Source organism: Microbulbifer sp. (assembly GCF_051659245.1).
In the GTDB taxonomy this organism is placed as follows: domain Bacteria; phylum Pseudomonadota; class Gammaproteobacteria; order Pseudomonadales; family Cellvibrionaceae; genus Microbulbifer.
Window position 1 is genome coordinate 1 of the sequence record NZ_JBOFOC010000100.1, and the last position, 41069, is coordinate 41069.

The 41069-nt window shown below is 63.4% G+C and carries 41 protein-coding genes; 17 read left to right on the plus strand and 24 right to left on the minus strand.

The window, feature by feature from the left end:
• The first annotated feature begins 103 nt into the window (after window positions 1–103).
• Window positions 104–1240: a TRAP transporter substrate-binding protein gene (locus ACRC0P_RS10685; protein ID WP_438630682.1), complete on the plus strand. Its 1137-nt coding sequence runs from the start codon at window positions 104–106 to the stop codon at window positions 1238–1240.
• Between the two features lie 68 nt (window positions 1241–1308).
• Here the strand turns inward: ACRC0P_RS10685 and ACRC0P_RS10690 are convergent, their stop codons facing one another.
• From ACRC0P_RS10690 to ACRC0P_RS10710, 5 genes are all read right to left on the minus strand, one after another.
• Window positions 1309–1545, minus strand: a complete 237-nt coding sequence (locus ACRC0P_RS10690) for a hypothetical protein (protein ID WP_438630684.1) — start codon at window positions 1543–1545, stop codon at window positions 1309–1311.
• Window positions 1546–1575: 30 nt separating this feature from the next.
• Window positions 1576–1968 (minus strand): acyl-CoA thioesterase, encoded by a 393-nt coding sequence (locus tag ACRC0P_RS10695; protein ID WP_438630686.1) that lies wholly within the window; start codon window positions 1966–1968, stop codon window positions 1576–1578.
• A 105-nt stretch (window positions 1969–2073) separates the two neighbouring features.
• Window positions 2074–2658, minus strand: a complete 585-nt coding sequence (locus tag ACRC0P_RS10700; RefSeq protein ID WP_438630688.1) for a Uma2 family endonuclease — start codon at window positions 2656–2658, stop codon at window positions 2074–2076.
• A gap of 50 nt (window positions 2659–2708) precedes the next feature.
• Window positions 2709–4064 (minus strand): TRAP transporter large permease, encoded by a 1356-nt coding sequence (locus tag ACRC0P_RS10705; RefSeq protein WP_438630690.1) that lies wholly within the window; start codon window positions 4062–4064, stop codon window positions 2709–2711.
• Window positions 4061–4648 (minus strand): TRAP transporter small permease subunit, encoded by a 588-nt coding sequence (locus ACRC0P_RS10710; protein ID WP_438630692.1) that lies wholly within the window; start codon window positions 4646–4648, stop codon window positions 4061–4063. Before ACRC0P_RS10710 ends, ACRC0P_RS10705 begins: the two co-directional genes overlap by 4 nt.
• A gap of 181 nt (window positions 4649–4829) precedes the next feature.
• Here ACRC0P_RS10710 and ACRC0P_RS10715 point away from each other — a divergent pair, with 181 nt between their 5' ends.
• The 7 genes from ACRC0P_RS10715 (at window position 4830) to ACRC0P_RS10745 (ending at window position 11906) form a co-directional block, all read left to right on the plus strand.
• Complete coding sequence (locus ACRC0P_RS10715; protein ID WP_438630694.1) at window positions 4830–5900, plus strand: PstS family phosphate ABC transporter substrate-binding protein; 1071 nt, start codon at window positions 4830–4832, stop codon at window positions 5898–5900.
• A gap of 289 nt (window positions 5901–6189) precedes the next feature.
• Entirely contained in the window at window positions 6190–7569 is a 1380-nt protein-coding gene (gene pstC / locus ACRC0P_RS10720) for a phosphate ABC transporter permease subunit PstC (protein ID WP_438630696.1), read from the plus strand.
• Window positions 7562–8848 carry a phosphate ABC transporter permease PstA gene (pstA, locus tag ACRC0P_RS10725; RefSeq protein ID WP_438630698.1) on the plus strand — a complete coding sequence of 429 codons (1287 nt, stop codon included), beginning with the start codon at window positions 7562–7564 and terminating at the stop codon, window positions 8846–8848. The genes pstC and pstA overlap by 8 nt, the downstream gene beginning before the upstream one ends.
• Window positions 8849–9012: 164 nt before the next feature.
• On the plus strand, window positions 9013–9753 hold the full coding sequence (gene pstB, locus ACRC0P_RS10730) for a phosphate ABC transporter ATP-binding protein PstB (protein WP_438630760.1): 741 nt from the start codon (window positions 9013–9015) through the stop codon (window positions 9751–9753).
• Window positions 9754–9778: 25 nt separating this feature from the next.
• The gene (gene phoU / locus ACRC0P_RS10735; RefSeq protein WP_438630700.1) at window positions 9779–10480 is read left to right on the plus strand and encodes a phosphate signaling complex protein PhoU; all 702 of its coding nucleotides are present in this window, start codon (window positions 9779–9781) and stop codon (window positions 10478–10480) included.
• Between the two features lie 69 nt (window positions 10481–10549).
• On the plus strand, window positions 10550–10879 hold the full coding sequence (locus ACRC0P_RS10740; protein ID WP_438630702.1) for an antibiotic biosynthesis monooxygenase family protein: 330 nt from the start codon (window positions 10550–10552) through the stop codon (window positions 10877–10879).
• Window positions 10880–11093: 214 nt separating this feature from the next.
• Window positions 11094–11906, plus strand: coding sequence for a putative porin (locus ACRC0P_RS10745; RefSeq protein ID WP_438630704.1), 813 nt, complete (start codon window positions 11094–11096; stop codon window positions 11904–11906).
• 383 nt (window positions 11907–12289) lie between these two features.
• Here the strand turns inward: ACRC0P_RS10745 and ACRC0P_RS10750 are convergent, their stop codons facing one another.
• The 5 genes from ACRC0P_RS10750 to ACRC0P_RS10770 form a co-directional block, all read right to left on the minus strand.
• On the minus strand, window positions 12290–13438 hold the full coding sequence (locus tag ACRC0P_RS10750) for a phospholipase effector Tle1 domain-containing protein (RefSeq protein WP_438630706.1): 1149 nt from the start codon (window positions 13436–13438) through the stop codon (window positions 12290–12292).
• Between the two features lie 55 nt (window positions 13439–13493).
• Window positions 13494–14156, minus strand: coding sequence for a LysE family translocator (locus ACRC0P_RS10755; protein WP_438630708.1), 663 nt, complete (start codon window positions 14154–14156; stop codon window positions 13494–13496).
• An 86-nt stretch (window positions 14157–14242) separates the two neighbouring features.
• The gene (locus ACRC0P_RS10760; protein WP_438630710.1) at window positions 14243–14677 is read right to left on the minus strand and encodes a PIN domain-containing protein; all 435 of its coding nucleotides are present in this window, start codon (window positions 14675–14677) and stop codon (window positions 14243–14245) included.
• The gene (locus tag ACRC0P_RS10765) at window positions 14674–14895 is read right to left on the minus strand and encodes an AbrB/MazE/SpoVT family DNA-binding domain-containing protein (RefSeq protein ID WP_183460169.1); all 222 of its coding nucleotides are present in this window, start codon (window positions 14893–14895) and stop codon (window positions 14674–14676) included. Before ACRC0P_RS10765 ends, ACRC0P_RS10760 begins: the two co-directional genes overlap by 4 nt.
• Before the next feature lie 82 nt (window positions 14896–14977).
• Window positions 14978–16255, minus strand: coding sequence for a M48 family metalloprotease (locus ACRC0P_RS10770; protein ID WP_438630712.1), 1278 nt, complete (start codon window positions 16253–16255; stop codon window positions 14978–14980).
• A 76-nt stretch (window positions 16256–16331) separates the two neighbouring features.
• Here ACRC0P_RS10770 and ACRC0P_RS10775 point away from each other — a divergent pair, with 76 nt between their 5' ends.
• The 4 genes from ACRC0P_RS10775 to ACRC0P_RS10790 all read left to right on the plus strand — a co-directional run bounded on the left by ACRC0P_RS10775 (window position 16332) and on the right by ACRC0P_RS10790 (window position 18716).
• The gene (locus ACRC0P_RS10775) at window positions 16332–16811 is read left to right on the plus strand and encodes a DUF4265 domain-containing protein (protein WP_438630714.1); all 480 of its coding nucleotides are present in this window, start codon (window positions 16332–16334) and stop codon (window positions 16809–16811) included.
• Window positions 16812–16949: 138 nt separating this feature from the next.
• Window positions 16950–17726: a peroxide stress protein YaaA gene (gene yaaA / locus ACRC0P_RS10780; RefSeq protein WP_438630716.1), complete on the plus strand. Its 777-nt coding sequence runs from the start codon at window positions 16950–16952 to the stop codon at window positions 17724–17726.
• Window positions 17723–18346: a DUF938 domain-containing protein gene (locus ACRC0P_RS10785; protein WP_438630718.1), complete on the plus strand. Its 624-nt coding sequence runs from the start codon at window positions 17723–17725 to the stop codon at window positions 18344–18346. Before yaaA ends, ACRC0P_RS10785 begins: the two co-directional genes overlap by 4 nt.
• Window positions 18347–18356: 10 nt before the next feature.
• Window positions 18357–18716: a hypothetical protein gene (locus ACRC0P_RS10790; RefSeq protein WP_438630720.1), complete on the plus strand. Its 360-nt coding sequence runs from the start codon at window positions 18357–18359 to the stop codon at window positions 18714–18716.
• Window positions 18717–18866: 150 nt separating this feature from the next.
• Here the strand turns inward: ACRC0P_RS10790 and ACRC0P_RS10795 are convergent, their stop codons facing one another.
• The 5 genes from ACRC0P_RS10795 to ACRC0P_RS10815 all read right to left on the minus strand — a co-directional run bounded on the left by ACRC0P_RS10795 (window position 18867) and on the right by ACRC0P_RS10815 (window position 24794).
• The gene (locus ACRC0P_RS10795) at window positions 18867–21098 is read right to left on the minus strand and encodes a lipopolysaccharide kinase InaA family protein (protein ID WP_438630722.1); all 2232 of its coding nucleotides are present in this window, start codon (window positions 21096–21098) and stop codon (window positions 18867–18869) included.
• An 85-nt stretch (window positions 21099–21183) separates the two neighbouring features.
• A complete protein-coding gene (phoR, locus tag ACRC0P_RS10800) occupies window positions 21184–22479 on the minus strand; it encodes a phosphate regulon sensor histidine kinase PhoR (RefSeq protein WP_438630724.1) in 1296 nt (431 codons plus the stop codon).
• A 37-nt stretch (window positions 22480–22516) separates the two neighbouring features.
• Window positions 22517–23221, minus strand: a complete 705-nt coding sequence (gene phoB, locus ACRC0P_RS10805) for a phosphate regulon transcriptional regulator PhoB (protein ID WP_438630726.1) — start codon at window positions 23219–23221, stop codon at window positions 22517–22519.
• Window positions 23222–23308: 87 nt separating this feature from the next.
• Window positions 23309–24190, minus strand: a complete 882-nt coding sequence (gene ubiA, locus ACRC0P_RS10810) for a 4-hydroxybenzoate octaprenyltransferase (protein WP_438630728.1) — start codon at window positions 24188–24190, stop codon at window positions 23309–23311.
• On the minus strand, window positions 24183–24794 hold the full coding sequence (locus ACRC0P_RS10815; RefSeq protein ID WP_438630730.1) for a chorismate--pyruvate lyase family protein: 612 nt from the start codon (window positions 24792–24794) through the stop codon (window positions 24183–24185). The genes ubiA and ACRC0P_RS10815 overlap by 8 nt, the downstream gene beginning before the upstream one ends.
• A gap of 140 nt (window positions 24795–24934) precedes the next feature.
• On the opposite strand from ACRC0P_RS10815, the gene ACRC0P_RS10820 reads away from it, so the two are divergent.
• The gene (locus tag ACRC0P_RS10820) at window positions 24935–26266 is read left to right on the plus strand and encodes a dicarboxylate/amino acid:cation symporter (RefSeq protein WP_438630732.1); all 1332 of its coding nucleotides are present in this window, start codon (window positions 24935–24937) and stop codon (window positions 26264–26266) included.
• A gap of 43 nt (window positions 26267–26309) precedes the next feature.
• On the opposite strand, the gene ACRC0P_RS10825 is transcribed toward ACRC0P_RS10820, so the two are convergent.
• The 3 genes from ACRC0P_RS10825 to ACRC0P_RS10835 form a co-directional block, all read right to left on the minus strand.
• Window positions 26310–26969: a hypothetical protein gene (locus ACRC0P_RS10825; RefSeq protein WP_438630734.1), complete on the minus strand. Its 660-nt coding sequence runs from the start codon at window positions 26967–26969 to the stop codon at window positions 26310–26312.
• Window positions 26970–27159: 190 nt separating this feature from the next.
• On the minus strand, window positions 27160–29244 hold the full coding sequence (gene recG / locus ACRC0P_RS10830; RefSeq protein WP_438630736.1) for an ATP-dependent DNA helicase RecG: 2085 nt from the start codon (window positions 29242–29244) through the stop codon (window positions 27160–27162).
• 18 nt (window positions 29245–29262) lie between these two features.
• Window positions 29263–30189 carry a hydrogen peroxide-inducible genes activator gene (locus tag ACRC0P_RS10835; RefSeq protein WP_438630738.1) on the minus strand — a complete coding sequence of 309 codons (927 nt, stop codon included), beginning with the start codon at window positions 30187–30189 and terminating at the stop codon, window positions 29263–29265.
• Between the two features lie 188 nt (window positions 30190–30377).
• On the opposite strand from ACRC0P_RS10835, the gene ACRC0P_RS10840 reads away from it, so the two are divergent.
• Both ACRC0P_RS10840 and ACRC0P_RS10845 read left to right on the plus strand, forming a co-directional pair.
• Complete coding sequence (locus tag ACRC0P_RS10840; RefSeq protein ID WP_438630740.1) at window positions 30378–30638, plus strand: GlsB/YeaQ/YmgE family stress response membrane protein; 261 nt, start codon at window positions 30378–30380, stop codon at window positions 30636–30638.
• 140 nt (window positions 30639–30778) lie between these two features.
• Window positions 30779–31660, plus strand: coding sequence for an NAD-dependent epimerase/dehydratase family protein (locus ACRC0P_RS10845; protein WP_438630742.1), 882 nt, complete (start codon window positions 30779–30781; stop codon window positions 31658–31660).
• A 232-nt stretch (window positions 31661–31892) separates the two neighbouring features.
• Here ACRC0P_RS10845 and ACRC0P_RS10850 read toward each other — a convergent pair whose 3' ends face one another.
• From ACRC0P_RS10850 to ACRC0P_RS10870, 5 genes are all read right to left on the minus strand, one after another.
• Window positions 31893–32276 carry a RidA family protein gene (locus tag ACRC0P_RS10850; protein WP_438630744.1) on the minus strand — a complete coding sequence of 128 codons (384 nt, stop codon included), beginning with the start codon at window positions 32274–32276 and terminating at the stop codon, window positions 31893–31895.
• 274 nt (window positions 32277–32550) lie between these two features.
• Complete coding sequence (gene spoT, locus ACRC0P_RS10855; protein WP_438630746.1) at window positions 32551–34668, minus strand: bifunctional GTP diphosphokinase/guanosine-3',5'-bis pyrophosphate 3'-pyrophosphohydrolase; 2118 nt, start codon at window positions 34666–34668, stop codon at window positions 32551–32553.
• Between the two features lie 39 nt (window positions 34669–34707).
• Window positions 34708–34974 carry a DNA-directed RNA polymerase subunit omega gene (rpoZ, locus tag ACRC0P_RS10860; protein ID WP_438630748.1) on the minus strand — a complete coding sequence of 89 codons (267 nt, stop codon included), beginning with the start codon at window positions 34972–34974 and terminating at the stop codon, window positions 34708–34710.
• Between the two features lie 139 nt (window positions 34975–35113).
• Window positions 35114–35734, minus strand: a complete 621-nt coding sequence (gene gmk, locus ACRC0P_RS10865) for a guanylate kinase (RefSeq protein ID WP_438630750.1) — start codon at window positions 35732–35734, stop codon at window positions 35114–35116.
• A gap of 322 nt (window positions 35735–36056) precedes the next feature.
• Entirely contained in the window at window positions 36057–38027 is a 1971-nt protein-coding gene (locus ACRC0P_RS10870) for a S8 family peptidase (RefSeq protein ID WP_438630752.1), read from the minus strand.
• Between the two features lie 561 nt (window positions 38028–38588).
• On the opposite strand from ACRC0P_RS10870, the gene ACRC0P_RS10875 reads away from it, so the two are divergent.
• Window positions 38589–39131 carry a DUF805 domain-containing protein gene (locus ACRC0P_RS10875; RefSeq protein ID WP_438630754.1) on the plus strand — a complete coding sequence of 181 codons (543 nt, stop codon included), beginning with the start codon at window positions 38589–38591 and terminating at the stop codon, window positions 39129–39131.
• Between the two features lie 78 nt (window positions 39132–39209).
• On the opposite strand, the gene ACRC0P_RS10880 is transcribed toward ACRC0P_RS10875, so the two are convergent.
• A complete protein-coding gene (locus ACRC0P_RS10880; RefSeq protein ID WP_438630756.1) occupies window positions 39210–40103 on the minus strand; it encodes a YicC/YloC family endoribonuclease in 894 nt (297 codons plus the stop codon).
• 96 nt (window positions 40104–40199) lie between these two features.
• Here ACRC0P_RS10880 and rph point away from each other — a divergent pair, with 96 nt between their 5' ends.
• The gene (gene rph, locus ACRC0P_RS10885) at window positions 40200–40919 is read left to right on the plus strand and encodes a ribonuclease PH (RefSeq protein WP_438630758.1); all 720 of its coding nucleotides are present in this window, start codon (window positions 40200–40202) and stop codon (window positions 40917–40919) included.
• Window positions 40920–41069: the final 150 nt, after the last annotated feature.

Consider the following 41069-nt stretch of genomic DNA (forward strand, 5'->3'; position numbering starts at 1 on the left):
CGGCCCATGGCCGCGATCGGACTTCGCGAAAACCACTGATCGCGGCCATGGGCCGCTCCTACAAAAGCACAAAAAATATACGAGCAGCAAAAAATAAACACCGATGAAAAAAATCAACTGGTACCCCCCCATCATCCTCGGCCTGCTCGCGCTGCTGGTCATCACCTTCGGCGCCCTGGTCGCCTCCCGCGCATCCCTGGGGCCCGCGCAGCATTTTTCCGAGGACGGCAGCCGGGAAACCTTCCAGTGGAAACTCGTCACCACCTGGCCGAAGAACTTCCCCGGCCTCGGCAGCGCACCGGAGCGATTCGCGAAAAAAGTCGAAGCCATGTCCGCCGGGCGCCTGAAGATCAAGGTCTACGGCGCCGGGGAGCTTGTGCCGGCGATGGGAGTGTTCGGTGCGGTATCCGACGGCGCCGCGCAGATGGGCCACGGCGCGGCCTATTACTGGAAGGGAAAAATCCCGGCCGCACAGTTTTTTACTGCCGTGCCCTTCGGCCTGAATGCCCAGGAGATGAACGGCTGGCTGCACCACGGCGGCGGCCTGGAGCTGTGGGAAGAACTCTACGCGCCCTTCGATCTGATTCCCATGGCCGGCGGCTCCACCGGCGTGCAGATGGCCGGCTGGTTCAACAAGCAGATCAATTCCGTGGAGGATCTCAAGGGCCTCAAGATGCGTATTCCCGGCATCGGCGGTGAGGTGCTGAACCGCGCCGGCGGCACCGCCGTCACCATCCCCGGCGGCGAGCTGTACACCGCACTGCAGACCGGCGTTATCGATGCCACCGAGTGGGTGGGCCCCTTCAACGACCTGGCTTTCGGATTCCACCAGATCGCCGATTACTACTACTACCCCGGCTGGCACGAGCCCGGCTCCATCCTGGAATTTATCGTCAACAAGACCGCATTCGAAAAACTCCCGCCGGACCTGCAGGAAATCGTTCGCACCGCCGCCCGCGACGCCAACCAGGATATGCTCGACGAGTACACCGCGCGCAACAACCGTGCGTTGAAGGAACTGGTGGAGAAGCACGGCGTACAGCTCAAGCGCCTGCCCGCGGAGGTGATCGCGCACCTGCAGGAAATCAACGACCAGATCATGAAAGAAACCGCGGCGAGGGACCCGCAGTTCGCCCGGGTGTACAAGGCGTTCAAGGAATTCGAGCGGGAGGTGATTCCCTACCACCAGATCAGCGAGGAGGCCTACTACCAGGCGCGGGCGCTGAAAGATAGTGAATAGCTGTGGAGGGTCGAACAAGCCTGCAGGATGTATCTCCGGGTCGAACCACGAAGCGAATGGCCTTTTCGCTATTCAAAGTCGCAGACACTCTCTTTGTAATTGTACTGCCCACCCGAATCCAGGCAGGCGTCCACCTGCCAGAGCAATACAAAATGCATCCACACCAGCAGTAGTGCGCCCAGGACCAGGAACGCGACGCCGGACAGGATCGCTTTGCGGCTCCAGCGCAGGCGCCCGAGAATCATCAGCAGCAAGCCGGTGGGGATCAGCAGAATACCGGCCAGGTTCAGGATTTGTTGCACCATCCCAATGGGTATAGCACCCGCCGGGGATGGTTATTGAGGCAGCGGCCGGGTATGCCCGCGGTCGTCGATGGCCACGAATACGAATTCACCTTCGGTGACTTTTACCTGCTCACCGGTATCCACCCGGGTCAGCCAGACTTCCACCATGGTGCGGATCGAGGAGCGGCCCACTTCGATGGCCTCTGCGTAGCAGCTGACGGTGGAGCCCACGGGCACCGGGCGCAGGAACACCATGCTGCCCACCGCGACGGTGGTGACCCGGCCGCGGGCGATGCTCTGGGCGAGAATGGCGCCGGCCAGGTCCATCTGTGACATCAGCCAGCCGGCAAAGACGTCCCCCTGGGGGTTGGTGTCGCGGGGCATGGTCTGGGTTTGCAGGGTCAGGGTGCCGGTGGGTTGCGGCTCTTCATCGAGTGCGGACATCGACTGCTCACATTGTTAGATTTATAGGTTTCCGCCACTTTGGGGGTGGCGCATTCTAGCACAATATGGCCAGCTTTTAGCCTGTGGCGCGGTGCAAAAGCCTGTCTAATCGACCAATTGTGCCAGAAGGTGATCCCAGTCGATGGTGAGGTCGGGCAGTTGGATGACTTTCCTCCGGCCCTGCAGTTCAGTGATCTCGGCGCGGCCGTAGCGCCCGTTTTCCAGGCGATAGGTGGCGAGGGTTTTGTCGGTGGGGTGTACCAGCCACACTTCCGGCACGCCGGCGCGTTCGTAGGCGGCGAGCTTGCGAATCTGGTCGTGGCTTGCGGTTGAGGGTGACAGAATCTCGACCACCCAGTCCGGAGCACCGCGCAGGCCCCGGTCGTCGAGCTTATCCCTGTCGCAGACCACCAGCAGATCCGGCTGAACCACCGTATCAACCAGTTCGTCCGTCTCGTCGCCCTTTGGTAAGCGCACATCGAAGGGAGCCATATAGACGCGGCCGGGTTTGCCCTCGAGGGTATTGCCCACCTGTCGGGCCATTTCAAAAACAAACTCCTGGTGACGCCGTGTGGGTGCGGGCGACATCAGGTAAGCCACGCCATCGATCAACTCGTAGCGCACATCTTCCGGCCAGGTCAGGTAATCGGCATAGGTATGGTATTCGTTGTCGCGCTGTCGCAAGGCCATACAATACACCTCCGGTGCAGGTATCACTAAAGCTTAAAGGCGCCCCGGAGCTAAGACAAGCGTCCCGGCAGCCAGGTCGCCAGCGCCGGCCAAATTGCCAGCAGGCACAGCACCAGCAACTGGATGGCGATAAACGGCATCACGCCCCGGTAGATGGCCGCGGTGGCCACCGATTCCGGCGCCACTCCGCGCAGGTAGAAGAGCGCGAAGCCGAACGGCGGGGTGAGGAAGGAGGTCTGCAGGTTGATGGCGATCATAATGCCCAGCCACACCGGGTCCACGCCCATGGCCAGCAGTACCGGGCCGACGATGGGCACCACCACGAAGGTGATCTCGATAAAATCGAGGATAAAGCCCAGCAGGAAAATCGCCAGCATTACCAGCAGGGTCGCGCCGATCACGCCGCCGGGCAGGTTGGTGAAGAAGCCGGTGACCAGTTCCTCGCCATCGTAGCCGCGGAACACCAGCGAGAAGAGCGAGGCGCCGATCAGGATGGCGAACACCATCGCGGTCACCTGCAGGGTGCTGCGCCCCACCTCCCCGGCCCGCTGCCACTTGAGCGCGCCGCGGCTGTAGGCCAGCAGCCCCGCCCCCAGGGCGCCCACCGCGGCGGCCTCGGTGGGCGTGGCGATGCCGGTAATGATCGAACCCAGCACCAACAGCATCAGCGCAATGGGGGGCAGCAGGCTCTTCAGGATCTGCGAGAGGTTCACCTCGCCGCGGTCGCCGGTATCCGCCGGCTGGTGGCGGGCCACAAACAGCAGGTAGATGATATAGGCCGTCACCAGCAGCAGCCCGGGAATGATCGCTCCCACGAACAGGTCGCCCACGCTCACCGGCTGCGGGTTGAAGATACCCGCGGACAGTTGCGCCCGCTGGTAGGCATTGGACAGTGTGTCCCCCAGCAGCACCAGGGCGATGGATGGCGGGATGATCTGGCCCAGGGTGCCGGTGGCACAGATGGTGCCGCTGGCCAGGGTCGGCGAGTAGCCGCGTTTGAGCATGGTGGGCAGGGACATCAGCCCCATGGTCACCACCGTGGCGCCGACGATACCGGTGCTGGCGGCCAGCAGCGCGCCCACCACCACCACCGAGACCGCCATGCCCGCGGGCACCCGGGAAAATACAAGGGCCAGGTTCACCAGCAGCTCCTCGGCGATCCGCGCCCGCTCCAGCATCACACCCATCAAAACGAACAGCGGCACCGCCATCAGGGTGCCGTTCTGCATGATGCCGTAGAGGCGGTCGGGGAAGGCGCGCAGCAGTTCCGCGTCGAATACGCCGGCCACGATACCCAGCCCCGCCGCCAGCAGTGCGGTGCCGCCCAGGGTAAAGGCCACCGGGTAACCGAACATCAGCAGCCCGCACACGGCGAGGAACATCAACAGGGGAACCAGCTCGATCACACGCCTACCTCCTCTGTCGCGGAGGGCGTAGCCGCCGGTGCCCGGGGAGTCGGCGTTGCGCCTTCCACCTCCATCAGCCGCGCCAGCGCCCGGGCCAGTTCCGCGAGCCCCTGCAGCGCCAGGGTTGCCGCCGCCAGCGGGATCAGGCTCTTGAGCAGAAAGACCCCCGGCAGGCCGCCGGCGCTGGAGCTGGCCTCGCGCACCGCCCAGCTGGCGGCGGCGAAGTGCCAGCTGCCGATGGCGATAAAGGCGCACAACGGCAGCAGGAACACCAGGGTACCCACCGCGTCCACCCAGGCCCGGCGGCGCGGGCTCATGCGGCGGTAGAAGACATCCACCCGTACATGGGCGCCCGTGTACAGGGCGTAGGCCAGGCCGAGCATAAAGACGGCGCCGTGCAGGTAGACCACCGAGTCCTGCAGGGCCACTGAGCCGCCGTTGAGGCCGTAACGCAGCAGCACCACCGCACTCTGCAGCAGCACCATCGCCAGGGTGAACCAGCCGAGCAGGCCGCCGGTGGCGCGCGCCAGGTGGTCCAGGCCGCGGGCACCGCGAAGCAGGGGGGAAATGGGGGAATCTGTCATCGCATCTTATTGTTCTGTCGGGGTTGAACCTGGGGTCAAGCCTACCGTGTGGACGCTATTGGCGCCAGGGATAGGGGCAGAGAGGGCTTGTAACCATTTTGTCATTTTTCATTCATAGAATCGTCACCCGAAGCTCATAGCATCGCCGCGTGAAACAAAACCGAGAACACTGGAGTTCCCAATGAACAAGCGCCCCGCGAGTAAGAAATTAGTGGCCTCGGCCCTGGCGGCCGTGGCGATTGCCGCCTCCCAGGCGGCCCTGGCGGCCCGCGATCATATCAGCATCGTCGGCTCTTCCACCGTATATCCCTTTACCACCACCGTGGCCGAGCGCTTCAGCCGCGCCACCCAGTTCAAGACCCCGGTTGTGGAATCCACCGGCACCGGCGGCGGCATGAAGCTGTTCTGCCAGGGTGTGGGTGAGAACACTGCGGATATCACCGGCGCCTCCCGTCGCATCAAGCAGTCCGAGCTGGACATGTGCAACGACAACGGCGTGGACGTGGTGGAGGTGCAGATCGGCTACGACGGCATCGTGCTGGCCAACGCCAGGAGCGCCGAGTCCTTCGAGCTGAGCCGCCGCGACATCTTCCTGGCCCTGGCCAAGGATGTCCCCAACCCCGACGGCTCCAAGACCCTGGTGCCCAACCCCTACAAAACCTGGAAAGACGTGAACCTCGCTCTGCCCGCGCACAAGATCGAAGTGCTGGGCCCGCCCCCCACTTCCGGTACCCGAGACGCCTTCGCCGAGCTGGCGATGGAAGGTGGCTGCAAGTCCTTCGACTGGATCGCCGCCAAGAAGAAAGAAGACAAGAATGCCTACAAGGCCATCTGCCACAACGTGCGCGAAGACGGCGCCTATGTGGAAGCGGGTGAGAACGACAACCTGATCGTGAACAAGCTGGTGGCCAACCCCAACGCCTTGGGTATCTTCGGCTTCAGTTTCCTCAACCAGAATGCCGACAAGGTGCAGGGTTCCCTGATCGAGGGTCGGGAGCCGACCTTCGAATCCATCGCCGACCAGAGCTACCCGGTCTCCCGCCCGCTGTTCATCTATGCGAAGAAAGCGCACGTGAACGTGGTACCGGGAGTCAAGCAGTTCCTGGCCGAGTTCACCAGCGAGCGCGCCTGGGGCGACGACGGCTACCTGGCCGACAAGGGCATGATCCCGCTGCCCGCGGCCAAGCGCCAGCAGGTAGTGGCGGACGTGCGCAAGCTGAGCGCGCTGACCAACCTTGCCGCAAAGAAATAAGTCCGTAGGGTGCGCCTTGCGCACCGGCAAGCGCCGGTATCTGCGCAAAAGGTGCGCGCGGCGCACCCTACGGCTTAACCTCATTCAGGTCGCAAGCAGGTAAACGGAATTACCGGCCAGGCCCCGGGGCCTGGCTTTTCATTCGGGCCATCCATGGCCCTCACCCTATGGGCAGCCTTCGGCTGTGCAAAACGGCAGTCCTGCCGTTTTGTGTTTTGTGACGGCGCCATGCAATCGTAGTAAAAAGCCCGGATAATGCCCGCGAAGAATTTGAAAGCACGGTAAATCGATGCAAACCCCCACCCTGTTCGCCCTGTTGTTACTGCTGGTCCTGGTGGCCTACGGTACCGGTTTCAGCCGCGCGCTGGCGGCCGCGCGCAGCAGAGGCGGTGTGCGCAACCTGGCTTCGCTGCCGAGTTATTACGGCCTGCACACCGCGCTCTGGTGCGGCCTGCCGGCACTGTTGTTGCTGGGCGCCTGGCTGGCCTTCGACAGCGCGATCATCCGCGCGATGGTGATGAACAGTATTTCCGACAAGCCGGAGACCGCCGCTGGGCAGAACCTGCTCTACGCGCAGATCCAAAACCTCGCCGCCGGCAACCTGTTCGGCGAGGCCACGCCGGAACTGCAGGCGGCGGCGGATCGCCTGAACAGTTTGCGCAGCGGCGCGAGCCTGCTGCAGGCGGCGCTGACCCTGATACTGGCGCTGGGCCTGGGGGCCTTCGCCCTGCTGCGTTTTTCCCCCGAACTGCGCGCGCGGGAAAAAGTGGAAAAGGTATTGCGCGCGGTGCTGCTCGCCTGCGCCTGTGCCGCCATCTTCACCACCGTGGGTATTTTGCTCTCGGTGCTGTTCGAATCCCTGCGCTTTTTCCAGACGGTGCCGGTCACCGAATTCCTGTTCGGTCTGCACTGGAGCCCGCAGATGGCCCTGCGCGCCGACCAGGTGGGCTCCAGCGGCGCTTTCGGCGCAGTGCCGCTGTTCACCGGCACCCTGATGGTCTCCGCCATCGCCATGTTTGTGGCGGTGCCGGTGGGCCTGATGTCCGCCATTTATCTCGCCGAGTACGCCAGCAAACGGGTGCGCGCCCTGGCCAAGCCGCTGCTGGAAATCCTCGCCGGTGTGCCCACGGTGGTTTACGGTTTCTTCGCCGCGCTTACGGTCGCGCCTTTTATTCGCGATCTGGCCACCTCCGTCGGCCTGCAGGCCTCCAGCGAGAGTGCGCTGGCCGCAGGACTGGTGATGGGCATCATGATTATTCCGTTCGTGTCCTCGCTATCCGACGACGTGATCAACGCGGTGCCCCAGTCCCTGCGCGACGGTGCCCTCGGCCTGGGCTCCACCCGCTCGGAAACCGTGCGCAAGGTGGTGATTCCCGCGGCGCTGCCGGGCATCGTCGGCGGCGTGCTGCTGGCGGTGTCCCGCGCGATCGGCGAGACCATGATCGTGGTGATGGCCGCCGGCCTGGCCGCCAACCTGACCGCCAACCCGCTGGAATCGGTGACCACGGTGACGGTGCAGATCGTCACCCTGCTGGTGGGGGACCAGGAGTTCGACAGCCCGAAAACCCTGGCCGCCTTCGCCCTGGGCCTGATGCTGTTTTTGTCCACCCTGGTGCTGAACTTTATCGCCCTGCACGTCGTGAAAAAATATCGGGAACAGTATGACTGATCTGACGCAAGCACAGGTCCGCGAGCGCATTGAGCGGCGCCTCGCCGGCCGCCACCGCAAGGAAAAACTCTTCCGCGGCCTGGGCATCGCCAGCATCGCCTTCGGCGTGCTCGCGGTGGTGGTGCTGTTTACCGATATCATTTCCAAGGGCAGCGGCGCCTTCGTGCAGAGTGCCATCGAGCTGCGCGTGCACTACGACGAGCAGGTGCTCGGCATCGACAAGGTGGACGAGGAAAGCCTGGCCTGGGCCAACTTCGACGGGGTAGTCCGCCAGGCGCTGCGGCAGCGTTTCCCCGACGTGAGCGGGCGCAAGGAGAAGCGCGAACTCTACTCGCTGGTCTCCAGCGGCGCCCCCTTTACCCTGCGCGACCGCCTCAGGGCCGACCCTGAATTGCTGGGGCAGAGCGAAACCCTGTGGCTGGCCGCCGACGACGACGTGGACACCTTCGTCAAGAGCCTGGACGATTCCAAAAACGGCTTCCGCGGCCGCACCTCGGACCAGAAGGCCGGCTGGATCCAGCAGTTGATGGAAAGCGGCGAGCTGAAGAAACGCTTCAACACCACCTTCTTTACCAACGGCGATTCCCGCGAGCCGGAACAGGCGGGTATTCGCGCGGCGCTGGTGGGCTCCCTGCTCACCCTGCTGGTGACATTGCTGCTGTCCTTCCCCATCGGCGTGTCCGCGGCGATTTATCTCGAGGAGTACGCGCCGAAAAACCGCTGGACCGACCTGATCGAAGTGAATATCAACAACCTCGCCGCGGTGCCGTCCATCGTCTTCGGTCTGCTGGGCCTGGCGATCTTTATCAACTTTTTCGAGCTGCCGCGCTCCGCGCCTTTGGTCGGCGGCCTGGTGCTCACGCTGATGACCCTGCCCACGATCATTATCTCCAGCCGCGCCGCGCTGAAGGCGGTGCCGCCGTCGATCCGTCAGGCGGCCATGGGTATGGGCGCCTCGCGCATGCAGGTGGTGTTTCACCACGTGCTGCCGCTGGCCATGCCCGGTATGCTCACCGGCGCGATCATCGGTATGGCCCAGGCCCTGGGCGAGACGGCGCCGCTGCTGATGATCGGTATGGTGGCGTTTATCGTCGACGTGCCCGGCGGTATCACCGACCCGGCCACGGTGCTGCCGGTGCAGATCTACCTCTGGGCGGACAGCCCCGAGCGGGCCTTTGTCGAGCGCACCTCCGCGGCCATCATGGTGTTGCTCGCCGTGCTGATCGCGATGAACACCAGCGCGGTCTGGCTGCGCAAAAAACTCGAGCGCCGCTGGTAGCGGCCGACAAACGGGATTATCTTCCGATGACTACAATGACCCTGGATGCCGCCGGCCAAGCCGGAGCCGCGCAACCCAAAACGGTAGAACGAGAGACAGTGGATACCCAGAGAAAGGTAACCGAAACCGTCGGCCGGCCGCTGTGCGACAACGCCAAGCTGCGCATGCGCAACGTCAACGTCTTCTACGGCGAGGCCCAGGCGATCTACGACGTGAGCCTGGATATCGGCCGCAACGAAGTGGTGGCGATGATCGGCCCCTCCGGCTGCGGCAAGTCCACTTTCCTGCGCTGCCTCAACCGCATGAACGACACCATCGAAGGCTGCCGTGTCGAGGGCGAACTCACCCTCGACGGCGAGCCCATCTACGGCCCCAAGGTCGACGTGGTGCCGCTGCGCGCGCGGGTGGGCATGGTGTTCCAGAAGCCCAACCCCTTCCCGAAAAGCATCTACGAGAACGTCGCCTACGGCCCAAAGATCCACGGTATCGCCAGCCGCCGCGCGGAACTGGACGAGATCGTCGAGAACAGCCTGCGCCGCGCCGGCCTGTGGAACGAGGTAAAGGACCGTTTGGACAAGCCCGGCACCGGCCTCTCCGGCGGCCAGCAGCAGCGCCTGTGTATCGCCCGCGCCATCGCCGTGAGCCCGGAGGTGATCCTGATGGACGAGCCCTGCTCCGCCCTGGACCCCATCGCCACCGCGCGCATCGAGGAGCTGATCGACGAGTTGCGGGAGAACTACACTATCGCCATCGTCACCCACTCCATGCAGCAGGCCGCGCGGGTCAGCCAGCGCACCGCCTATTTTCACCTGGGGCACCTGGTGGAGGTGAACGATACCGAAATGGTGTTTACCAACCCGCAACACGAATTGACCGAGGCCTATATCACCGGCCGTTTCGGCTGAGGCAACCAACTCCCCGAGAACCACTATGGACATGCATTTCGACCAACACATCTCCCGCCAATTCAACGAGGACCTGGAAAGCATCAAGACCGAGATGCTGGAAATGGGCGGCATGGTGGCGCGCCAGGTGGCCGACGCGGTGGATTCACTGGCCAACGCCGACAGCGAACTGGCGGAAAAGGTGCTGCACATCGAAGAGGAAATCGACAAGCGCGAGATGGCCCTGGACGAGCACGCCACGCTGATTATCGCCAAGCGCCAGCCCGCCGCCTCCGACCTGCGCATGGTGATGTCGGTGATCCGCATCGCCCGCGACCTGGAGCGGGTCGGCGACGAGGCCAGCAAGATCGCCAAGATGGCCATCGCGCTCACCGACGAGGGCACGGCGCCGCGGGGTTACACCGAAATCCGCCATATCGCCAGCGCCGTGCGCAAGATGCTCAACGATTCCCTCGACGCCTATACCCGCTTCGATGTGAAATCCGCGATGGACACCCTCGCGGAAGACGAGCAGGTGGACATGGACTACCGCACAGCGGTGCGCGAACTGATCACCTACATGATGGAAGACCCGCGCAGCATCTCGCGGGTGATCAACGTCCTCTGGGCTCTGCGCTCCCTGGAGCGCATCGGCGACCACGCCAAGAACATCTGCGAGCAGGTGGTCTACCTGGTGGAGGGTGCCGATATCCGCCACGGCCACGAGGACAAGCTGAAAAAGGCCTGATTGCGTTAACTCCCCTCCCCCGCATGCGGGGGAGGGGCTGGGGGAGGGGGCTAGCTGCCGCGAGTATCTATGAAATACATCTTCGAAGTCCGCATCAAGGAAGGCCACACCCCCGAGGAATACGCCGAGGCCTGGGTGCGCGCCTCCGAGCTGATCCAGCGGGCCCCCGGCGCCAGGGGCACCGAGTTGCGCCGGAAAATCGGCGACCCCAGCACCCTGATCGCCATCGCCAGCTGGAACAGCAAGGCGGAGCGGGATGCCATGGAAGGCCGGCACAACCCCGAAATCGACGAGATTATCCGCAGCGCGGCCCCTTTTATCGAGGTGCGGGTAATTGGTGAATTCGAGGAGCCGGAATGGATAGTGATGCCGCCGGCGGTTCCGGAGTGTGGGGAGTAGCAGTAAAAATCCGATGCACGTTGGGCTTTCTTCAGTAATCAATTCATTTTTGATAGCGGCATACGATATTTAAGCTGAATAAAAGTGTCGGCCGGCCAATATTTTTTTGTCTTTGCAAAATGCCCCCACATTTACACCAGTGGTTGTTGTCTCCGGTCAACTTTTGTTAGAATCCGCGCCCCAATTGGAATCGCAGTAAAACAAGGAAATTGAAATGAAGTTCAAATTCGCCGCCCTGCCCCTGATGATTTTCGCTGCCTCTGCCGCCGCGGAAAGCTATCAGTCCATTTCCGAAGCCAAATATATCAATACCGAAACAGACACACCTTTCGGCAGTGTTGATACCGATCAGGTAAACATCGATACTACTTATTACTTCTCTCCTTTGGAAACCAGAGGCCCGCTGAAGGAATTCGATTACATCATCAAATCCAGCAAGGTTTCCGCAGCATACAGCTACCTGGATACCGAGGGTGGTGATACCGATGCCTTGGGTGTTGGCGGTGAATACTTTGCAGCCAACGGCTTTGTTGTCGGTGGCTCTTACATCGATTCCGACGGCGCTGACCTCCACACCCTGTCTGCCGGCTACCTGTTCACCCCGAGCTTCCTGGCGACGGTGCGCCGCGCGAAGGTAGAAGGCGGCGATGCCGTTTACTTTGCGGACCTCCGTTACAACCACGAGTTGGGCGGCAGTGATTACATCGGTTTCAACTTCAGTACCGATGACGATTTCGACAGCCGTACCTTGTCCTCCAAATTCTTCAAGGATCTGGGTGGTGAGACATGGTTTGTCGCCGATGCCAGCTACACCAGCAACGACGACTTTGACAACAACTGGGATATCGGTGCCGAGTACTACTTCAGTAAAGAGACTTCGGTGGGTATCGGTTACAACAAGGCAGAAACTTTCGACCTGGGCGTTTCCCACTTCTTCAACCGCAATATTGCCGGGAGCTTGGCGTACAGCACCAATAACGATTTGGACGTGGACCAGTTCCTGCTGGGTCTGACCGTCCAGCTGTAAGTACCAAACGCCGACATAACAATAAAAGGGCCAGTTGCTGGCCCTTTTATTGCTTGGTTCAGCCTTTGTTGCCGAGCGTCTGCATCCTGGCCAGGGCTCTGTTGCATCTCGCCGCCTGCCCCGGCGGCAGTCTGGTAGTGGCTGCAGGCGTTCCGTACGTTACCCCTTTCGTGGAAGTCCGCCCGCTGGGCGAATTCGAGGAGCCCGAGTGGGTGGTGGAGCCTTCCGGCATTCGATCGGAGCGGCCGGCAAAAAGCCAATAGTGCCATCCCTGGGAACGCCGAGCTCCAGCTCGGCTTGCAGGCCACAGGCCCGCCCTGCTTGCTGGGGAATAAAGAAACGGCCGCAGTTGCGGCCGTTTTCAATCCTGTAAACCAATAATGCTACTCCACAATCTCGTAATTTCCCTTCAACGCCGCCAGGTTATCCGGCAAATATAAAATAGGTGTCAACTTCACAAAAGTGCTGGTGGACTCCACCAGATGCAGTTTTTCGCACTCCTTCAGGTCCACCACCGACTTGTGAATTTTCGGCTTGATCCCGGACCTCTCTCCGTCCTTGGAGACATGGACATCCCGCAGGTATTTCTTGAACCCCTCCCCGTGGTAATGCAGGTGTATCCTTTCGTTGATCAGGTCCACCTGCGTATGCCTGTCCAGCTCCGCCTGGGCGAACTGCACCGGATTGCCAGGAAAATACTCCCGCAGGCGCTTCACCATAAAGTTCAGTGGGATTTTGCCCAGTTCATTCAGCCGGTAGCCGCCGCCCACGTCCGAGTGCACGCCGGGGAACCAGACTTCCTCCACCTTTTCATCGCAATTGCACAGGGTGGGCACGAAGGGCTCGCGGCTCTCGTCCAGGCTGACACAGTGCACCACCCGCCGGACGTTCTCCGCCACCCGGAGGTTGCGGAACAGGTTGAGTTTCTGCAGCTTGATAAACCCCAGGTTTATCGGCACGCCGAAGGCGCCCACCGTGTCGAAGATACCCAGGAACTGGACGTCCACCGCTTCGTCATCCGGCACCTCGTCATCGTAGCGCAGGAAGTATTCCTCCAGAACCCCGTCGTTGTCGTTCTTCTCGAAAGTGGCCGTAAGCCGGGAAAGAATGCCGTATTTACGGATTTTCGCCGCCAATAGCCGCGCACAGGCGGCGCCGCGGCTGAATCCGAAAATGCTGATGGAATCGCCGGGGGCGTAGTGACCCACCAGTTGTACATAGGCGTGGTCGCGGATGCGCTTTTCCCCGGCGCCAAAGGCGCCTTCGTAGAAGGTGCCAAAGGCACTGTTGTCTTCGTCGTTGCCCACACCGCGGAAATACAGCGCCACCTGGTTCTCGCCCTCGATGCGGTGGGGAATGTCGTCTTCGTGCAGCGTGCCGGCGATGGAGCGGAACATCCGGTAGATGTTGGTGGTGATTCCGTCGCCGTCCTTGCCGTCCTCGTCGTTCCAGGTGCCGTCGAGGAAGATCAGGATATGCTTGGGGGCGGCGGAGGCGGGTTTTTTACTGAACTCCTTTGTGTAGCTTGTCATTGTTATTTTCCTTGTTTTTGCTGCAGCGGGCAGCAGTGTAATCGGTACTGCTCAGTTAGCTTCCAGCCGAAACCGCTTTTCTGTTGTCGGTCAACGCCAGGTAAATACCGAGACCTATCAGGCAAAGCCCCGATGTAATCCGCTGACCAGCCCGGAACCGATAGCTGGAGCGCCACAACCGCTCCACCGGTTTTGAGAGCAGCACGATCAACAGGTCCGGAACTGCATTTAACGCGACAACAATAATCCCCAGCATCAAGAACTGGCTGAAAACAGGCCCTTCTTGCGGCCGGACAAACTGGGGAATAAAGGCGAGAAAGAAAATGGCGGTCTTGGGATTCAACATCTCGGAGAGGATTCCCTGCAGGAAAGTGGGCAAAAAATTACCGGTATTCATTCCGCGGGAATTAATGGTTAGCTCCTCCTCCTCCCCGAATGCCGAATAAAGCATTTTGATTCCCAGGCAGAGCAGAAACACCGCGCCCAGCCACTTCACCAGGGTAAAGGCCGTTGCGGAGGTGGCCAGTATGGCGGATATGCCCAGGGCGGCGCCGACGACGTGCACGCTTCCGCCCACCGCGGCCCCCAGGGTCGAGGCCAGCCCCTGGGATCTGCCGCCGGCGAGGGTGCGGGACAATACGTAGAGCATTCCCGGGCCGGGAGTGATGGCCAGGGTGCCGGCCGCAGCTATAAATAACAGCCAGGTTTCAGTATCCATTGATATTGCCACCTTCTGTTTAACGCGGATATTCCTCCACATTATTTAGGTGAGTCCGCAATCCGCAAAGACACTTCAATATCTTTTTAGGGTTTTCTGGTGCCGGGCAGTACTTGTGCTGCCGCATCAAAGGTAAATACCCCGGAAAGCCGTTCGCCGGATTCCCGGGCATAGGACTGCGCCTTGTTGACAATCAGGGCATCGGGAAAGTCCGCCAGCTTTCTTTTGCCGCCACTTTTTACCGATCTGGCCTTGCGGTAGTCGCACAGGGCACGCCATACCGTCTGGCCGTCTTCGAAATGGATATTGGGTTCTTCAAACAGGGCGTTGACTACCCGGATTATGGCGTCCCTGTCGAGTTTGTATTTCTTGCCTTTGAGGGTCCAAATGGTCTCTGCCAACACCACATCGGTTACCAGCACTGCTTGTGATCCGCTGATCAATGTGGAGGCCTTCCTGCTCTGGGTTTCGTCGTCGGCGAGCAGATAGCGTAGCAATACATTGGTGTCTATCGCGATCACGAGGCGAGGCCGCTCTCCAGGGAGGCCTCGTCGCTGATCCGGGAATCGATTTTCCGCCCGGACAGAATGCCTTTCGCCGCACCGGCCTTTTTCTTCACGATGGTTATATGGCCCTCGTTGTCCACATAGCTTTCGAACTCGTCCCCCGGGCCTATGCCCGCCAGGCGGCACTGTTCGATCGGCAGGGTGATTTGCCTTTTGGCGCTGACTTTTGGCATGGGATCTCTCTTTGCTGATCACTATTTGGTAAAGATTGGTCTCATCTTTACCAAATGTCAAACAGTAAAGAATCTGGCCGTGTCAGCCCTTGTTACCGATCGCCTGCATCCTCGCCTGGGCCTTGCTGCCGATCTCCCCGCCCGCCTGTGCAGCAGTCCGGTAGTGGCTGTAAGCGTTCCGTACGTTGCCCTGCTTTTCGTTGACCTGCCCCAGGTAATAGTGGGCGTGGGCGGTTTTCAGGTAGCGCAGTGAGCGCTCCAGGTCGCGTTCGGCGGCGGTGTAGTTGTTCAACTGGGCGCTGGCCATGCCGCGCTTGAGCCAGTTGGAGAAGAGCCCGGGGTTTTTCTGCACCGCGCTGTCGTAGGCTTTGTGGGCATTCCGGTACTGTTTCTTGTGCGCCAGCAGGTCTCCCTCCAGGGCGTAGAAGGAGGCCTCCTTGGGCTGCTGTCGCTGGGCCTGGCGCACCAGGCTGAGGGCGCGGTCATACTGCTTGTTGTTGATCGCCGCCACGGCGTCGTCGTAGCTCTGGTAGGCATCGGCGTCGCGCTTCAGCTGGGCGATGGCCCTCTGGTATTGCGCGCGGTTGGTGGCACCGCCCTTCGAGAGCTGCTGGGCGTGTTTGATATTGGCGTCGACCCGCGACTGGGACGGCGGGTGGCTGGCAAACAGGGCCTGCAGGCCGCTGGCCTTTTTGCCCTTGGAGAGCTGCACAAATTTGCGTTGCAGGCGCACCGCGCCCTGGGGGTCATAGCCCGCGGCGGCCATGTATTTCATGCCGTAGCGGTCAGACTCCAGCTCGTTCTCGCGGCCGTAGCGGGCGATATAGGCGGTGCCGCCCAACTGGCCGCCGAGGGAGACCAGGTCGCCATAGGCGGTTTCCTTGGTGGCCGCGCCCAGCACCGCCAGGCCCGCGCCGAGCACCTGCTGCTGGGACATGGCCGCGGCGGAGTGGCGCGCGGCGGCGTGCACGATTTCGTGGCTGAGCACCGCGGCCAGCTCCGCCTCGTCATCCAGCAGCACCAGCAGCCCGCGGTTCACCGCGATCTTGCCGCCGGGGAGCGCCCAGGCGTTGGGTACGGAGTTGTTCAGCACCACGAATTCGTAGGGCAGATGCGGCTGGTCGGACACCCGCGCCAGCTTCTGGCCTACCCGGTTCACATAGTCCTGCAGCGATTTGTCCAGGATGTACTGGCCGCCCTGCTGCTGCTGGTTGATCGGGTACTGCTGCTCGCCCAGGGCCAGCTCCTGGCCCTGGGATATCAGCGACAGTTCTTTCTTGCCGGTGACCGGGTTGACCGCACAACCGGCCAGTAGGGATACGGCCACGGCAGTGGCGGTTATCAGCGCGCGCGAGATCATCGTCTCTCCCTGTATAATGCCTAGTTTTAGCCAGCTATTTTACACAACTAATACCCGATACAGGGGGAGCGGGGTTATGACGGCACTGCAGGTAATCGAATTGTTCGCCGGCACCGGTCCGGACGGCGAGCCGGTGGTGGAGCGCGTGCAGGTGCGGGTGAACGAGGACGACAGCTGCCAGCTGGTGCGCTCGCCGGCGTTTATCAAGGGTATTGCCAGCGGCGACACCATCAAGGTGAGCACGGAGAAACAGGAGTTCGAGCTGGTCAAGCGCTCCGGCAACCTGGCGATCCGCGTCTTCTGTCGCGGCGACAGCGCCGCTGTTTCCGACCGGCTCACCCCGCAGCTGGAAAAGCTCGGCGGCGAACTGGACCTGGAAAGCCCGCGCCTGCTGGTATACAGCATCCACGTGAGCTGCGGCTTCGCCACTATCGAGAAGATTCTCGACAGTGTGTGCGACGGCGCAAACAGCGTCTGGTACTACGGCAATGTGTATGACCCCCAGGACGGGCAGACGCCGCTGAACTGGTGGGAGGCCATTCTCAAACCGGAATAAGCTGAAGCCGGAATAGTCTTATTCCGGTAGATAAATAATTCGTCATTCCGGCGCAGGCCGGAATCCAGCGCCACAGACACTGGTCCCCGGCCTGCGCGGGGGTGACGACTACACAATTAGTTACCCAACGAAAGAAACATGCTGATAGTTATATCCCCAGCCAAGACCCTCGACTACGAGAGTGAAATTCCCCAACTGGAAACCACCCGGCCGGATTTCCTCAAGGACGCCTCCGAGCTGATCGGGGAGCTGCGCGAACTGAGCCCGCAGCAGATCTCCAGCCTGATGAAGATCTCCGACAAGCTGGGTGCGCTCAACTACGACCGCTTCCAGCAGTGGAAGCGCCCCTTCACCGCGAAGAACGCCCGCCCCGCCCTGCTCGCCTTCAAGGGCGATGTGTACACCGGGCTGCAGGCGGAGACCATGGGCAAACGGGATTTCAATCACGCCCAGAAGCACCTGCGCATACTCTCCGGCCTCTACGGCCTGCTGCGCCCGCTGGACCTGATGCAGCCCTATCGGCTGGAGATGGGCACCAGATTTGCCAATGCGCGCGGCAAAAACCTCTACGAGTTCTGGGGCGGGAAGATCACCGATGCGCTCAACGAGCAGCTGCACAGCCTGAAGAGCGGAGAGCTGGTGAATCTGGCCTCCAACGAGTACTTCAAGTCGGTGCGGCCCGAGGCGCTACAGGCGGAAATAATCACTCCGCAGTTCAGGGACCTGAAAAATGGCCAGTACAAGATGATCAGCTTCTATGCCAAGCGGGCCCGCGGCAGCATGAGCCGTTGGGCCATCGACCAGCGGGTAAAAAAAGCAGAGGAACTGAAGGCGTTCGACGGCGATGGCTACCGCTACAATGCGGCGCTGTCCAAGGGCAACGACTGGGTTTTCACCCGGGACGAGGCGCAATGAGCGCGGAGCTGCCGGACGCGCCCGCCTGCGCGCGCAACCGCGAGCCGATACTGCGCGAGCTGCGTCGACTGCTGGCGCACCGCCGCTCGGTGCTGGAGATCGGCAGCGGCACCGGACAGCACGCGGTCTACTTCGCCCCGCGGCTGCCGCACCTCACCTGGCAGACCTCGGATCTCGCGGAGAACCTGCCCGGCATCCGCGCCTGGCTGGCAGCACCGTCAGAGAACGACATGCGGCCCGCGAACAACATGCCGCCACCGCTGGAACTGGACGTGAGCGGCGAGTGGCCGGATCTGGCCGTGGACGCCGTGTTCACCGCCAACAGCCTGCATATCATGTCCGCGGATTCGGTGCGGGCCCTCTTCCGCGCGTTGCCCCGGGTATTGCAGCCGGGCGGCGCGCTGATAGTCTATGGCCCGATGAAAATCGCCGGCGACTACGTCGGCATCGGCTCAAGCAATGCCGATTTCGACCGCTGGTTGAAGCAGCGCGATCCGCACAGCGGTATCCGCGACCTGGAGTGGCTGGACCGGCTGGCGGAAGAAGCCGGCCTGCAGCGCGTAGAGAATCACTATCTGCCGGCCAACAACCAGTTGGTGGTCTGGCAACATATCGAGTAAGGGGGCTGGAATGCCGGGCTGGTTGGAAACGGGTGTGATCATCGCCTTCGCGATTGCGGCGGTATTCTTTTTTGCCAAATACCGCGAGACCGTCGCGATACTGCACGAGAGCGAACGCATGAAAAAGCGTCTCTCCGACGACCTGGACCGCTACCGCGATATGCCGCGCCTGCGCGCCTTGCGCGACGCGCTGGTGGGCAACGGCACCCTGCCGGTGGACGACGAGGGGCACGAACACCTGCTGCTGCGCGACGGGGAGAAGCAGCTGCACCACCTGACCCTGCGCCGCGAGTGTAATGTGGTGGACGAAGGGGAGACGGTCACCTATCTCAAGGGCGGTGAGGAGCGGGAGCTCGAAGAGCTCTCTTAAAACCTTTTCGCCGCTCTCTCCTTGTAGGAGCGGCGGGGCGGCCATCCGCCATGCCCGCGATCGGCGTTTGTCGGACCCTCGATTGGCATTTGCCGGACCCGCGATCGCGGGCAAGGCCCGCTCCTACAGCTCCCCCGGTGGCTCGGGGCTTCAGGATTTCTTCTTGCGCTTCAGCCTGCGTTTGAGCCCGATCTTCAGATCGTAGTACAGGAACGGCAGCCGGCGCAGCGGGGTGAACCGGCGCCCCAGCGCGCCCAGGTAGAGCGCCATAAATTCCTTTCGGCTCTGCCAGTCCAGCTTGTAGCAGGCGCGCTTCAGATCTGAAAGGCGCCTGGAGACGGTCAGCTGCTTGGGGTAGAAGCGCGCGCGGCCGGTGTCGATCAGCGAGAAGTGCGGTTCGTTGTTTTTGTCCAGCCGCACCAGCATATTGCCGCCGGACAGATCGCGGAAATAGGCCCCGCGCTTGTGCAGCTTGAGCAGGAACTGCGCCAGTTTCTGCAGGAACTCCCTCTTGGCCACGCCCCGGTGGCAGCTCGCCCCCTGTTTGAACGCGGAGAAAAAATCCCGCACCGAGAGATTGCCGGGCTGGAATTCACAGATATACCAGTTTTCGGTCAAGTCCCCGCGCTCGATGCGCTCGAACCAGGCCACCGGGCGCGGGGTGGCCACGCCGATACGCTGCAGCTCCACGGCGCCGTTCCAGCTGCGCAGCCCTTTGGAGGGCTTGAGGCGATCCGCCAGCTTCTTGTTCCAGGGCAGCCGGTCCGGCTTCTTTACCACCAGGGATCTTTCCGGATCGCGGGGGTCGACGACCTTCCACACCGCATTGCGGGTCTTGCGCAGTGCGTCCTGTTTCGCCGGTGCCGTCAGCTTCTGCGGGTGCAGTTCGGCGAACAGCTTGTCCGCATCGGCGCGGCTGGCGGCGGACACCATGCCCCGCCACTGGCCGTCGTCGAAGCAGTAGTAGTTGCCGGTACCCGCGTGGGGCGCGATGTGCGCGCCGGCGAACACCCGGGCGGCGCGGTTGACCGCCGGCTCCACCGCCGCAGGCCAGGTCAGGTAGAGCGGCGCCTCGCCGGCCACCTCCGGCATTTCCGCCAGCGGCGCGCCGTCGCGATCGCGCCACTCGGCGCGGGCCAGATCCTCGCGGGAGTAGATGGTCATCAGGTCGGCGGCGCAGCCGTTGACCGTCCACACCGCGTGGATGCGCTGGTCGCCGCGAACGAATTCGTGCAGCTGCAGGCGGCGGGAATCGCACAGTTGGCCGCGATACTCCGCCCCGGGAGCGGTGCGGTTGAAGAAGGCCATGGCATCGAAGGCCGGGCGGGTGCGGTAGTTCTCCAGCTCACCGTAGTTGGTGCCGTAGAAGCACACCAGTTCATGGGGCGCGGCGCGGCCGCTGCCGTCGTCGATCAGCCCCTCGCGCCAGCTCACCAGCGGGCCCCAGTAGGCGCGGCCCAGGCTGCCGGAAGCGGCGGCCAGCAGCATGTAGCGGGCCAGGTAGTCCGCCTGTTTCTGCTCGCAGTCCTCCAGCATGCGGCGGATTCTCCCCAGGGTCCAGAAGGCGCTGGTGGACCAGGTGTGCGCCAGCTGGAAGCGCTCGCTGATGGCCGCCAGCAGGCGCGCCTTCTTCACCAGGTTGAGCTGGTGCAGATGGGCGAAACGGCGCCCGAGGACCTTGCGGTCGTAGTTCTCCGGCTCGGTGGCACGCTCGGCGAACAGGTTGGTGGTGTGGATTTCCGGAAGCCCGCCGCAACGGCGCAGGGCCTTGAGGAGGCCGACGTTATAGGGGGGTTCGAAGTCGGTGATATTGGGGCCGGCCAGGCGCAGGCCGCGCCGCTGTACCTCGCCCGCCGCTATCTGCCAGGCGCGGGCGAAGAATTCCAGGCGGTGGTAGCCGCACCAGCGCCGCCGGTTCACGGTGTTGCCGATCTCCACCGCCTCCAGCCGATCGCCCCAGCAATCCAGGGCGGTTACCACAAAGTCGTGCCAGCGCTGGCAGGCGTCCGGCAGCCCCATGCGCGCGGCCTCCTCCGGCGGCTGCACCAGGTGCAGCAACACCGCGAAGTCCCCGTCCAGCAGCCGCTGCAGGAAGCGCTCGGTGTGGCCGCCGGGGGCGCAGTAGCCGTAGTCCAGGCGCACGTGGCGAAGGCCCAGCTCGCGCAGCCGCTCGATGATGTAGGTGTCGCTGGCGGGGTCCGCCTGGCTGGCCACGCAGATGGCGGAGAAGTCCCGCGGTACCCGGTGACCGGCGCTGGCGAGATGGCCGGCGGGAGCCCGAAAATGGCCCCGCAGCAGGTAGGACAGGGCCCCGAGGTGGAAGGCGCCCCGCACCGAGGACAAATCCCGGTCGCCATCTACAGGAAAAGTCTCTACTGCCACTACTGGTGGTCCCCCGGAGAATTACTCTGACGTGATCGTGAGGCGGGGGATTCTAGCAGTAATTGGGTAATTTTTAACCTGCAAATTAGGCGGAAGCGGCGGTGGAGAGTTTGCTGGGGGGGAAGTGCAAGGTAAAGGTGCTGCCGCGGCCCGGGGTGCTGTCCACGCTCAGCTCGCCGCTGTGGCGCAGCAGCACGTGTTTGACAATGGCGAGGCCGAGGCCGGTGCCGCCGCTGTCCCGGGAGCGGCCGGCGTCCACGCGGTAGAAGCGCTCGGTGAGGCGGGGGATGTGGATGGGGTCTATGCCGATGCCGCTGTCCTGTACCGAGAAGTGGCCGCCGCGGCTGTCCACTCGCCAGCGCAGCTGGATCGGGCCGCCGGAGGGGCTGTATTTCACCGCGTTCAGCGCCAGGTTGGCGAAGGCGCTGTGCAGCTCGGTGGCGTCGCCGGTGAGGGTGGCGTCCTGCGGGCACTCGACGCTGATCTGGTGGCGCCCGCCGCTGAGCCCGCGGGCCTCCCCCGCCACCCGCTCCATCAGCTCGCGCACCGATATCTGTTCGCGGCCGCTGTTGCGCTCGGAGGTTTCCAGGCGCGCGAGCAGCAGCAGGTCGTTGACCAGACTGGTCATGCGCCGGGTCTGGTCGAGCATCTGGGACAGCGGCCGCTGCCAGCCTTGGGGCGCCTGGCCACTGCCCTCCAGGGTTTCCAGGTAGCCGGCGATCACTGTCAGCGGGGTGCGCAGCTCGTGGGATACGTTGGCGACAAAATCCCGGCGCATCTGTTCCAGGTTGTGCAGCCGGGTGACGTCGCGCACGATCACCAGGGCCTCGTCGCGGCCGTAGCGGGTGACTTCCATCTGCAGGATGCGCGCGTCGTTGCCCGGTGCCGGCAGGGTCAGCGGCTCGCGCCGGCCCTGTTGCTGCATATAGCTGACGAAACCGGGTTCGCGCACGAAATTGATCAGGGGCTGGCCGGCGTCCTCGGGGCGCAGGCCGAGCAGCTCGCCGGCGGCGGGGTTCCACCAGGCCAGATTGCCGTCGTCCTCTAATGCCACTATGCCCTCGCGCAGGGCGCTGGTGCTGTCCTGCACGCGGCGCAACATGGCGTGCAGCTTCTGCTTCTCGCGGCGGTGGCGGCGCTGGAGGCGGTAGAAGTCGTCGTAGATATCGCCCCAGACGCCGAAGGCTGTGGGCGCGGGGCCCCGGCGGCCGTTGGCCAGCCAGCGGTTGAAACGGCTCTGCTGCCAGAGCACCCAGCCCAGGTAGACCGCCAGGCCGAGGGCGATGGCCGGCAGCCAGCGACCGGTGGAGAAGCCGAGAATGGCGCAGCCCAGGGCGATGACTGCAAAGCGCGAGAACTCGCCGATACTGCGATCCAGCATTGAAAGTGTCGCTGTGTTGATTCAGGCGGGCAAAGTCTTACACTTTTTCCGCGGTTTGCACAGAAAAGCGGTAACCGGTGCCGCGCACCGTCTGGATAAAGCGGTCGTGGCCGTCCACTGCCAGGGCCTTGCGCAGGCGGCGGATGTGCACGTCCACGGTGCGCTCCTCCACATAGACGTTGCCGCCCCACACGTGGTCCAGCAACTGGGTGCGGGTATAGGCGCGCTCCTGGTGGGAGAGGAAGAACGTCAGCAGGCGGAATTCCGTGGGGCCCATCTCCACCGCCTGGCCGCCGATGGTCACCCGGTGGCTGATCGGGTCCAGCACCAGTTGGCCGGCGGTGAGCGGTTCCTCCGGGGTGCCGGGGCCGGCGCGGCGCAACACCGCCTTGAGGCGCGCCACCAGCTCCCGGGGGGAAAACGGCTTGGTGATATAGTCGTCGGCGCCGGTCTCCAGGCCCTTGATCTTGTGATCTTCCTCGCCTTTGGCGGTGAGCATGACGATGGGGATGGAGGCGGTGAGTTCATCGCGCTTGAGGCGGCGGGCCAGCTCCACCCCGGACACGTCCGGCAGCATCCAGTCGAGCAGGATCAGGTCCGGCTTTTCATCGATCACCTGCGCGTGCGCGGCCTGGGCGTTTTCCGCTTCGATGCAACGGTACTCCGCCATCTCCAGTGCCACGCGCAGCATATCGCGCACGGCGGCTTCGTCGTCGACTATCAGAATGGTTTTGCTTTGCATCTGTCATACCCTGCTGTTGCCGGCCATTTAACGGCATTCCTGTGACAAATATATGACAGGCGTAAAACAGTCCCAGTCTGGCGGAGCTCAACTTAGCAGATAGTGGAAAAATATTCCGGCAAATACCGCCATGCCCACCCAGTTGTTGTTCAGGAATGCGCGGAAACAGGCATCCCTTTCCCGGCCGCGGATCAGCCACTGCTGGTAGGCGAACAGACCGGCGGCGACGGCCAGGCCGAATTGGTAGGCGGTGCCCAACTCGAAACGGTGGCCGACCAGCAGCAGCGCGAAGAGCACCATCAGCTGCAGCGCGCCGGTCATGGTTCTGTCCATATCGCCGAACAGGATGGCGGTGGACTTGACCCCGACGCGCAGGTCGTCGTCCCGGTCCACCATCGCGTAGAAGGTGTCGTAACACACGGTCCACAGCAGGTTGGCGGTCACCAGCAGCCAGGCGGTGGGCGGCACCTCGCCGGTGGCGCCGGCGAAGGCCATGGGAATGCCCATGCTGAAGGCGGCCCCCAGCACCACCTGCGGCAGGTGGGTGTAGCGCTTGGCGAAGGGGTAGCAGAAAGCCAGCGCCAGCGCCGGCAGGGACATCAAAATGGTGAGCCGGTTGGTGGTGAGCACTAACAAAAACGCGGCCAGGCTCAGGGCGGCGAACAGCAGCAGTGCGCCGCGCGGGGTGACTCGGCCGGTGGCCAGGGGGCGCGCGGCGGTGCGTTTGACGTGGCCGTCGATGCGGCGGTCGGCGAAGTCGTTGACCGCGCAGCCGGCGGCGCGCATCAACAGCACCCCCAGGGTGAATACCGCGAACAGGTGCAGCCCGGGCCAGCCCTCCGCCGCCAGCCACAGCGCTCCCCAGGTGGGCCACAGCAGCAGCAGCGTGCCGATGGGCCTGTCCAGGCGCGCCAGCTGCCAGTAAGGCAGCGCGGCGGGCCAGCGCTGGGAAAGTTGTCGACTAATCATCACGCACTTCCAATTTTTTGAAGGGCGGCCGCTGCGGGCGAAAACCGTCGAGAAAGGCCTCCGCCACCAGCAGCGGTTTGTCCCGCAGCCAGAAGGTGGAGCGGCGCCCCCAGGCGCTCGCGGCCTCCCCGGCCAGTTCGCGCAGTCGGCAGTGGGAATTGCGGCGCAGCCGATTCAGCATGATGGGCCCGCGGCGGGTATCCGGCTGGCTGAACAGCAGCTCCCCCAGCGGGCGGTTGTCCAGGCTGCGCAGATAGCGGGACCTGCCCTGCAGGCTGCGCTCGGGCAGCACGCTGCGCGCGTAGACCCAGGGCCGGCCGCCGCCGTGCAGCAGCACCTCGCGCACCAGTGCCCGCTGGCGCTCGCGCATGTTCAGCGCCCGGCGCTCTTCCAGACGGGGCTGCTGCCAGCGTTGGGACAGCACCTGTACCCGGAAGTCGCCGGCGCTCAGGTGCTTGAGCGCCGCGGTGAGCGATCCCGGGTGCAGCAGCCAGGGCAGCAGTTCCGCCGGCGGGCCCTTCCCCTGCAGGGTTTCCAGCGGCTGGCTCAGCCAGGCGCCGTCCGGTTCGTAGGGGGATTGGTACCCGGGAGGGGAGTAAAGCACTGCAAGCTCCGCGCATTCCACAAAGGCGGGATTGTACAGTGGTCGGGGTCGATGGTCAGTTCCGCTTTGCCCCGGGCCACGCCAGTGGCTATAGTGGCCGGCCGCACGTATAACAACGAGATCAACACGGGAATCACCCCATGGGTTTGACCACTAGAATCCTGCTGGCGATGCTGTTGGGCATTGTCGTCGGTGTACTGTTCAACTTTCTCAGTGCCAGCCAGTTGCTGGGCAGCGGCGTTACCGGGGCCATCGACATTTATCTGGTCGATGGCCTGTTCGATATCGCCGGGCGCATCTTTATCGCCTCGCTGAAACTGATGGTGGTGCCGCTGGTGCTGGTATCGCTGATCTGCGGTGCCTGCGCCCTGTCCGAGGGCAGCCGCGTGGGTGTGCTGGCGGTCAAGACGACAATGCTCTATCTGTTGACCACCGCGGCTGCGATCACGCTCGCCTTGCTGATGGGCACCCTGTTCCAGCCCGGCGAGGGTATGGAGGGCTTGGTTGCCGGCGAGGCCACTTATGAGGCGCCCCCTTCACCGTCGCTGAAGGATGTAGTGATCAACATCTTTCCCACCAACCCGGTGGAGGCCATGGCGGCGGGCAACATGCTGCAGATTATCGTTTTCGCCCTGTTGATGGGCTACGCGGTTTCCCGCAGCGGCGAGCCGGGGCGGCGGATAGCGTCCTTCTTCAACGACCTGAATGACGTCATCATGCGTATGGTGGGGGTGCTGATGGTTTTCGCCCCCTACGGGGTTTTCGCCCTGCTGGCCAAGCTGTTCGCGCAACTGGGCGTGGACGCGATCGTGCAACTGGGCAAGTATTTCCTGGTGGTGTTGGCCACTCTGTTGTTGCACGCGCTGGGGGTCTATTCGCTGTTGCTGAAGCTGTTCTCCGGGTTGAACCCGGTGGAACTGATCAAGAAAATGCGCCCGGCCATGGTATTCGCTTTCAGCACCGCTTCCTCCGCCGCCACCATTCCGGTGACCCTGGCCACGGTGGAGAAGCGCCTGGGGGTGGACAACAAGGTGGCGGCCTTCACCGTTCCCCTGGGGGCCACCATCAATATGGACGGCACGGCGATCATGCAGGGCGTGGCCACGGTGTTTTTCGCCCAGATGTACGGCATCGATATCGGATTGTCGGGCTACCTGATGGTAATCCTCACCGCCACACTGGCCTCGGTGGGCACCGCCGGTGTGCCCGGAGTGGGCCTGATCATGCTGGCGATGGTGCTGCAGCAGGTGGGTCTGCCGCTGGAGGGTATCGGCATCATCCTGGGCGTGGACCGGCTGCTGGATATGGTGCGCACCGCGGTGAATATCACCGGGGATTCGGTGGTCAGCGCTATTGTGGCGAAGAGCGAGGGCGCCCTGTCGGAAGAGACCTTCAACGATCGCAACTACGACAGTGCGGCCAACGGCGGCGGTATGACCGTGAGTGGCCAGTACCGCGCCAGCAACGGATGACCAGTGGCGGCTGCCTTGCGCATGCCGCCCTGACTACTGAGCACTAGGCCGAGCGGGCAAAGGACTCCAGTTCGTCCGCCTCCAGGTCGTCCTCGATGCGCTCCAGTAACTCCTCAACCAGTTCCGACAGCGCCCGCTCGATAGCGCGGTCGGTCGTGTTCTCAATTTCGCCGCCGTCATTGGGGGTAACGACCCGGTATTTCTCGCGTATTTTCAGCTTGGAGATATTTACCTGCTGTTCGCGCATCGCGCTGCCGGAGATATGCTCCAGGCGGTAGCGGTATTCCCCGGAAAGCTCCACGGTGCCTTCTTCCAGCTCGTGGTCTCTCTTGGACTGCAGGCTGCTGAAGTGCTTGATCACGGCGATATCCAGCGTATTGTGCAGGGACAGCAGGCCCTGCCGGTCCACCAACGGTATTTCCTCGTCCGTGAAGAATTCCTGCAGCTGTTGGGCCAGTTCGCCCTCCAGGTGTTGCTTGTACCGGAGTATGGCGGCCTCCTTGAGCTGGCTGAGGCCGTTGCCCTGGCTGGCCTGGGCCAGCAGCAGGGCCAGGTCGCCCCCCTGCACCGGCACGGGGATGTCCATTGTTATCTCCGGGGGGAAGATACTGAGGCTGGGTTTTTGCTCCTCGGCCTGGATGGCGGAGGCGAAGGAAAAGATCAGCAGGCCGGCCAGGGCCAGCCCGCGGGTTGTGCGTCTCATCGCAGGTTTTCTCCAAATACTTATGTTTATTTTTTTGTGATCACTGTCAAAGGCTGCCACTGCTGGGGGGAGAGTGCAACAGCGTGATAATTTTGGTGCTAAATTATCCGGTGGATGGTATCCGGTGGATGGATTCGGTTGTCTGGTACAGTTTTCACATCGCCGCCGGTGCCGGCCGGGAAACCGGTATTCAAGCCTCGGCGTAGCGCGGTTTGTTCTGCAGCCAGCGCGCGATCAGCTGCCGGCGGGCGTTTTCGGTAAGGGCGGCGGAGGCGGCGATTTTCTGCACCTGCGGCAGCAGCTCGGCGTCCCGCTGCAGGTCGGCGATGCGGTGCTGGATCTCGCCGGTCTGGCGGGTGCCGAGGATTTCCCCGGGGCCGCGCAGGCGCAGGTCTTCCTCGGCGATGGCGAAGCCGTCGCTGTGCTGGCGCAGGGCCTGCAGGCGCGCGCGGCCGTTTTGCGACAGCGGTGTGCCGTAGAGCAGCACACAATGACTGGCGATGGAGCCGCGCCCCACCCGCCCGCGCAGCTGGTGTAGCTGGGCCAGGCCCAGTCGCTCGGGGTTTTCAATGATCATCAGGCTGGCGTTGGGCACGTCCACGCCCACCTCGATCACCGTGGTGGCCACCAGCAGGTCTATCTCGCCAGCCTTGAAGGCGTTCATCACCCACTCCTTTTCATCGGCCTTGAGGCGACCGTGCACCAGGCCCACGCGCACACCGTCGAGGGCCTCCGCCAGCTCCGCAGCGGTGGTTTCCGCGGCCTGGGCCTGCAGGCTCTCCGACTCTTCGATCAGGGTGCAGACCCAATAGGCCTGGCGCCCCTCGGCCACTGCGCCCTGCACCCTGGCCACCACCTGGTCGCGGCGCTGGTTGGAGATTGCCACGGTGTTGATCGGCTGGCGCCCGGGGGGCAGTTCGTCGATCACCGAGCAGTCCAGGTCCGCGAAGGCGGACATGGCCAGGGTGCGCGGAATGGGAGTGGCGGTCATGATCAGTTGGTGCGGCTGCACCGCGCCGTCGCCGCCCTTCTGGCGCAGCTGCAAGCGCTGGCGCACGCCGAAACGGTGCTGCTCGTCGATAACCACCAGCGCCAGCCGGTGGAACGTCACCTCTGCCTGAAACAGTGCGTGAGTGCCCACTATCAGCTTTGCTTCGCCGCTGGCGATGGCCGCCAGCTGTGCGCGTCGCTCGGCGGATTTCAGCCCGCCGGTGAGTTGGGCCACGGGGATGCCCAGGGGCTCCAGCCAGTCGTTGAAACTGCGCCGGTGCTGCTCGGCGAGAATTTCCGTGGGCGCCATCACTGCCACCTGGGCGCCGGCGCCGATGGCCTTGAGTGCGGCCAGGGCCGCCACCAGGGTTTTGCCGGCGCCCACATCGCCCTGCAGAAGCCGCATCATCGGGCGATTGCGGCCCAGGTCTTCCGCGATCTCGGCGCAGACCCGCCGCTGTGCGCCGGTGGGGACAAATGGAAGGCGGGAGAGGAAGTCCCTCTCCAGCGCCGGAGAGGGCGCCAACACCGGCGCCGCGTGCACCGCGCTGTTGCGGCGCAGCTCCAGCAGGCTCAAGTGGTGGGCGAGCAGTTCCTCCAGGGCCAGGCGCTGCTGCGCCGGGTGCATGCCGTCGGCCAGCTGGGCCAGGTCGGCACCGGCGGGGGGGCAGTGCAGGTAGCGCAGCGCCTCCGCCAGGGGATAGCGCAGGCGCGCCGGCAGCAGTTCCGCCGGCAGCAGTTCCTCGGCGCCGCACTGGGCGAGCAGTTCCAGCGCCTGTTGCACCAGCCCGCGCAGCCGCGCCTGGCTGACGCCCTCGGTCAGCGGGTAGACCGGGGTGAGGGTTTCCGGCGCGCTGAAGCTGTCGCCGCCGACGATCTCCGTTTCCGGGTGATACAGCTCCAGGCCGGCGGCCCCGCGGCGCGCCTCGCCGTAGCAGCGCAGACGCACACCGGGGGCGAAGCGGTTTTTCTGCGCGGCGGTAAAGTGGAAGTAGCGCAGGGAGAGGGTGCCGCTGCCGTCCTGCAGCCGCACCACCAGGCTGCGCCGGCGGCTGAACACCACGTCCGCGGCGCGCACCTCGCCCTCAATCACCGCGTCCACTCCCGGCGCCAGGGCGGCGATAGGGGTGATGCGGGTGCGGTCCTGGTAGCGCAGCGGCAGGTGGAACAGCAGGTCCTGCACTGTGGCGATATGCAGCTTGGCCAGCACCTGGGCGAACTTGTCGCCCACGCCCTTGAGCGCGGTGACCGGCTGTGCGCTGAGTTCCCCCTCCCGTCCGTCCATGCCTCTCGTTTCCAGTCTCTAGTTTCCAGTTTCCAGATGGCACTGCCCGATGGCGTCGCGCAATATGTCGATCGCCCGGTGGCGCGGGAAGCTGGCGCGCCAGGCCAGGGCCACGGTGCGCCTGGGGGCCGGTGTTGCAAACGGGCGGGTCTCCAGCAGGCCGCTGGCGTATTGGGAGGCGGTGGCCGCGGACAGCGGCAGCACGGTGATGCCCAGGCCCGACGCCACCATATGGCGCAAGGTCTCCAGGGAACTGCCGTCGGCGGCGGTGCGGATATGGCCGCTGCCCGACTCGTTCTCGATGGAGTGCTGCAGCTGCGGGCAGGCCTCCAGCACCTGGTCGCGGAAACAGTGGCCCTCGCCCAGCAGCAGCACATTGTCCCGGGAGAGCTGGTCCGGGGTGATCAGGGACTCTTCCGCCAGGGGATGGCCGGCGGGCATCAGCACCACGAAGGGCTCGTCGTAGAGCGGTTGGGTGACCACGTCCGGCTCGGTAAACGGCAGCGCGATGATGATCGCGTCCAGCTCCCCCTTGCGCAGCCGCTGGCGGAGGGTGGCGGTGTAGCCCTCCTCCACATAGAGGGGCATTTCCGGGGCCAATCGCTGTAATTGTGGAATGAAGTGCGGAAACAGATAGGGTCCGATGGTAAAAATAGCGCCGACGGACAGCGGGCTGGCCAACTGGTCCTTGCCGGCGCTGGCGATGTCCTTGATAGCCGCGGACTGCTCCAGCACCAGCTGCGCCTGGGCCACGATGCGCTCGCCGAGGGGCGTGGCCTGCACGCGGGTCTTGGAGCGCTCGAACAGAGCGACTCCCAGCTCCTTTTCCAGCTTTTTCACGGCGATGGACAGGGTTGGCTGGCTGACGAAGCAGCGCTCGGCGGCGCGGCCGAAGTGCTGCTCCTGGGCCAGGGTCACTATGTAGCGCAGTTCATTCAGAGTCATGGTTCAGGCAATCAGCTGCTTAGGAGTAATAGCAATTATTCATAAATAGCGACCGCAGGCCAATAGAGAATGTGACTGGAGATATCTGTGGTGGCTATTAGTAATTTTTGCTATTTGTGGGCAGGATGAAGGGATAAAGGCGCAAATTTTTGCTATATGTGTAGGGAAACATTGAGCGGAGTATCTCTATGGGCATTCTCTCCTGGATCATTCTCGGACTTATCGCGGGCGTGCTGGCCAAGTGGATCATGCCGGGCCCGGACCCGGGCGGCTGGATCGTCACCATTGTGATCGGCATCGTCGGCGCCTTTATCGGGGGCTGGCTGGGCTCTCTGGTGGGTATTGGCGGGCCGGTAACTCACTTTTCGCTCGGCAGTATAATAACAGCCACCATCGGCGCCATTGTGCTGCTGTTTATCTACCGGATGCTCAAGCGGCGCCACCATTGACGGACAAAGATCGATGAGCCCCGGGGCCTCAGTGCCCCGGGTTTTCGTTGCAGGGAAGAATAATAAATACAGCGGGGACCGCACCCGCGAAACTTTAATTGGGGGGCGCTGTATTGGCCCGGATAAGTACACGGACGGTTATGGCACAGGAAAAACTTTGGATCTTTGGCTGCGGCGACTTGGGCACGCGCTTGGCATTGCAGCTGAATCGACAGGAGTACGCCGTCTACGGTGTACGTCGCAACCCGCTGGTGGCTCTGGCGAACAAGCGCCGGGCCGACGCGGTAAACTGGCGCCGCGGGGACGCCACCAGCAAAGAGGATATCGAGCGGCACTTGGAACAGGGCGCCGACGTGGTGCTCGCCACTTTCACTCCCAGCGAGAGCACCCAGAGTGCCTACCACCGCGCCTATATCGATACCGCCACCGCGCTGGCCGAGGCGCTGCCCAATTTGGCGCGCCCGCCGCGGCTGCTGATCTGGGTTTCCTCCACGCGGGTCTACGGGCAGTGCGGCGACCAGCTTCTCGACGAGCGGACGCCGCCGATTCCCAGCGGCTACCAGGGCGACATTCTGCTGGCGGCGGAGGAAATCATCCGCAACGCGGTGCCCACCGCCTGCGTGGTGCGCTTTGCCGGCATCTACGGCCCGGGGCGCGACCGCCTGCTGTCCCAGGTGCGCGCGGGCCGCTGCGCACCGCCGCTGCCGCCGCAGTACAGCAACCGCATCCACGTGGACGACTGTATCGGTTTTCTTATCCACCTGATGGAACAGCAGAAGCGCGGTTGGTCGCCGGAGCAGCTGTATATCGGCGCCGATTGCACACCGGTACCCATGCACGAACTGCAGCAGTGGCTGGTGAAGGCGATGGGCTATTCCAGCGCGCACCTGCGGGAAATCGTCCGCACTAGCGAGCGGCGCTCGAAGAAACTCAGCAACAGACGGATGCTGGCCAGCGGTTACGAAATGAAATATCCGGATTATCGGTCGGGGTACAGCGCGCTGGTGGAGAGCGAGGGATAATTAATGCGGAATGCGGACAAATCTGCCGGGAGCAGATTTGCACAGCCGAAGGCTGCCCGCGAAGCGGGTGAAGTACAGGGATGTACTTCATGAATGCGCAATCTGGCATCCTGCTGTAGGAGCGGCCCATGGCCGCGATTGAACTTTCGGGATTCCGGAAGACCGATCGCGGCCATGGGCCGCTCCTACGGCACTGAGATGGCTCGCGTATTCATCATTCCGCATTCTGCATTTAAATAACCATCACCCCTTCCGCCTCGAACAGTGCTCCTTTCGGCAATTCCTTCACGCCCACCGCCGCGCGCGCGGGATAGGGCTTGTCGAAAAATTCAGCCATCACTTCGTTGACGGTGGCGAAATTCCCCAGGTCAGTGAGGTACAGGTTGAGCTTGACGACGTGCCCCAGGGAGCCGTTGGCCGCCTCGCACACCGCCTGCAGGTTGCGGAATACCTGGCGCGCCTGCTCGGCGAAATCGCCTGGGACCAGTTCCATGCTCTGGGGGTCCAGCGGAATCTGGCCGGAGAGGTACACGGTGTTGTCGACCTTGACCGCCTGGGAATAGCTGCCGATAGCGGCCGGGGCTTGGTCGGTTTTGATCACGGCGCGGTTGGGCATGGGGGGTACTCCATTGCTTGCTTTGCGGGAAGGAAAGCCGGGCAATATAGCGCGAAACTCCTGAATGCGGAATGCGGAATGCGGAATGCGGAATGCGGAATGCGGAATGCGGAATGCGGAAATACGCGATCCGGCATCCTGCTGTAGAAGCGGCCCATAGTCGCGATTGAACTTTCGGGATTTCCGGAAGACCGATCGCGGCCATGGGCCGCTCCTACGGCACTGAGATGGCCCGCGTATTCCGCATTCCGCATTCATCATTCCGCATTATTCCTTACGGCCTGGCGATGCGTATCACCGCCGGCAGGTTGCGCAGGCGCTTCATCACCCGCGCCAGGTGCACGCGGCTGTTCACTTCCAGGGTCATGGCGATGACGCTGTTGTGCGCGTCCTTTTCGTCCACGTGGATCTGTTCGATGCTGGCGCCCTCCTCCGTGATGCGCGTGGCCAGGCGGGCGATAATGCCGCGTTCGGATTCCACCTCCACGCGAACGTCGCCGAGGAATTCCCCCTTTACGTCCGGCGACCAGTTCACCAGCATGATGTTTTCCGGGTGCTCGCGGAATTCGATGGTGTTGCGGCAGGTGTCCCGGTGCACCACCACGCCCTTGCCGGAGCTGATATGGCCGATGATGGTATCGCCGGGGATCGGGCGGCAGCAGCGGGCGAAACTGATCATCATGCCCTCCTGCGCGTCGATGGTGAGCGGCGAGGAGATATGGCTGGCTTCGGCTTCTTCGCTGCCCGCGGGTACCAGCAGCTTGGCGGCGGAGAAAGCGACCTTGTTGCCCAGGCCGATCTCCTCCAGCAGTTTTTCCAAGGTCGCGCACTTGGCTTCCTGCAGGCCTTTCTGCAGCTGATCTTCGCCCAGGTCTTCCAGCCGGGTGTTGAACTTGCCCAGGGCTTTTTCCAGCAGGCGGCGGCCCAGGGCCACGGAGTCGTGGTGGCGCTGGTGCTTGAGGAAATGCCGGATGGCGCTGCGCGCCTTGGCGGTGACCACGAAGTTGAGCCAGGTAGGGTTGGGCTGGGCGTTCTTGCTGGTGAGGATCTCCACCTTCTGCCCGCTCTCCAGCGGCTGCGACAGGGGCGCCAGGCGCTGGTTGATGCGCACTGCCACGCAGGAGTTGCCGATATCCGTGTGCACCGAGTAGGCGAAATCCACCGCGGTGGCGCCGGCGGGCAGGTCGACGATCTGTCCCTTCGGGGTGAACACGTAGACCTCGTCCGGGAAGAGATCGATCTTGACGTTCTCGATAAATTCCAATGAATCGCCGGCGCGCTGCTGCATCTCCAGCAGGCCCTGCACCCAGCGTCGCGCGCGAACCTGGCTGGTGCCGCCGGTGTTGATCACCTCGTCGCCGGCGGCCTTGTACAGCCAGTGGGCGGCGATGCCGCTGTTGGCCATCTCGTCCATTTCCTTGGTGCGCACCTGCACTTCGATGGGCACACCGTGCATGCCCAGCAGTACCGTGTGCAGCGACTGGTAGCCGTTGGATTTGGGGATGGCGATATAGTCCTTGAACTCGCTGATCACCGGTTTGTACAGGTTGTGCATCACCCCCAGCACCCGGTAGCAGGCGTCCACGCTGTCCACGATGATGCGGAAGGCATAGACGTCCATGATTTCCCTGAAGGATTTCTTCTTGGTGCGCATCTTCTGGTAGATGCTGTACAGGTGCTTCTCGCGACCGATCACCAGCGCGTCTATGCCCTCCCGCTGCAGGCGCAGTTCGATAGCGTTCTGGATTTTTTCCAGCAGCTCCTTGCGGTTGCCGCGCGCTGCGACCAGAGCCGCGCGCAGGCGGCTGGCGCGCAGCGGGTAGATGGCGAAGAAGGCGCGGTCCTCGAATTCGATGCGCACGTCGTTCATGCCCAGGCGGTTGGCGATGGGCGCGTAGATCTCCAGGGTCTCGCGGGCGATGCGCGCGCGTTTCTGCGGCTTCAGCGCGCCGAGTGTGCGCATGTTGTGCAACCGGTCGGCGAGCTTTACCAGGATCACGCGGATATCCCGCGCCATGGCCAGGGCCATCTTCTGGAAATTTTCCGCCTGCTTTTCCGCCGGGCTGTCGGTCTCGAACTGAGTCAGCTTGGAGACGCCGTCCACCAGGTCCGCCACTTCCTCGCCGAACTGCTCCTCCAGCGCGGCCTTGGGAATGCCGGTGTCCTCGATCACATCGTGGAGCATGGCCGCGGCCAGGCTCTGGTGGTCCATGTGCATACCGGCGAGGATGGTGGCCACCGCCAGCGGATGGGTGACGTAGGGTTCTCCGGAGCGGCGCTGCTGGCCATCGTGGGCCTGTTCCGCGTAGAAATAGGCCCGGCGGATTCTCTGGATCTGGTCAGGGGGGAGATAGGAGGAGAGGCGGTGGGCCAGACTGTCGATAGTGTGCAAAGCCGCGCGCGCCTCTCAAAGTTGAAGAATCGGATTCAATCACAGGTCCTGTTCGGACAGGTAGACCGGGGCGGAGGTGGCCGGCGTCACGGTGGCCTCCTCTTCCGGCTCGTCGAGGATACCGGCGTCCACCAGGCCCTCCTCGATTTCGCGCAGGGCGATGACCGTGGGCTTGTCGTTCTCCTCCGGCACCAGCGGATCTCTACCGCCGGTGGCGATCTGGCGGGCGCGCTTGCTGCCCACGATAACCAGCTCGAAGCGGTTGTCCACGTGCTCGAGGCAATCTTCAACGGTGATACGTGCCATAAACTTTCGATTCCATTGCAGTGCCCCTACCTATTAGGGGCGAATTCGGTACAGGACCGATTATTTTACCGCAGCGCGGGGTGTACGTAAATCGACCAGCCGATGCCGCGGGAGGGTATGGCGACAACTGCCGGCGAAATCAGGCATGGCGCAGCAGTGCCTGCAACAGATCCCCGTGGCGCTGCTGTTGGCGTTCCAGACTCTGGCGCTGGGCGCTGACCACAGCGCGCAACTCATCCAGGGCGGTGTCGAAATCGTCGTTGATCACCAGGTAATCCGCTTCCACGTAGTGGGACATTTCGTCGATGGCCTGTTCCATGCGCCGTTCGATCACGCTGCGGTCGTCCTGGCCGCGCCCGGTCAGCCGTTCGCGCAGGGCCTCCTGGGAGGGGGGCAGGATAAAGATGCTCACGGTGTCCGGCAGCAGCCGGCGCACCTGGGCGGCGCCCTGCCAGTCGATCTCCAGGATCACGTCGTGGCCCGCAGCCAGGGTTTCCCGCACCCAGTGCCTGGAAGTGCCGTAGTAGTTGTCGAACACCCGGGCGTGTTCCAGGAAAGCGCCCTCGTCGAGCATCTGCTCAAAGCTGGCGCGGTCGACGAAGTGGTAGTTGACCCCGTCCTTTTCGCCCGGGCGCATGGGTCTGGTGGTGTGGGACACCGATACGGTGACCTGGCTGTCGCTGTCCACCAGCGCCTTGACCAGGCTGGTTTTTCCCGCTCCGGAGGGGGCGGAGACGGTGAAGAGGGTTCCTGTCGGCACAACTGATCCTGTATCCGGCAAATGCGCCGGCCATTATACCCGAGGTGAGAGCAACTGAAGGATTTGGGAGAGCGGGCATGCGGCACACGGATGTGCCGTCGCCGGCCGGCGCGAACCTTTTGATCGGTTGGTAGATAGAAGGCTGAGTCCCGGTCGGTGTTTGGGGGGAATGCGGGGACTGTGCCACAGGGGCGGGTGCCGGGAAACGGCGGCGGGGGAAGATTTCGGAATTCGTAGAGTTTTGGGGCCGGGACATGGGGACGAACACGAGGTTCGCCCCCAGGGGAAAAAGGGAGGCCCCGTCGGCCTCCCTATACAGCGATTAAGGGGTCGCCTCTGCCTCCAGGGTTACTCCGGAATAGGCGGAGTAGCCGCGGATGCTGATATACCAGGTGCCCGCGCTGGGATTGCTGAAGCTGCAGCTCTCATCGTTGCCGTAGCGGTAGGGCCGGCAGTCGTAGCTGCCGGTGGTGGGCTCGGCGCCGTAGCGTACGTAGAGGTCGCCGTCACCGCTGCCGCCGGACATCTGCACGTCCAGCGAGGCCATGCCGGAGGACACGTCCAGGGTGAAGTGCTGCCAGGAGCCCCCGCTGCCGGACAGGTCGGTCTCGGTCCAGCCGCTGCCATTGCCGCCGCCGCTTTCGTCGAAGCTGCCCACCAGGCTCACGCCTGAGAAGCTGCTGTAGGCGCGGACCATCACATAGTAGGTGCCGGCCTGCACATTGGAGATGCTACAGGTCTCGCTGTTGCCGCCGACATAGGGCCGGCAGTCGTAGCTGGAGGTGGTGGGCGCGGCGCCGTAGCGCACGTAGAGGTCCGCGTCGCCGCTGCCGCCGGAGATCTGGAATTGCAGGTCGGAGGCGCCGGCGGGCACTTCCAGGGTGTAGTGCAGTTCCTCGTTGGTGCTGGCGGACAGGTTGGCCTCGGCTACGCCGTTTTCCAGTGTTCCGCCACTCGGCGGCGGCGGCGGCGGATCGATGTCGCCGCCAACCGCGGCTGCGGCGTCCACGATGCCGGAACCGCACTGGCTGCAGGACGCGGGGAAGCTGCGTGCGGTGTTCACCAGGATGGACTCCACTTCCGTGGGGGTAATGCCCGGATTTGCCGCGTAGAGCAGTGCGGCGGCGCCGGCCACGTGGGGGGCGGCCATGCTGGTGCCCTGGAAGAAGTCGTAGTTGTCGTTGGCCGGGCCCTGGGCGCCGCTGTTCAGGGTGGAGAGCACTCCGTTGCTGAGTGTGGAGGTGTCGCCGCCGGGCGCCGCCACGTCCACCACGCTGCCGTAGTTGGAGTACCAGGCGCGGCCGCCGGACCTGTCTACCGAGGCCACGGTGACCACACCGGAGCAGCTGGCCGGGGTGAAGCCGCCGGCGTCGGCACTGGAGTTGCCCGCAGCCACCACCACGGTGGCGCCCAGATTGCGCGCGGTGTTGATCGCATTCTGGGTGGTGGTGCCGCAGCTGCCAGGGCCGCCCAGGCTCAGGTTCAGCACCTGCGCCGGGTTGGCGTTGGCGGGCACGCCGCTGACCGTGCCGCCGGCGCCCCAGATAATCCCGTCGGCGATATCGGAGGTGTAGCCGCCGCAGCGGCCCAGCACGCGGATCGGTACCACTTTGGCCTTGTAGGCCACGCCGGCCACGCCGATGCCGTTGTTGGTGGCAGCGGCGATGGTGCCGGCCACATGGGTGCCGTGCCAGCTGCTATCCCTCGCGGGCCGGCCGGCACCGCAGGCGCCGGCCGGTTCCCAGTCGCCCGGGTCGCTGGCATCGCTGTCGCGGCCGTCGCCGTCCTGGGCCACATCCGGATCGGAGATCATGTCGTAACCCGGCAGCAGGTTGTCCACCAGGTCCGCGTGGGGGCGGTAACCGGTGTCGATCACCCCGACCACCACGCCTTCACCCTCGGTGACGTCCCAGGCGGAGGGCAGGTTCAGGCCGGCGGTGGATTCGAAGTAGTGCCACTGCTGGTTGTAAAGCGGATCGGTGGGGACGGCCATGGGTTGCAGCAGCAGGTCGGGTTCCGCGTATTCCACGTTGGGGTCCTGCTGCAGGCGGCTGACAATGTCCGCCAGTTCCGTCTTTCCCTTGCGGCCGTTGAGGCGCATCAGCTGGGCCCCGGTGGCCAGGCGCCGCATGTGCTTCAGCTCGGTGCCGGCCAGGTGTGAGGCATTGTCCAGCGCCGCGCGGGACATGCTGGAGGCGATCCCCATCTGCGAGGAGCTCTTGTATTTGACGATAATACGGTCGGTGATTGCCGCCGTATTGGCGGGGACCGCCGAGGGACTGTTGTGTTCCACCGCAGTGGCTGCGAGAGGTACACCGGCCAACAGCGCAACTGCGCCGGCCGTTGCCGATTTCCGCAATAGGTTTCTGAAAAGTACTTTCATTGTTGCTAAATGCTCCGTGGTTGTTTTTATCCGCCGTGCCCGATTGTCTGTGTGGGCACGTGGTTTGATTCTCCTGATACTGCAGGTTTTTTTGTCTTGTCTGTCCCTCCTTATTTGACCGGGTGAATGGATTGAGTGAAATTCACTTGCACCGATCTGGTGCAAGTGAATGATTTTTCGGGAGAAAGAAGCTCAGATCGATAATCAACTTTGTCCTAATGTTTACCTATAACGGAAAGGTACTTCCTTACCTCATGGCAAAATAAAGACAAATATTGAAATTTTTGGCAAAAAAAGGATTTTCTACAGTGTGGGCGTGTGTGTTCGGATAATACTGAGACATAGTTCTCAGTCATTTTGAGAAAGAGAACGCGTGTTGTTGCCGTGGAGGACGGTTGAGATAATCCGGATCGGCAGCTGGGGATAAACCCGGCTGTTTTTTTGAGAAAATAACAAAACGCGAGAAATCTCATGTCCACAACAGCCAACCCCTACGCTTCGCCGGAGACCCCAGATCTGGTTCAGGAGAAGGATATACAGCCGGCAGAGCCGAAAATCTTTTCCTTCGCCGGCCGCCTGGGCCGTCTGCGTCTGGTGACCTATTCGCTGGTCTCTTCTTTTATCTTTATGGTGGCCTGCTCGCTGGCCGTGGCTGTGTTGACACCTGTCAGCGCGTGGCTGGGGGTCCTGGCTTACATTGCCCTGCTGCTGGTCAGCATGGTTTACGGGTTTTCCCTGTATGTGCGCCGCCTGCACGATCTGGGGCATTCGGGGATCTGGCTGCTGTTGTTTGTCGTGCCCCTGGTCAATCTGGGGCTGCTGATCTACCTGCTGTTCTTCCCCGGCAAGGAGGGCGCCAACGAGTACGGAGCCAGGACGATCCCCAATTCATCGGGTGTGATCGTCGGCTTTATTCTGAGTATTTTTCTCGGCATTGCGTCTATCGGCATCATTGCCGCGATCGCCATACCCGCATACCAGGGTTACGTCGAGCGGGCGCAGATGAAAATGTAGCTTCGGAAGCGCTGTGCCAAATGACGAAAAAAGCCGCTCTAAGCGGCTTTTTTCGGTGAATAGTCGGGAGCAGAGAAGCTATTCGATATTCTGCACCTGCTCCCGCATCTGCTCGATCAGTACTTTCAATTCCACTGCAGCCTGAGTGGTATCGCTCACCGCGGATTTGGATGAGAGGGTGTTCGCCTCCCGGTTGAATTCCTGCATCAGGAAGTCCAGCCGCCGGCCGATGGGGCCGCCGCCTTTCAGTACGCGCCGGGTCTCCGCCACGTGGGCGTCCAGGCGGTCCAGTTCCTCGTCCACGTCGGCCTTCTGGGCGAGAAAGGCCATTTCCTGCTCCAGCCGGTCCCGGTCCAGTTCCGCGAGCAGCTCTTCGAGCCGCCCGCGCAGTTTTTCCCGCTGCGCCTGCAGGATTTGCGGCAACAGTTCGCGAACCCGCGCGACCTGCTCCTCGACCCGCTGCAATCGGGTTTCGATAAATTTGCGCAGTTCCGCGCCCTCGCGCTCGCGGTTGGCGTTGAGCTGGGACAGGGCCTCGTCGAAAGCGGCGAGGATCGCCTGCGCCTGCTGCTCCACATCCGTCTGCAGTTCTGCGATGGCGCCGGGCCACTGCAGCAGTTCCAGGGGATTGATCGGCGCGGTATTGGGCAGCTCGGCGGCCACGGAGTCGGCGGCCTGCGCCAGTGCGCGGACCAGTTCGCGATTGACTTCCAGGCTGGCGCTTTCGCTGCCGGTGGCTTTGAGGCTGAGGGTCAGCTCCACCTTGCCCCGCGCGAGCTGCTTGCGCAGCTTCTCGCGCAGCTGGGATTCCAGCGGACGCGCGGTTTCCGGCAGGCGGAACAGCGGCTCCAGGTAGCGGTGGTTGACGGAGCGCAGCTCCCAGGTGGCGGTGCCGGTAGCGTAGGGCGCCTCGGCGCGGCCGAAGGCGGTCATGCTGCGCACGCAGTCGTTGTGAACCTTGTTGCTGGCCATAAGTTTCTCCGCGAGGTGGCCGGGAATCATAGCACAGCCGCCGCGGGTGGCCCGGGCAGGTATAATGCCGCTTTTTGAACCGACCCGAGGTGAATTATGCAGCGTCCCAGCGGCCGCGCGCCCGAACAGTTGCGCCCCGTGCGCATTACCCGCCACTACACCCGCCACGCGGAGGGCTCCGTACTGGTGGAGTTCGGTGATACCAAAGTGCTGTGCAACGCCTCGGTGGCCGCCGAGGTGCCGCGTTTCCTGCGCGGCCAGGGCAGCGGCTGGATTACCGCCGAGTACGGCATGCTGCCCCGCTCCACCGGTTCGCGCATGGGGCGGGAGGCGGCGCGCGGCAAACAGGGCGGGCGCACGGTGGAGATCCAGCGGCTGATCGGCCGCTCCCTGCGCGCGGCGGTGGACTTGAAACTGCTGGGGGAAAACCAGATCACCCTGGATTGCGACGTGATCCAGGCGGACGGCGGCACCCGCACCGCGGCGATTACCGGCGCCTGTGTGGCGCTGGTGGATGCGCTGCGCACTATGCAGCGGGAGAAAATCATCGATACCGATCCGCTGATCAGTCTCGTCGCGGCGGTCTCCGTGGGTATCTACGAGGGCGAGGCGGTGCTGGACCTGGACTACCCGGAGGACAGCCGCGCGGACACCGATATGAACCTGGTGATGGCAGAAGACGGCGGCATGATCGAGGTGCAGGGCACCGCCGAGGGGGCGCCCTTTACCGAGGCGCAGTTCTCGCGCATGTTGGCGCTGGGGAAGGCGGGGATCGGCGAACTGACTGCGCTGCAGAAGAAGGCGCTGGCAGAATAGTGCGGAATGCGGAATGCGGAATGCGGAATGCGGAATGCGGAATGCGGAATGCGGAATGCGGAAAGGCTACTCTGTGCGTAACTGCTCACCCCTGTAGGAGCGGCGGGCGGCCAACCGCCATGCCCGCGAACAGAGCCCGATCGCGGGCAT

What these genes read in the sequence shown, in the direction of transcription:
- ACRC0P_RS10685 (WP_438630682.1), top strand. Translation starts at nt 104, where the DNA reads ATGAAAAAAATCAACTGGTACCCCCCCATCATCCTCGGCCTGCTCGCG.
- ACRC0P_RS10690 (WP_438630684.1), bottom strand. Translation starts at nt 1,545, where the DNA reads ATGGTGCAACAAATCCTGAACCTGGCCGGTATTCTGCTGATCCCCACC.
- ACRC0P_RS10695 (WP_438630686.1), bottom strand. Translation starts at nt 1,968, where the DNA reads ATGTCCGCACTCGATGAAGAGCCGCAACCCACCGGCACCCTGACCCTG.
- ACRC0P_RS10700 (WP_438630688.1), bottom strand. Translation starts at nt 2,658, where the DNA reads ATGGCCTTGCGACAGCGCGACAACGAATACCATACCTATGCCGATTAC.
- ACRC0P_RS10710 (WP_438630692.1), bottom strand. Translation starts at nt 4,648, where the DNA reads ATGACAGATTCCCCCATTTCCCCCCTGCTTCGCGGTGCCCGCGGCCTG.
- ACRC0P_RS10715 (WP_438630694.1), top strand. Translation starts at nt 4,830, where the DNA reads ATGAACAAGCGCCCCGCGAGTAAGAAATTAGTGGCCTCGGCCCTGGCG.
- pstC (WP_438630696.1), top strand. Translation starts at nt 6,190, where the DNA reads ATGCAAACCCCCACCCTGTTCGCCCTGTTGTTACTGCTGGTCCTGGTG.
- pstA (WP_438630698.1), top strand. Translation starts at nt 7,562, where the DNA reads ATGACTGATCTGACGCAAGCACAGGTCCGCGAGCGCATTGAGCGGCGC.
- pstB (WP_438630760.1), top strand. Translation starts at nt 9,013, where the DNA reads ATGCGCAACGTCAACGTCTTCTACGGCGAGGCCCAGGCGATCTACGAC.
- phoU (WP_438630700.1), top strand. Translation starts at nt 9,779, where the DNA reads ATGGACATGCATTTCGACCAACACATCTCCCGCCAATTCAACGAGGAC.
- ACRC0P_RS10740 (WP_438630702.1), top strand. Translation starts at nt 10,550, where the DNA reads ATGAAATACATCTTCGAAGTCCGCATCAAGGAAGGCCACACCCCCGAG.
- ACRC0P_RS10745 (WP_438630704.1), top strand. Translation starts at nt 11,094, where the DNA reads ATGAAGTTCAAATTCGCCGCCCTGCCCCTGATGATTTTCGCTGCCTCT.
- ACRC0P_RS10750 (WP_438630706.1), bottom strand. Translation starts at nt 13,438, where the DNA reads ATGACAAGCTACACAAAGGAGTTCAGTAAAAAACCCGCCTCCGCCGCC.
- ACRC0P_RS10755 (WP_438630708.1), bottom strand. Translation starts at nt 14,156, where the DNA reads ATGGATACTGAAACCTGGCTGTTATTTATAGCTGCGGCCGGCACCCTG.
- ACRC0P_RS10765 (WP_183460169.1), bottom strand. Translation starts at nt 14,895, where the DNA reads ATGCCAAAAGTCAGCGCCAAAAGGCAAATCACCCTGCCGATCGAACAG.
- ACRC0P_RS10770 (WP_438630712.1), bottom strand. Translation starts at nt 16,255, where the DNA reads ATGATCTCGCGCGCGCTGATAACCGCCACTGCCGTGGCCGTATCCCTA.
- ACRC0P_RS10775 (WP_438630714.1), top strand. Translation starts at nt 16,332, where the DNA reads ATGACGGCACTGCAGGTAATCGAATTGTTCGCCGGCACCGGTCCGGAC.
- yaaA (WP_438630716.1), top strand. Translation starts at nt 16,950, where the DNA reads ATGCTGATAGTTATATCCCCAGCCAAGACCCTCGACTACGAGAGTGAA.
- ACRC0P_RS10785 (WP_438630718.1), top strand. Translation starts at nt 17,723, where the DNA reads ATGAGCGCGGAGCTGCCGGACGCGCCCGCCTGCGCGCGCAACCGCGAG.
- ACRC0P_RS10790 (WP_438630720.1), top strand. Translation starts at nt 18,357, where the DNA reads ATGCCGGGCTGGTTGGAAACGGGTGTGATCATCGCCTTCGCGATTGCG.
- phoR (WP_438630724.1), bottom strand. Translation starts at nt 22,479, where the DNA reads ATGCTGGATCGCAGTATCGGCGAGTTCTCGCGCTTTGCAGTCATCGCC.
- phoB (WP_438630726.1), bottom strand. Translation starts at nt 23,221, where the DNA reads ATGCAAAGCAAAACCATTCTGATAGTCGACGACGAAGCCGCCGTGCGC.
- ubiA (WP_438630728.1), bottom strand. Translation starts at nt 24,190, where the DNA reads ATGATTAGTCGACAACTTTCCCAGCGCTGGCCCGCCGCGCTGCCTTAC.
- ACRC0P_RS10820 (WP_438630732.1), top strand. Translation starts at nt 24,935, where the DNA reads ATGGGTTTGACCACTAGAATCCTGCTGGCGATGCTGTTGGGCATTGTC.
- ACRC0P_RS10825 (WP_438630734.1), bottom strand. Translation starts at nt 26,969, where the DNA reads ATGAGACGCACAACCCGCGGGCTGGCCCTGGCCGGCCTGCTGATCTTT.
- recG (WP_438630736.1), bottom strand. Translation starts at nt 29,244, where the DNA reads ATGGACGGACGGGAGGGGGAACTCAGCGCACAGCCGGTCACCGCGCTC.
- ACRC0P_RS10835 (WP_438630738.1), bottom strand. Translation starts at nt 30,189, where the DNA reads ATGACTCTGAATGAACTGCGCTACATAGTGACCCTGGCCCAGGAGCAG.
- ACRC0P_RS10840 (WP_438630740.1), top strand. Translation starts at nt 30,378, where the DNA reads ATGGGCATTCTCTCCTGGATCATTCTCGGACTTATCGCGGGCGTGCTG.
- ACRC0P_RS10845 (WP_438630742.1), top strand. Translation starts at nt 30,779, where the DNA reads ATGGCACAGGAAAAACTTTGGATCTTTGGCTGCGGCGACTTGGGCACG.
- ACRC0P_RS10850 (WP_438630744.1), bottom strand. Translation starts at nt 32,276, where the DNA reads ATGCCCAACCGCGCCGTGATCAAAACCGACCAAGCCCCGGCCGCTATC.
- rpoZ (WP_438630748.1), bottom strand. Translation starts at nt 34,974, where the DNA reads ATGGCACGTATCACCGTTGAAGATTGCCTCGAGCACGTGGACAACCGC.
- ACRC0P_RS10875 (WP_438630754.1), top strand. Translation starts at nt 38,589, where the DNA reads ATGTCCACAACAGCCAACCCCTACGCTTCGCCGGAGACCCCAGATCTG.
- ACRC0P_RS10880 (WP_438630756.1), bottom strand. Translation starts at nt 40,103, where the DNA reads ATGGCCAGCAACAAGGTTCACAACGACTGCGTGCGCAGCATGACCGCC.
- rph (WP_438630758.1), top strand. Translation starts at nt 40,200, where the DNA reads ATGCAGCGTCCCAGCGGCCGCGCGCCCGAACAGTTGCGCCCCGTGCGC.